Consider the following 44,747-nt stretch of genomic DNA (forward strand, 5'->3'; position numbering starts at 1 on the left):
TGATCGAAGTAGCTTTGGAATCTGCGACCAGATAAACGTTGATATGACGGGGCTAAACCACTTTTATAAAGATGTAATAAAGGTGCAAGTGACGCAAAAGTGACCAATCTCTCAGAGGATTGCATTGAATACGTCACTTGCTTTTTGCTTGTCCTTTTTGGTCAAATGGCTGTACGTGTTCAAAGTCTGCTTTATATCAGCGTGTCCAAGTTGCTCCTGAATCACCTTGAAGTTGACCCCTCTGCTAATTGCAAAAGAAGCATAAGTGTGTCTCAGTCCGTGCAAGTTTAAAGGTGGCAGATTATGCCTTTTTACGATATCGCGCCATCTCCCTGTCAAACTGTCGGGGTGAGCAGGAAAGCCGTCTTTTTTTGTAAAAAGTAAATTGACTGGCTTCCCTTCATCATCTAACATTGGATTCCAGGCAGATCCACAAGATAGTTGTAATTTTTTTTGCTGCTTGGCATATTCCTTTAATTCTTTCATAAACGTCGCCGGTACGTGTACTATTCTTGAGCGCTTTGGTTTAGTCGGGCCCAAAAAGAATTTTTTCGTTTCTTTGTCATATTGCAGCGTTTTATCAATAAGAATTGAGTTATCATTATAATTAATGTTTTCCATCCTTATTCCTGCTATTTCCGTTCTGCGAAGTCCAACTAATACCGCGAGTTTTATCATTATGCGATGTTTTGGATAGACGTCATCAAGCACTTTTAATAAATGCTTGAGCTGTTTTTCATCATAAAATTGAATTTCTCTGCTTTTCTTTTCCACTCGGGGCGGATCAACGTTTATCATAGGATTATTTTTAATAACTTCCCATTTCAACGCTTTTGAGAAAATACTTTTGAGCATCATGTATTTACCCTGCAAACTTTTGGCGCCGTCCTCTTTCTGTTTTTTAAAAAACATTTCGATATGGTACGCCCTGATTTTATCCATTTCGAATTTTCCGAGCCCTTCCATCACGCCTCTTTTCAGATAATTGTTATAAGCGTCTCTCGTTTTGACCATTAAATTCACTTTGACATATACATCCATCCAACGTTCAACGAATTGCTCAAATGTTATCTTTTCAATGTTGGCGGCGTCTTTGTTTTTATGCACTTCAATTTCAAAATCTGTCATCGCCTTTTTTAATGCCCTTTGGCTTTTTGCGGTGACGGTTTTTGTCCTTCTGATCCTCTTTCCTTTTTCGTTATATCCGAGTTCCACATAGATTTTATATTTGTCATTTCCTAAAGGGGTGGCAGAAGCCATTTTACATACTCCTTTCTTTTAATGAAAAGGCGGGTGATCAGCCCGCCGTGATTAAATTCTAACGTTAGTATTTAATCCAATTCCACAATGTACAAGACTACTTTTCCGTGAATCTGTAGGTTTGGATTTTCAATAGATGTTACATAATCGGTGAATCCGAGATCGGTTGAATCTGGGCGGAATATGATTTTGTCATCATGCCGATAAAAGCGTTTGACCGAATACTCATGATTGTCGCTGTATACCACTATGTCACCATTTTTAAGTTCAGCTGCCTCTATATATTTGACAGCGATTAAAGAACCGTGAGGAATAACTCTGTTCATGCTTTCCCCGTTTACTTTTGTGATAAATACGTTTGATCCAGCCCACTTTCCCATGATGTTGTCAGGAAGGTTGATGGATTCAGACGATGTGATGCCTTCCACACTGATCGGCAACCCGGCCGAAATGTTTGCTGGGAAGTAAGGGTAAAGTTTTGACCCGATTGAATAAGCAGGGCCCGACTCTTTGACAACACGCTTTTCTTCAGTATCCGGAAAAAAATCGTTGATCGAAACATCTAATACATTTGCAATAGAATACATAATATTTTGCTCTGGTTCGTTTGTACCATTTTCATAAGAAGAGATCGTATTATGCTTTACTCCGACTTTTTCTCCTAATTGCTTTTGAGTCAAACCTTTCATTTTTCGATACTGTCTAATTTTTTTCCCTACATAAATGCTAATTTCCTTTTTCATGAAGTTTCACCGCCTTTCTAAACTAATTTTATCATACTTCATGAAGTTTATCCATATTATTTTAGGAAATAACAAAATAATTTTCATAAAATATGAAAATATCTCTTGCATTATGAAAAAACTTCATGTATTATGAAGTTAATAACTTTCGGAGGTGAAAATAATGCAAACAAAACTAGCAGCGTTAAGGAGGTATAAAAACCTCTCTCAAAAATATATGGCGGAACTGATTGGGGTTGAAACCGAAACATACTCAAATAAAGAGCGCGGCGTTACACAATTTAAAAGCTCTGAGATGTTCATTATCGCAAAAGAATTCGGCATGAAGATTGATGAAATTTTTTTGCCTCCGGACTTCATGAATCATGAAGCGAAGGAGGAATCGAAAGTTATATAAAGGAGGAAGCTATGAATCAATTAATCCCTACACAAGAAAATAAAGATGGCAACTTACTTGTCAGCGGCCGAGATCTACATGAGTTTTTGGAAGTTGGCACACGTTACGACATTTGGTTTAACCGCATGAAAGAGTATGGATTCGTTGAAAATATCGATTTTGTTGAAGTCGATCAAAAAAGAACGACATCACACGGTCGCGAACATACCATGATTGACCATCACATCAAAATACCGATGGCAAAAGAAATCGCCATGCTGCAAAGGAACGAAAAAGGAAAGCAAGCCCGTTTGTATTTCTTGGAACTAGAAGAGAGATGGAATAGCCCTGAAATGGTCATGAAAAGGGCGATGGATTATCTCAATGCGAGAGTAGAAAAATTGCAGACTAGCAATCTGTTACTGGAACAACAGGTTAATGAGTTGAAACCAAAAGCAACTTATTATGACATGGTCCTGCAAAACAAGTCGCTCTTGTCAATTTCAAAAATCGCCAAAGATTACGGAATGAGCGCTATTAAAATGAACCGTCTACTACATGAGTTGGGTGTCCAATATAGACAGGGTGATATATGGCTGCTATATGCAAAACACCAAGATAAAGGCTATACACAAACATACACTCACGTAATAGATGCGGATAAATCAAGAGTAAGCACGAAATGGACTCAAAAAGGGAGATTGTTTATCTATGAATTGCTAAAGCAGGAAGGGATCCTCCCGTTAATTGAAAGGGATGAAAGTTCATGAGACGCGTCCGGGGAGCCAAAGCCCTATCCGAATACCTCAAGTCCATCAACTGTGATATGTCGGAGTCTACAATTTATCGGTTGCTCAGGACCAAAAGCATACCGTTCAGGCGGCCAAGTCCTGGCATATTGATTTTTGACTTGGATGTTATAGACAAATGGCTATCAAGCTCTGAAGAAAAGGAGGCTATCCAAAAATGAAAGTAAAAACCGAAATTTGGGCCGGCCACGAAATTCGCTTTGTTGAAAAAGAGCCCGGTGAATGGTGGGCGGTACTTGCTGATATCGCAAATGCTTTAAGTTTAGACGCAAAAGAGATTAGGCGGAGGTTAGAAAAGGATGTGGTTTCAAAACACCCCCTCGAAACACCTGGCGGAAAACAGGAAATGCTCATCGTAAATGAATATGGTGTTTACGAAACAGTTTTCGAAAGCCGCAAGAAAGAAGCAAAGGAATTCAAGCGTTGGGTGTTTAAAATGCTCAAAACGCTCCGTCAAGCAAGTGGACTGGAGGGATTCCAAGTTTTCCGCTTGTTGGACAAAGAGCATCAAAAGGAAGCGATGAGCAAATTGAGCCGATCCTTGGAACAGCCAAAACGTATCAGCTTTATTAAGGCAAACTCCATAGCGAATAAAGCAATATCTACCAAATACGGATACGGCAAGATGATCAAAAAGAAAGACATGACGCCGGATATGTTGATCGAAAGACAGCCAATTTTAGACGACACGGTAAACCTTATGGGGGTGGTTGAAAAATTTGGCCTCGACATTTCCGTAAGTGATCAAGTTTATAAAAAACACGTTAATTGATAAGGGCTGATTTTTTTAAACCTTATGCGGAAAATGTTGCTAATTAATTGGAATATTTTATGGACCCTTGAAGGAGGTGAAAGAGGATGCCTGAAAAGCAAAGCAAACACTGGGGTAGTGATTGGCGAGGAAATGAGGTCCTGGAAGGTGACCAAATCGTTCACGATCCGCAGCTGGATGAAGTGTTTTTGATGGGTGACTTGTTCAAGTACTTGAAAGAAAAATACGGCTTTGAATTTATGAAAGCTGAGTGAGAGGAAGGCGAAATAAATGTTAGCGAGAGAAGCTAGGGAAATCTCTAAATGTAATGCCCATCTAGTGGCGAGAAAACAATTAAACGAAGCGATTGAAAAGATGGAAAAGGAAATTAAAAAGAATGCAAAAGAAGGACATTTCCAGGCATTGATTCAGGTAGCTTTAAGCAATCAATGGATAAATCATCATTGTTCAGATGCTTTTGTGGATTATTTTCAACATAAAGGGTTTGAAGTGAAATCCAACGTCTTTCAAACTTTTGAAACAGTAATTTTGTCGTTCATATGCCGTTGGTGAACTTTAAGGAGGTGAAATAGTGCTTATTCGTTACCTTTTAGTAATTGAAAAAAGCTATGAGTACTACTACCCAGAAGAAACAGTCGAACTAGTTGAAACTGAAGATGATGTGAAAAAAGCAGTTGCTTGGATTGCTGCAGACAGTCAAATTAACAGAAGAATTAAAAAGACATTAAAAACCATTTATAAAGTGGATTTGGTTTCTGGGAAAATGAAGCGTTTGGAGCCTGCTTTGGAGAACATGAAGATCGTTTTAAAGGAGGTGAACTGAAATTGTACATCGGTCCAGTGGCTTTAATTTTCCTGGTACTACTCTGTCTTTGTCTGGGAAGTTTGTACGTCACTTTTTTAAATGAAGATTGAAGGGGGTGTGAGGGTTGGACGAAAAAGCAAAAGAAATCAGAACTTTGCTGGTTGCACAGATGAAGAGAGCAATTGAGCTTTTAGAAACCGAATCGTTGAGTGGTTATTCCCATGAGTTTGCTGAACTGACAAATAAAATGCACGAGATTAGGAGAGATAGTGTTCGTTTTGTTAAAGCGGCTAGGCCATGGAGAAAATAGGCTCCTGCTGCAACAGGAACCCTTAAAAAAATTACCATTTGTAACCATTATAGCACAAGGAGGGGTGATTTTTAAAAAGTGTATTTTTATACCAAAAACGGTACGGTTTTTCAGCCCGAAAATCAAATTTTACAAGGTTTTTACGATTTGCTCAAACATTATGCACCATATTACGAAGGATCGCCGTTTTTCAACGATTTAATAGATTTATACGAAACACTGGACTTTGATTTGAAAGGAGATAATAACGATGAATCTATATGAATTATCAACTGCTTATCAGCAAATTCAAACGATGATTGAAGATGGACAAGAGGGGCTTGAGGATACCCTTGAATCACTAAACGACGCAATCGAAGATAAGGCTGTTGGTTATGCAAAGGTAATGAAAAACCTTGAAGCGCAGGCCAACGCCATCAAGGATGAAGAAAAGCGCCTTGCTGAACGCCGGAAATCCTTAGAAAACAATATCAAAAGATTAAAAGATTCATTGGAAGCAGCAATGATTTCAAGTGATATGAAGCGGATTAAAACTGAATTATTCTCGTTCAACATTCAGAAAAACCCGCCGAGTGTGTTCGTTCGAAGTGAAAAATCCATACCTGAAGAGTATTTTATTCCGCAAGAACCAAAATTGGACAAGAAAGCCTTACTTGCTGATTTGAAGGAAGGGAAAGAGGTGCCTGGGGTGGAGATTAGGCAGAGTGAGGGGCTGCGGATCCGATGAACATTTATCAAAAGTTGTTGGAAGTGCGGAAGGTGGTCCCATACTTACAAAAAGAATCACAAGGACATCAATATCAGTATGTGGGAAGCTCACAGGTACTTGCCGCAGTTCGGCAGAAGCTGGATGAATTGGGGTTGCTGCTTGTTACACAAGTAAAGGGACATAATGTCCGAGCGGAAACAGTTGAAAACAAGGACAAGTACGGGAATCTTAAGAAAACCACAACTTATTTTACAGAATTAGAAATTGAGTACACATGGATTAATACGGAAAAACCTGATGAAAAAATTGTCATTCCTTTTTACGGACAAGGCGTTGATACAGCGGGTGAAAAAGGGGTCGGCAAGGCACTGACTTATGCAGAAAAATATTTCCTGCTTAAACAATTCAACATTGCCACAGACAGGGATGATCCAGACAGTTTTCAAGAGCGGAGTGAAACATATCGGGCACCGGAACCAATCACATCGGAGCAAGTGGGCTTGATAAAAACAAAGGCTTTAGAGTTTGCTGAAATGCGTGGCGGTACTGTTGATGATGTATATAAACATTTGAAGATAAAAAGTATCACTCAACTAACCGCAAAACAGGCAACCGATATGATTAAAAAACTTGATGATTGGATTGATAAAGCAAAAGAAAAGCAAGGTGAGTAACGATGGAGAACTTACTATTTCCTAAGGTTTATATGATAAGCAAGATTAAAGATGGGCGCTTTTCACTAACCGACAACGCTGGTTTTATTCCTGACAGAGAAAAATGGGAGTCTGCCAAGGAATTGATACAACACTTTTATGACAACCACTCTGATGAGGAAATTGAAAAATATAACCGACAAATAGAAATGAGCTTATATGAAATTCCATCCTGCAGCAACGCAAAAAGAAGAAGGAAAAAAATAAAGGGGTTTGTTTACTTTCTGAAAGCTGACAACGGTTTGATAAAAATCGGAAAGACTAGAAATTTAAATAAACGTCTTGACCATTTTACCACAAAATTGCCTTACAAACTTGAATTAATTCATGCGATAGAAACAGATGATTATACCTCTTTGGAACAGCAATTTCATAATTTGTATTCCAAAAAAAGGCGGAGAGGGGAATGGTTTGAATTAAACGAAAACGACATTTCGGAAATCAAAAGCGGTGATTATACATGAGTGTCAAATGGATAAAATTGAGCACTCAAATGTTTGAAGATGAAAAAATCCGTCTAATTGAGAGCATGCCGGAAGCCGACACCATTTTAATCATATGGGTAAAGCTTCTGGCCCAAGCCGGAAAGACCAATGCCAGCGGCTATATCTATTTAAGTGAAAAGATCCCTTATACAGATGAAATGCTGGCGACCATTTTTTGCCGACCGTTAAACATTGTCAGATTGGCACTGCAGACGTTCGAACAATTCGGGATGATTGAAATAGAAGATGGGTTTATAAACATATCAAACTGGGAGAAACACCAGAACATTGATGGCATGGAACGCATTAAAAAGCTGAACGCAGAGCGAAATCGCAGATACCGTGAACGAAAAAAACAAAAGCTGTTAGAAGAGCAAAAAGAGAGTGACGTTGCCGTGACGTCACGTGACGGTACAGATATAGATATAGATAGAGATATAGATAAAATACCTTATGTCGAGATAATAAATTATCTCAACGGCGTGTCTGGCAAAAACTACAGACCCACAACTCAAAAGACAAGATCTGTTATCAAAGCCAGGTGGAATGAAGGTTTTCGGCTGGAAGACTTTAAAAAGGTGATCGACACCAAATGCAGTGAATGGATGCACACGGATATGGAAAAATTCATTCGTCCTGAAACATTGTTTAGCAACAAGTTCGAATCGTATTTAAACCAAAAGCCCAAAAGCGAAAATAGCGGCGGGCGGTATGTGCCTGAGAACTTTGATTATGATTTTACAGCCGGGGAGGATTTCTAATTGAAGGCCGAACAAGCCTACCTAGGTACGCTGCTAAAAGAAAATCACCTGATCAAAGATTCTGCTTTAAGCGGTTTCCATTTTGCAGACGGCAGGCACCAGCGCTTGTTTTCGGAAATGAAAAAGCTGGCGGAAACGGGCCAGTCAGTCGATTTGGTTACGCTGGCAGTAAAAACAGATGTCCTTACACTTGGCGGGGCTTCCTACATCAATGAACTGACTACATACGCCAATCCAAGCAAATTTGACGAATATGAAAGCTTGATTGTGGACAGCTGGAAAGAACGCGAAAAGCAGAACATCTTGCAGCTTGCCAAAAATGAAGATTGGAACATTGACAAAGTCATCAAGTCACTGGATGACATCAACGAAGTGCGGGCCAACGATCACACATCCATCAAGGACGCACTTGCCGAAATATATGAGTTGCCGTGGGATGACCGCCCACCGAAAAAAGGCGTTCCTTCCGGAATTAAAAGAATGGACCATATGACAAACGGTTTCCAGGACAAAGAAGTGACTATCATTGCTGCCCGCCCGAGCATGGGAAAAACAGATGTCATGCTGCACATCGGAAAACAGGCGGGCTGGCAAGGGTATCTACCAATCATTTTTTCGCTGGAAATGCCAGCGGAGCGGTTGACCGAAAGATTAATAGCTTCAACGGGCGGTTACAATCGGGCCAAATTGCGGGATCCATACAGGATGTTAAGCGCACCGCAAAAAGAAATGTGGGCAAAAACGGTCGGCAGATTGTCAGATACCGATATTCAGATTTTTGACGGCGCGGGGCAATCTGTCCCAGAAATGCGGGCAAAAGTCCGGAAATTGATAAGCGGGACCAATAAAAAGCCGGTTATCATCATCGACTATCTAACATTAATCAGACCGCGGGAAAGTCATAACGGGAACGTCCATCAGCAAGTGACCGAAATATCAAAGGATTTAAAAACAATGGCAAAGGAACTTTCCTGCCCGGTTATCTGCCTGGCCCAGTTAAGCAGGGCGGTAGAGCAAAGGCAAGACAAACGGCCAATGATGTCAGACATCCGGGAATCCGGAAGCGTTGAGCAAGACGCCGACGTGATTATGTTCCTGTACCGGGATTCGTATTACAACAAGGAATCCGATGACGACACTTTGGAAATGATTATCGCCAAAAACAGGAATGGCCCGATTGGAACGGTTCTCACTCGATACAACAAACATACCGGAGAGATCCAAGATGTCTACAATTAAGGATTTGCTTGATGACGCCGTGAGATACGAAGAATCTGCCCTTGCCCATTACATATTTTTTCTACTCCAAGAGGGCAAGGTGCAGCTGGCGGATGACAAATCAGCATTGGACCTTAATCTATCCTATGCAGACAAGTTTCAAGATATGTGGAAAAACAACGTCTTGGGCTTTGACAAAATAAAAATCTACTCTCTCAAACAAAGCAAAGACACATTTATTTTCATATTTGCAGAAAGTCCAAGAGACGCTCGGTATCTGTATTGGCGGGAATACGGACAAGAGCCGATCAACTGCATGGAGCTGTCACAGGATGAAATTATTTCTTACGGTAATCGGTTCATGTCATTCAGGCAGATTAAAAAAGAAATGCAGAAATTCCCTTGTATCTTGGGATATTTCAAGAAACCTAATTTGACAGTTAGGAGGTAACGGGATGGGAGCCCAGCCTAAAACAGACAATGATTTGCTGATGCTCAAACGTTTTGAAAAAGCTCACGAGCAAGCTATAGCGGAAATACAGGCCCTTGATAGCCGCATGGACCACCTAGCCCCTTATGAAATTGGCAAGCTCCAATATTTGTACACAAAAGCAGAGCGACAGGCGTGGAATATAGCCGCATGGCACAAGAAAAAGCAGAAGTATTACGAGGGCATGGCTGAGGTAGCACAGGGGCAGGAGTACAAGCAGATGCGGGATAGTGGTAAGACAGGGACCGACGCACAATACCTGTCCCGGATATCAAAAGGCGCACAGCTGACATATGCGGCAGAGTATGAGGGCGACTACATCACTTGGAGGGGGATAGCGCAGACTTACGAAGGCGCAAGACTGGCTCTGAAGGACATTATGAAATCAATTGAAGCGCAGGGAGGAAGTTGAAAATGAGAGATTGCTATATAAAAACAGGGGAGGAAAAAGCTAAATTTATAGGGGTTTTCCAGAGGTCCAATGTTATTGACGCATCTCCTTTTGTTGGTGGTCATCCTGGCGGAGTAATAGCCTACCCGGTTGCAGTTGTCGAAAAGGAAAACGGACAGTTAGTTGAATATCCAGTAAATAATGTGAGTTTCAAGGAGGTAAGAAATGAAACAGAAATTTAAAGTAGAATCCTATTTTTGTGATGCTAGAACATTGGAAAACAAAATGAATGAACAATATGAGAAGGGTTATTATCCGAAACAAATAAAGGTTGAACATTATCAAAATTCGGTAGAAGGCTTCATCATTTACGAGTTGGAGGAATCGTCATGCTAAACAGAGTCGTCCTTGTAGGACGTTTAACCAAAGATGTAGACCTAAAATACACGCCTAATGGTGTGCCTGTAGCTAGTTTCACATTGGCAGTAAACAGAACATTCACTAACCAACAGGGCGAACGTGAAGCAGACTTTATAAATTGTGTTGTCTGGCGTAAACCGGCAGAAAACGCGGCGAATTATCTCAGCAAGGGCTCACTTGCCGGAGTAGACGGAAGGCTCCAAACACGAAGCTATGAGGGACAGGACGGCAAGAGAGTTTACGTGACAGAGGTTGTCGCTGACAGCGTGCAATTCCTGGAACCGAAAAAGCAAGGCGGGCAGAGCAAAGGTCAAAGGTACACGGCAGATCCCGGTGATCCGTTCCAGGATAATGGGCAGCCCGTTGATATCCAAGATGACCAACTTCCATTCTGAAAAAGGAGTCGATACCATGAGTTTTGGTTTTCATCCTATCAGCAAAGAAGCACAGATACGCAAAGTACCCATCAAGCAACGAAAACAGAACAACAAACCGGAGTTACACAAGGGGCGCTTGATTCCCAAGCGCTCCGTCCGGGGAAGAATAATGAAAAAAGATTACAACGAAGCGCTACGGCGGCATGGGGAATATTGCTACCTGTGCGGGACAACAGTAGGGCTAGAAGCACACCACGTTCGCTTCAGGAGCAACGGAGGCCGTGGAGGCTGGCGGAATATCCGTTTCCTCTGCAACGAACATCACAGAGGGAAATACAGTCCGCACCGGGACGAGGGAGTCAGACGGGCGCTGGAAACGGTGCATGAGGAACTCTATGGACCTTGGTATTGGGCGGATCGGTACGACATTTTTAAAGCGGGCCTGATCCCTACTCCTACGGAAGAATGCTTTGAACGCTTCATGGCCGAAGAAGAACGGAAGGCGAGGTACAGGAATATAGACGTTGATTGCAGTGCGAATGCTTATTTTTAGGAGGGGTGGAATTGAAAGTCCCATTATCCGAAATCCAGAAAGGCGATTTTATTAATATGATTGTCTTTGATGTGAATAAAGTCGCCGCCCGAGTTCCATTTCGGGTGGATCATATAAAAACTGAACACGGAAAAGTCTGGATGGATATTACGGATAGACAAGGAAGAAAAAGGCATTATGGCTTCTTGGACCCGGAATTAAAAATAGAACGAGCTGATGGATTTGTGGATACGGGCCAACTGACGGAATTTGAACACCTGCAAAACAAACTGGCAACCATCCGGGAAATATGCGATCTGGAGCGCCCTGATCACATCAAGGTGTTCAAGATTAAGGAAATATTGGAGGGTGTGAAATGAGTCAAGGTGCTTTTTATAAAGAATTGGAAGATGATTTGACGCTTGACAATGTGAATATGCGAATTTATGAAAACATCGGAAAAGAAATCGGAAAATTGGTAGATGAAAAAAACGTTGCATATGGTGATGCTTTTAACAAATCAGGTGATTTTCTCGAAATTCTTTATCCGAACGGAATACAACCTCACCAATACGACGACATGTTAGCTATAATCCGTGTGTTTGACAAACTAATGAGAATTTCAACCCAAAAAGAGGCGTTTAAAGAGAACCCTTGGGAAGATATAGCCGGGTATGGCATTTTAAGGAGTATGTCAAATGGCAAGAAGAATCGTTGATCTAACAGGAAAGAGGTTTGGTAAGTTGGTGGTGGTTGAGGTTGCAGGGAGAGATAAGCATAAAAGGGTAACCTGGAAGTGTTTATGCGATTGTGGAAACGAGGTTGTTATTCGTTCGAATAATCTAAGAACCGGGAACAGCGAATCGTGCGGATGCGAAAAGTGGGCAAAGAATAAAACTGTACGAAATTTAACAGGAGAAAAGTTTGGTAGGTTAGTAGTTCTTGAAAGAGATAATTCGATAACAGGAAAGGTTTATTGGATTTGTAAGTGCGAATGCAGCAACCAAACTACTGTATGGATGGGGCATTTGGTAACCGGCCACACAAAATCTTGTGGCTGTTTGAAAAACGAACAAAAAAACACGGTTCCCAAAAGGTCATCTGCAAAAACTCAAAGATGGTCCGTGTATATAAGGAACATCAATGGTAACAAATGCATGCTTTGTGGAGCGAGCGAAAACTTACACGCTCACCACTTGGATTCTTATCTCGAAAATGAAGAAAGGCGCTTTGATATTGATAACGGAGTGTGTTTGTGTCAAAGGTGTCATTGGAAATTTCACAGGCGGTACGGTTTTGGAAACGCAAAAGCAGAGGATTTTCATGAGTTCGCAGGACTACCGCCTTACGAAAGAGATTTAATTGAAATCATTGACGTGGACGAAGCGTTAAAGGGGAGAAAACCAAAGTGGTTTAAAGAAGCCTTAGAGATGTCTGAAGAACCAACTGATTTAGGTCGAGTTGTGAAGCTAATATTAAACGCTAAAAACCTTGGAGATTTAAAGGAAGCCTCATTTTATTTAAACAGATTTGTAGAAAGGAGCAAGCAAAAATGAACATAGTCTATGAACCCATGGACCGGATCATGGTCCTGGAACAAGTCAGCAGCATATTAGCAGACCATCCCCCGTTAATGGGAAAAAATTGCGAATGCGAACTGTGTCAGCAAGCTTCAGAGGCCGGGAGAGCGGCCCGGTATTCGCCAAAGGTGGCCCGTATCCTTGCGAAAGGTGAGGACATGACGACAAGCGAATATGAGTATCTCATTCAGAGAGGGCTAACACAAGAAGAAATTGAAATGGAAACGGGTGTTGTGTTAGCAAGATTCGGTCAGCCATCGACCCCACTCACGCTGCAAGGGTATGAAAGGTTGAAAGAGCAAGGTGCAAGGGATATAGAAATCGCCCGTATGTATGGGATGACAGAATCGGCATTTTACAAATGGAAACGCATGAACGGGATTATAAAGATTGTTGTCAAGGGCTTAGACAAAGAAACATACGCGGAATTGAAATCAGCCGGTTTCTCTGATAGGGAAATAGCCTTGAAGTTCGGGACTCATCAAGAAAATATCCATTGCTGGAAACATCAGAATTTCATCGTAGAGGAAATAAAGGCCATGAACCAAACCCCAGGTAGATATAAAAGGAGGCAGAACGCATGAAAAAGTGGACCTATGCAGAATGGTTGGCATGGCAACAAAAAGTGATTCGTGAGGAATTAAAGGAGCTGGCGGAAAAACGCAAATAAACGTAAGGGGGCGGATATCGTGAAACCGGGTGAGTGGGTCAGGCGGAAAACATTCGGCAACGTCGGCTGGATTGAATCCATACGTGAGGAAAAAGGGGTGGTTGTGCAGTATCCGAACCACACATCCACAGTTCATCCGAATTTGTTAGAAAACTACGAGGCTATTTTACCGGAAGTGCAGGAGGAAGCAAAGCGGATATTTGTGGAAATGGCATTGATGACGAGGGACAGAGAATGGTTTATGAAAGTGACAGCGAAATGATGCAAAAACTAAAAGAAGTTGGTTACTTGGAAAAAGGAATGGTGCTTGTCGATGTGGATGGTAAGGAAGGCAAAGTTACAGGGCTATACGGCGACAATGATTTTATGATGGTGGAATTTGACAACAATCAAAACAGGCGCATCTTGTGGGATTGGGAGAATTTAAGTGACAGAGTATATGTGCGGAGGTAAGCCATGAGACTCAACGAATTTCAAAATCTATCTAAAAGAACGCTTCCGGACGGGGAGTTAAAGGATAAGCTGGCAAACTATGGCATGGGAATTGCTGGGGAAGCTGCCGAGGTGACAGATGAATTAAAGAAAGCTGTCTTTCATGGTCATGATCTCAATGCGGACAAGATTAAGAAGGAGTTGGGCGATTGCCTGCACTACATTGCGGGCATTGCCACCTTCCTTGATCTGACGCTAGAGGAAATCGCTTATGAAAATATTGAGAAACTGAAAAAACGTTATCCAGATGGATTTTCCGAAAAAGCAAGCAGGAATAGGGTGATTTAATTGGAGGAAAGCAAAGAATGGTACGTGGAGCAATTATTGGCAATGCCAAACAACGGCTATGACCGGGACTCGCTGGAAAGGATGACCGTTGTGCAACTATACAAACTCTACTGTGAGCGCCTCGACAGGCAGGGGATGGTTTGATGTTGTACATCGAAATTCCCGGCGAGCCTGTGGCCCAGGGGAGGCCGAGGGCAACCACGATCAACGGCAGGGTCAGGCTTTACGATCCTGCCAAATCCAAAAATTATAAGGAGCACGTCAGGTTAGTTGCTCAATCGGCACGCCATAGGGCAGGAATTAGGCTTTTTACGGGTCCTTTAAGAGTTCGAATGGTTATACACCGGAAAATACCAACGCGCTTCAGAAAGTGGGAAAAAGAGCTTGCCAGTGTGGGCAAGATTAGACCGACAACCAAGCCGGACAGTGATAATTACTCAAAAAGCTTGCTTGATGCTATGAATGGGATCATTTATGAGGATGATTCCCAAGTCGTGGAATTATCAGTTTCAAAGTTTTATAGCGAAAATCCGAGGGTGGAAATCAGAATCGAGGAGATAGCATGACATTTGTTGATCTATCCGACAAAACACGGCAAGTCTGCAAGGACAACTATCACGATTGCGGAGGCTGCCCTATCCGGGCGGTCTGTATCAAAAATGTTTTGCCGACAAAGGAAAAGTACAATGAGTGGATTCGGGAAATAAATGCGGTGGTGGAGGGAGTGAGGTGACAAGGTGATTAAGATTCTTGAGCTTTTTGGCGGAATCGGCGCTCCGAGAAAAGCGCTTATCAACTTAGGTGTGGATCATAAGTCAATTGACTATGTGGAAATAGACGAGCGTCGAGTGAGGGTTTATAACGCCATGTACGATAACCGATACAAAGCAGAGTCTGTTGTGGGATATAACCTAAAGCCAGATATCCTTATTCACGGATCGCCATGTCAAGACTTTTCACGCGCTCGGCTGCGCTGGGGTGCTCGAGACGGTGGAGAAGGAGAACAATCATCTTTGCTCTCTGAAACGGTGAAAATTATTAAGAACATGGGTAGTTGGAAACCTAGTGTCGTAATCTGGGAAAACGTCAAAGGTGTATTAGACCGGGATATGATCGGCGCTTTTAATGAATACATCGAAAGCTTGGAGGAATTGGGTTATAAAACATCATTTGATGTACTGAACGCAATGGATTTTGGGATACCGCAGGCGCGGGAAAGGGTATTTGCTATTAGTCGGCTGGATGGAGTGGCTTTTGATTTTGGAAAGCTGAGGCGGAGAGAAACGCCGCACATTGATAACTTTTTAGAAGAAAAAGTGACTGATGAAAAATATTTTATCAACATACCTTCCATGACATCGAAAATACGCGAAATCAATCCGGAGGGAGTAGCAGGGTACAGCCGTATGCTGGATGTTATTGATACACATTGCTGGACTATCACAGAGCGCCAGGATCGCTGTCCGAATGCTGGCATAATCAGAACGGGAACTAAGCAATACAGATACTTGACCGAGCGAGAGGTTTGGCGGTTGATGGGATTCGATGATGAAGACTTTGACGCAGCTCTTAAAGAATTTCCAGGGCGGGAAGGATTCAGAAATGCTACCTTGTATGCAATGGCTGGAAACAGCATAGTTGTCAACGTGCTGGAAGCGATATTCGATGTTTTGCTCAACGGAAACTCTGAAACGGACTTTATAAGCAATAAGGACGGCCAGTTGAAATTAATTTGTTGAGGAGCGATTTCATGAGGGCTAGAAAACCAAACACAAAACGCAAATACCGCGCTGGCCACTACCTCTTATACCGCAGAGAGGAACGTGATCAAGTCTGGATCTATGAATACTTACAAAATCACGAAGTCAAGGCCCGGCTCCGGCAGGGGTGGAGGATAGCGTGAGATACACAGAAACGTTGTCAGAAGCTGCCACGCGCGTTTTGAAGGATTTAGAAAATGATTTGGAGCATTTGAAAAGTATATCGGCTAAAGAAACTCGTTTGACGCAAGGGGCATTTTTAATCGGTCGGCTCCAAAGTTTAAGTTCCCTTTTTATTCATTTATCGAACGCTGACGACGTTTTAAAACGGATCAAAATATTAAGGGATGAAGCGAGCGAAATCACATATGAGGGAGTGATTTCATGAGACAGAAAGGTGATAAATATCGGCCCATCGTTCATATCCTCAAAACTAAAAAGGGAGTGCCTACCGTCATTTATGTGAGCGGTAGGCGATACTCCTTGCAACATCCGGATCAGTTTAAGAGATGAATCACATCTCTTTCCCGATGCTGGAAATAGATTTTTCAAGGGATTCTTTGATTCGATACGGCCAGGCTAAAATAGGTATCATTTCGGTACGAACGTCTTCAATATCAAACTTTGGCTCATTGATGACCTTTTTTAGACGATCTAAGCAATCTATGAGGCTGTCGATTTTGTAATTGATGTCCTCGAGATCGCTTTTATGCAAACGGCGTTTGATTCTCATAATATCCCTCCTTGTCAATAATATAGCCAGATATCGGCAAGGAGGGAAGAATACGGAAGTTTGAAAGGCTAATAAGTTAGTACGGTTTTGATAAAAAAGGCGACATAGAAAGGAGTGTTAAAAGTGGCTGATACAAGCGGAATGAAAATAAAATTTGTAGTCCTGAAAAAAGAAGATGTTTATCGCTTACCTGCTGAACAACAGGCTAATTTAGGTGAAGTGTGGCAAATGATAGCAGAGAATCGCAAAAAAGAAGGAAAACGCGGTTATCCAAAATACCTAGTAATCAATACCGACGAGTCGTATGCAGATGAAGTCATCGAAATTTTAAAACGAAATGGTCATTGGGGTTAATACACAGTTCGGAGAAATTAACAGTTAAGGGGGCTTGAAATTGAGACGTGGAAAAAAGTGGTCAGAAGAAGAGCTTGAGTATCTTGAAGATAAATGGGGAGCCGTGAGCATTAAGGGGATAGCCAAAAAACTTAATCGATCAGTTAACGCTGTAAAGTTAAAAGCCCAGAGAATGGGGCTTGGTGATGCCCGTTCCCATTTTGACGGAATTACAGTTAGTCAGCTCTCCCTGGTACTGAACACTCATTACGGAATATTGAAAAACTGGATTAAACTTTATGATTTCCCTGCAAGGAAAAAGGTTTTTGCTGCAGAAAACAAAGTCCTGGTCGTCACCTACCAAGATTTTTGGAAATGGGCGAAAGAAAACAGACACATGCTTGATTTCAGTAGATTTGAAAGGCTATCACTTGGACCGGAACCAAAGTGGGTGGAGGAAAAGAGAAAGGCTGACCAAATCAAAAAGTTGCATGTGCCGAAACCGCATAATACGCCTTGGAGCAAAGATGATGACGAAAAGTTGAAATGGATGCTTAATCAATTCAAATACACTTATCCGGAGATTGCAGAAGAATTAAAACGGAGCCAGGCAGCCGTGAAAAGAAGGATACTGGATCTCGGTTTGAAACAAAGACCCATAAGGCTGCCGAATCACATTAAATACTCTCCTGAAGAAGAGCGACTGCTAATTGATCTGTTGGGAAAGGGATATTGCTTTGAAGAAATCGCCGACCGATTAAACAGGAGCGCCCTGGGAGTTCGAGGAAAAGCGGAAAGGCTTGGGTACAAATTCAAAAATGGCGTTCCTTATCTCGAAAAAGAAATTGGTTAGGCGGTGATCCCATGCAAGAAATCGAATACGGACTGAGGGGGAGAGTGGGAGTGAGTGTTGAGGATTGTCGTGTATGCGCAATCGAAAAAATAAAAAGGGAATTAAAACGAGCCAAAAGTGACCAGTGGACATTTGATATAGATGACATTGACTTGCTTGTTTCAACTGTTGAGGAACAGCAAAAAGAATTATCCCAACTCGGCGAGGAGTTAGGACAGTGGGAAGGCCTTGAACTTGATTTTAAAGAGGAAATAGAACGATTGCAGAAGGAAATAGAATGGTTGAAGCTACAATCTCTTAGTGTTAAAGAAATCGCCCGCCATTCCGATAGACGGCATAGAGGATCATATCGCCAGAGATGAAAAGGGGGCTTTGATATGTGGATTGACAAAATGATCATTGAATATGAGGAAGGCCGAAAGGATCTTTATAAAATAAAGGATAGGCTGGGAGAATCTCAGATTGATAAGATGGACCGGACCCAGGTGAACGGAATGATCAACGATATGTCCTTTGCTATCGACTGGATGCGGACAGGCAGGCGGCCGGGGAATCTGCGGGGGATAGATCGGCGGTCGGCATATCAGCGTAGAATTTTGGTTGATATGGACCTAATGCCGAGCCTTGATATCCAGCCGGAGCCAAGGGAATTGGGTGAGGATGAAAAACAGGCGTTGGTCAACATGCTCATTGATTTATCACACAGGGAAAGGCAGTGTTATTTGCTCCATATGGCACAGGGATGGAGCATGCAGGAGATAGCAGATGAATTGGGAATATCTAAGCCATCTGTTCAAGTTTTCATCAAAAGAGCCAAGAATAAAATAAAAAGAAAACTTTCTTGTCATACGAATGTCATATGATGCCACTTATAGGTGAAGAGTGTTTTTGGTATCTGTCAGCGCTGTCCCTTGGAAAAGGATGGCGCATCAAGGGGACTGCGAATGCGCGGGCTCCTTTTATTGTCTGAAACCGTGCCAGACGCGGCGGTAGGACACCGGTGCTGCTTACTTACAGTAGGTGGCCTGCAAAGGTTTGCGCTGTACCCATAAACAGCGCTATTTTAATTGTCAATAAATGTCGAATGATATTAATAGGAAAATAGTCCTTTTTGGCGAAATAGGTAGTCAAAAAGGAGGAGATGTGGTTGAAAAAGTATTCTGTTTATGCGCTATTAAAAAACGGACAGGATATTCAATTTGAGACTGACACGAATATTAAAGTGGCAATGCCGGTCATGATTGATGGTGCCAGGTTCCTGGTGACGAAAGAAGAAATCGTGTTGAACCTGGATGAAGTAGAAAAACTGGAAATGGTACAGATTAAATAACCAATCAAGCACTTATCCTATCGGGTAGGTGCTTTTTTATATAAGGAGAGTGGAGAACATGGCGGACAATAAGTCGCGCGAAGGTAAACTAATTGGTGGAAAAAGGTATTGTGGTAAGACAACAGAATTAATTAGGAGAGCGTTCAGAGATCAGTTTTAATAGTTGTCCTCAGTGTGGAGGAAATGAATTGGAGCATATGAAAATGACGACGTTGGAAGGTGCCGTGTACGCATGTAAAACTACTTGTTTGAATTGTGGGTGGTGCAAATCGGAAAACAGATGATTGAGATAGGTTGGGTGCTAACAAAGTATATAAGTATTCCAATCATTGTGGTGGTAATCATAGGCACATTATTCATTAAGAGGTGAGTGGAGTGGATTTAGAAACTAAAGTAAGGAAGCTAAAACTCAAACCATTAACTGATGAAATCAGATATGATGTAGCGATAAAAAAAGAGAACGTCTATCTTTATGATAAGTATGATTATTACTTCACTGATAAGGATGGAGGACAGTATTTTTTCTCAAAAGAATACTTGGAGTCTACGCCATACAGGCAGTTAGTGAAAGGGCATAGGCGATCAAGAGGGAAGGACTTGCAGTCTAGGATAGACCGAGTCACGTTTAAATTTTATTTAACAAGACGAAGGTTACTGCACAGACTACTAGGGTGATACTTTGGCAGAGTACAAAGCAGAAAGCCACAGGCGATATGATAAACACAAACGTGACCAAGGAGCCAAGAAGTTCTACAACAGCAAAGCCTGGCAAGTGTGCAGGTCCATTGCATTAGCGAGAGACAACTATCTTTGTCAAGAGTGCCTTAAGCAAGGGAAGATTACTCCATATAATGTTGTGCATCACATTAAATCAAGGAAAGAATATCCCGAACTTGCATTGGATGTGGACAACCTCATCTGCGTGTGTCACAAGTGCCATAACGAATCACATCCAGAAAAAGGGAAAGGGAAAGAAAACAAAAAGCAGACAAAACGAAAAATAAAAGTGGTGGAATCGAAACCGAATCGAGAAATCATTTAGCCCCCCCTGCCCCGAAATGTCGAAGGGCGACGAACAAAAGACCGGGCGCGCTCCATCGCTTGCAACGTGGGATCAAAAATATAAAAAGTACGCTGAGGAAGGAGGCGGGCCGAATGGCAAAACCTAAAAATAATTTTTATAATAAAGAAGCCAAAAGCGCTTTTGACCATATTTACAAAGAGTTGGAAGAAGAAACGAAATACATTGATGAAGATTTGATTGTCTCTTACTGCAATTTAAGGAGTCAAGAAATCGAATTAAATGAATTGGTCAAGGAAGAAGGTTATAGGGTAACAAATGTGAATAGTCGTGGGGGAGAAACGCACCAAATCAATCCGACGTATCGAGCGTACTTATCATGTGTGGCAGAAAAAAATAAGATTTACAGTAAAATCAACAAACTTCTGCCGGAGATTGATGGTGAGTTAGATGGCTTCGAGGACTTCTAAAAATGGTGTCATTAAGGTATTAAATAAACCATCAAAAAAACTACTGGCTACTTGGTACGCGGAACAAGTCATATCCGGCAAGATCGTTGCTGGGGAAAAGGTGATTTTAGCAGCAAAAAGACATATTAGAGACTTGAAAAGGCAAGGAACAAAGTCGTTTCCCTATATTTTTGATGAAGAAACGGGACATAGGCCGATACGTTTTATCGAAAAATATTGCAAACCGTCAAAGGGAAATTTCAAACAGTTGATACTTCAACCGTGGCAACACTTTGTTTTAGGTTCGTTATTCGGGTGGATTCATAAAGAAACAAAGTTAAGGCGCTTCAAGGAGGGCCTTATTTTTGTTGCCAGAAAACAAGGGAAAACCACAATGATTTCTGGTGCTGCCAACTATGGTGTCAGCAAAGATGACGAGAAAGGCGCAGACATCATTTTGCTGGCAAATTCTATGAAGCAGGCAAGGTTGTTATTTGATGAATCAAAAAAGATGATTCAATCATCTCCTGCATTAAAAAAGAGATTCAGAACGTTGCGGGACGCCATCCACTATGATAAAACCTTTTCCAAAATCGAACCACAGGCAAGCGATTCGGAACGATTGGACGGACTTAATACGCACATCGGGATATTCGATGAAATCCATGAGTACAAGGATTACAAATTAATCAATGTCATTAAAAATTCACGTGGGAGCCGGGACCAACCTTTATTAATTTATATAACAACAGCCGGCTATCAGTTAGATGGCCCGTTGGTCGATTATTATGAGCAAGGTGTGGATGTCCTGAATGGTGTGATTGACGACGAAAGAACGTTTTATTACTTGGCAAGCCTTGACAGCGCGGATGAATTTGATCGCCCTGAAATGTGGGTGAAGGCAAGCCCGAATATGGGCGTTTCAGTTAAATTGCAGGATATGGTTGAGGATTGGGAAAAAGCAAAGCGAATTCCCGCCGAAAGAAATGACTTCATCACTAAACGTTTCAACATCTTTGTTCAAGCCGACGAACAGTCCTTTTTAGATTATGAAGTTATTAAGAGGAACGATAAAACCATTGACATTTCCACCCTTGAAGGGGCGAATTGTGTAGCTGGATTTGACTTGTCGCAGACAGAGGATTTCACGTCTGCATGTTTAGAATTCCCGTTGGACACGGGCAAGGTTTTTGTTTTATCTCATTCGTGGATTCCTAATAAAAAAGTAATCAGTGACAATGAGAAAATTCCTTATCGGGAGTGGGAGAAAGAAGGATTATTGACCATCTGCCCGGGTGATTATGTGGATTATCGCCTTGTTTATGATTGGTTTGTGGAACAATCGAAGCGATTTAATATTGAATTGATTACCTATGACCCTGCCAACGCCTATCGTCTTGTGGAAGATTTAAAGTCGTTTGGATTCAACACCTTGCTTGTAAGACAGGGCCATATGACATTGAGTCCGGCTTTGAAAGACGCAAAAGAATTATTCCTCGACGGAAAAGTTATTTTTAATAACAACAGGTTGTTCCGATGGTACATCAATAATGTACAACTTGTGGAAGATCGTAACGGAAATTGGCTGCCGACGAAACAAAATCGCTATCGAAAAATAGATGGCTTTGCGGCGTTTTTAAACAGCCATACGGAAGTAATGAAAAAAATGGTTGGGCCTCAGGGTAGCGGAAAAATCACATTTATGTCCGTTAAAGATTTGTTAGGGAACTGACCATAATTGAAAGGTGGTGAGAGTTTGAAATGGTTCAATAAATTTAAAGCAGCAGCAAAAGGTGCGGCGGCTGGGTGGAAAGGAAAGATGTACGATTTTTCCTCTTGGTTTGGCCGGACTTTTTTTGGTGTGGATAACAGCAAATTAGCAACAAACGAGACCATTTTTTCGGTAATTTCCCGTTTGGCAAATACCGTTTCCTCACTTCCCATAAAGTTGCATCAGAATTACGATTTGAAAACTAACCAGGCTTATGATGTTTTGGTCAATGTCCCGAATCAAAATATGAGCGGGTTTGACTTCATCAATAAAATGGAAGTATCGAGGAACGAGCATGGAAATGCTTATGCGCTTATTATGAGAGACATTCGGCTGCAAGTTGAAGCGCTCATCCCTATCGACCCGACATATATCACTCCCTTTTTAAACACGGATGATGAATCGTTGTGGTATCAAGTGCTTGGGACGAACGGAACGTACTACATCCACAATATGAATATGCTGCACGTAAAGCATATTACCGGCGCTTCACGATGGCAGGGAATCAGCCCGTTGGAAGTCTTGAAAAACACACTACTATATGACAAAGCCGTTCAAGAATTCAGTTTAACAGAAATGAAGAAACCGGATAGCTTTGTTCTTAAATATGGGACTAATGTTGATGATGAAAAAAGAGATGAAGTCACGAAATATTTCCGGGAATTTTATAAGAATAACGGCGGAATCTTATTTCAAGAACCAGGTGTGGAAATTGACCCAATCGAAAAGAAATATTTTGCGTCTGATACGTTAAAGTCGGAAAAAATCACACGTTCACGGGTGGCGAATGTGTTTAATGTTCCTGTTTCCTTTTTGAATGACGATGAGGGGCAGAGCTATTCATCGAATGAGCAAATGATGATTCAGTTTGTCCAGATGACTTTAACGCCGATTGTCCGACAATACGAGCATGAATTTAACCGAAAATTGCTCACCGAACAGGAGAGAAGGCAAGGTTATTATTTTAAGTTTAATTTGAACGGCCTGTTACGTGGAGACATGGCTGCTAGAACGAATTTCTACCAGGCAGGAGTAAGGGGTGGATGGTTGAAACCGGACGAAATCAGAATGTATGAAGATCTGCCACCTGAAGGCGGGAACGCAGCTGAATTGTTCGTAAGTGGAGACCTGTACCCGATTTCAATGGATCCGAGGGAACGACGTAAAGGAGGTGATAGGATTGGACAAGAGCCGACAAAAGAATAAGTTTTTTAACATGAAAGCGTCAGCCGATGGAAAATCAGCTGACATTTTTATTTACGGAGAAATTACAAAATACGCCTGGACCGAAGAAGGGGAACATTCAGCGACAACTTTCAAGCAGGAGTTAGATGAATTGGGGGATGTTGACATCATTAATCTATATGTCAATTCGCCCGGTGGAAGCGTGTTTGAGGGGATTACCATCCATAACATGTTAAAAAGGCATAAAGCAAAGGTTACGGCTCATGTGGACGCTTTGGCGGCCTCCATTGCTAGCGTCATTATAATGGCTGCTGATGAAATCAGAATGCCATCGAATAGTATGCTCATGATTCATAATCCGTGGACTTTTGCCATTGGTAATGCGGCAGAGTTGAGAAAACAGGCTGATGATCTGGACCGTATCGGTAAATCGAGCATGCAATCTTACCTTGATAAAGCAGGAGATAAGTTGACAGAGGAAAAGCTCCAAGAAATGCTAGATGCTGAAACCTGGCTGTCTGCTGATGAAGCATATGAATATGGCTTATGCGATGTTGTGGAAGAAGCCAACAATATGGCCGCATCTATCAGTGGTGAGTATTTGGAACGGTATAAAAACGTACCAAAACAACTTAAAGAGAGTAAAAATGTGGAAATTTCAGCCGAAGAAATGGCCCTGCGCCAAAAAATCGCTGATGCGGCAAAAGCAAATTCTGCTTATTTAAATACCATTTTAGGAGGAATATGAAAATATGAAAACTTTATTTGAACTTAAACAAAACCTGGTCACTATTGGCCAACAATTGCAGAAAGTAGAAGGCGAACTTGCTCAAAAAGCAGTGGATCCAGCTGCAACTATGGACGAGATTCAGGCCCTTCAAAAATCAAAAGAGGACCTGAAAGCCCGTTTTGATGTCATTAAAGAGCAGCATGACAAGTTAGAAGCCGAGCAAAAAGCGCAAATCGAGCAGCAAAAACAGAATCAAGGTCTTGCAGGGGTTGCGGATCCGAAAGAAAAAGTCGTCCAGGCAAAAGCTGAGTTGATTAAAAACGTTATGGCGAACAAGCCTGTCTCCCAAGAAATTTATCAAGCGTTGGGAGACGATAACACAGGCGGAGGAAAATTCCTACCAAAAACTGTAGCGAATGACATTATTTCCGAACCACTTGTCAAAAACCAATTGAGGGAAATTTCCACTTTTACTGCTATTACAAACCTGGAAGTCCCAAAGGTTAATTTTACTCTTGATGATGACGATTTTATCCAGGACAAGGAAACGGCAAAAGAGTTGAAAGTTACTGGTGACGTTGTTACTTTCGGACGTAATAAATTTAAAGTTTTTGCAGGGGTTTCTGAAACTGTTTTACAGGGAACTCACACTAACCTGGTTTCTCATGTGGAAAATGCTCTACAGTCCGGGGTAGCGGCAAAAGAAAGGAAAGTAGCTTTCGCTGAAACTCCTAAAACCGGTGAAGAACACATGTCCTTCTACGCGGTAGGTATTAAGGAAATCGAAGGTGACGATTACTATCAAGCTATCAGGAAGGCAATTGCGGACTTGCACGAGGATTACCGTGAAAATGCAACCATCGTTATGCGTTATCAAGACTATTCTGACATTATTGAGAAGCTGGCGAACGGAAATGCTACGCTCTATAGCGCTCAACCGGAACAGGTCCTTGGAAAACGCGTTGTATTCAGTGATGCGGCGGTACACCCAATTGTAGGAGATTTCTCTTACTCCCATTTCAACTACGACATTGGCACAACGCTTTACGAGCGTGATAAAGATGTCAAAACAGGTATCGAGCAGTTTGTCGTGACAGCTTGGTTTGACCATCAAATCAAATTGAAGTCTGCTTTCCGGATTGCAAAAATTAAAAAGGATGATAAACCCTAACAAGCCCGTAAATCTCAAGGCGGGTTCCAAGACTGATACAGAAATTACATTGTCCTGGGACCAGCCTTGAGCTCAGGGCTTTTTCACGTAAAGGAGGATAAGTATGGCAACAACTTATAATGTGTACCGGGACGGCAATAAAATCAAAACCGGCCTGACTGAAAAAACATTTACCGATACAGGTTTGACGCCGAATACAGAATACACGTATCAGGTAAGTGCTGAAAATAGTGTTGGTGAGAGTGAGTTATCTGATCCGATCAAAGTTAAAACAAATTACAGTGATCCAACTGCTGTTGATATTTCGCCGAAAACAAACAATCTTGAAGTCGGTGCTACTCGAAATTTATCAGCAGTTGTTACACCGTCTACAGCCAAACAGACGGTTACTTGGGCAAGTTCAGATACAAAAATCGCCACCGTCGATGCTAACGGAAAAGTTACAGCCGTTGCTGCTGGAACTGCTACGATTACTGCTACATCAACCGAAAAGACGAGCATAAAAGGAACAGCAACTGTGAGCGTGACTGAGCCGGAACCGCCCGAAGGTGAAGGGTAATGTTGAATGATGTTAAGGAGTTTTTGAGGGTTGATGGCACTTATGAGGATGGTGTCATCCTCTCATTGATTGAAGCGGCAAAAGCTGAATTAACATTGTCAGGTGTGATAGAAAGAAAAAGCGGAGATCCTGATTACCCATTGTACGAACTTGCCATAAAAGTCCTTGTCACGCAAAACTATGAAGATAGAGGGCTCGAAAAACGTGACAATAGAGTGCTAGAAACATTGATTTTAAAACTGAAAAACTTCTCAGTCGCGGTGAGTCCAAATGAGTAATGCATCTGATTTGAATACGCGTATTCAGTTTTTTGAATATGCCCCTAGTGAAGGGCCTGAACCTGGCGAAGTTGAAAAACGGCAACTGTGGGAATGTTGGGCCGAAGTCTATGAGCCTTCCATGAAAGACATTGAGTCTTTAAGCACAACCAATGTTCTCTATTCCGTAACAGCTCGATTCAGGGATCCACGGGGCGAGTACAAGCCTTCAAACAAACATTATTTAGCAGTTCTTGATGATGCCTACCAGGACGATGAAGGGAATTATGTTCGCTTCAATATCAAGAAAATGCATCCTGACGTTAAGAATAAGCGTTTTATTAAAGTTGTAGCGGAGGCGACAGAATGGGCGTCAAAGTAACTGGCCAAGAAAAGTTAATTGCCGAACTTGAAAAACGCTTTGGCAAAGCCAAGATGCAGCAAATTAGTGATAGGGCGTTGAAAGCAGGGGCGGAAGTGTTTGTCAAAGAATTAAAGGCACAGCTGGCAACGTTTAAAGATACCGGGGCAACCATTCGTGAGGTCACCATATCCGAGCCATTCACGCAATCAGGCGTCCGCACAGTTAAAGTCCACTGGCGTGGCCCAGACAACCGTTATCGCATCATCCACCTAAACGAATGGGGAACGATCCAAAATCCACGTCCGAGAGGTAAAGGAAAAATAGCACTCGCTATGCGAAATGCAGAAAATGCTTACCGGGAAGCGATCAAAAAAGCAATAAGGGAGGGAATCTGATGGATATTCTTGATGAAGTTTATAAGGTGTTGAAATCAGATCCCTTCATTGCTGCAGAGGTCGGTAATCGGATTAAATATTACGAATATCCAGCCACAGGGGATATAACCGGTCCTATTATTGTATTGGAGGAAGTTGGGGCAGAAATGCCGGGTGACTATGCGGATGGTCAATGGCTCACAGAGGATTACATGGTTCATATTGAAGTGTGGGTGCAAGGAGCTGGCGGCAGGAAGAAGCGGGATGCTATTGCCCGGCAGATACGAAATATCATGTGGGAGAAATTGGGGTTTTCTCAAGTTGCCAGCATGGACCCGGAATGGGATAAAGATACCAATACCTACCGAGACGCCCGTAGGTATCGAGGAAAAGCATACAGGGAAGATTTTGACGCCTTATAGGGTGTCTTTTTTAATTTTAAAAGGAGTGATTTACATTGGCAACAAACGGAAAAAATTATAAAGCAGCCATCAACGTAAATGATTTTCATTATGCTGTGTTGGATGACACCGACAAAGTTAAAGGAGAAATTGAAAGGGTTAAATTTTTGCAAGAAATCACTGTGGAGGCACAGCAGGAAATTGTAAAAGCTTTTGGAGACGGGGAGGTGGCAGAGATGGCCACGTCCAATGGCCCTATGACGGTAAGCGGACAATTCCACAAAATTCCGGAAGAAGATAAAAGCGCTTTGTTTGGATTAACTAAAGTCGGAAACCTAGATGCTTATGGCCCGGATTCAAACCCTCCATACGTTGCGGTTGTCTTTACAATCGAAAATCAAGACGGCGGAAAAAGCTGGTACGGTCTTGTGAAAGGGAAATTTACAATGCCATCTGTGTCTGGGTCAACAAAGGAAGAATCCATTGAATTCGGAAATGAAACGGTAGAAGGGGAATTTATGTCCCGCGTGATTGAAGGGCAGAAGGTCATGCGGTTAAGAGGGACAGATGCCCCAGGCGAAACAACTGTACGGGATGAAATTTTCCAGGCGGTTTTTGGTAAGCCATATCCTGGTGCAGAGGTAACACCCTAACAAGCCCGTAAATCTTAAATCAGATTCCAGGACGGATACAACAATTAAGCTGTCCTGGGACTGATTTAAGCTCAGGGCTTTTTTTTGCGTTAATTATAATCGAAAGGATGTAATAGAATGGCAAATTTAAAACGAAATATGATTGAACTCATTAAGAATCCAGAGGAGGTAATCAAAGGCGGGGAGCCCGAATTTGATAAATACTGGACGTCACCATTTATCCCTCTTGATGTAACTTTAGAAGCTGTTGATTTTGCAGAAAAGCTGGAGAATGGAGAAATAACGGGAAGCGAATCCATATTGGAGATGGCTGATTTTGTTGCCCAAAAAATATTTAACGGACAATTTACCAAGGATGATATTAGGCAAAGGCTCCATGCGCCGGACGCAATTGATGAATTGCAATCTCAAATTTTCTTTGTTGCCCGTGGAGAACAATCTGATGCAACAAAAAAATTCCTGGAGAAGAAGCGTTAATGGATGAGGACTTTTCTTTCTCCAAGCAAAAGGAATACTTACAGAAACTCATCCTTGATCTAACAAAAGAAGGAAAAGACATAAATGAAATTATGAAAACGCCTTTTCACTTTTTAATCGAGCTGTTACGTGAAAGAAACAAACCTAAAAAGGTGACGTCTGTTATGGACCTTCCTTAAATAAGCCCGCATCATTTTGCGGACTTATTTAAGTATTCGATAAGGGCTGTTTCTATTAAGTTATTTAAACTCCTGTTTTCTTGTTTTGCCCGTTCCTGTGCCTGTTCTTTTAAATCTTTTCTTAGAGTTAGCATAGTCCTTGTCTTATCACTCGAAATTGTCATTATGACCACCTCCAGACACATTATAAGGTGTAATCATAATATTGTAAAGGTGATAACACCATGATATAATATGGGTAGAGGTGAGGGTCTGTGTTAAAAGATTTAATAGAAAACGAAAGTAACAGGTTTGCAAAAGAATTCTATCAATCTTTACTCAGTGACGGATATAGTTTATCGGGGGATTCAAGGTACAAAACATCTAAAGATCGCGTAATGGTTACGTGCCCCAAAGGTCACACTTATGGTGTTACACCATATAAATTTAAATTAGGGCGAAGATGTGTGGAATGTCATCTTGAAAATAAAAGACTTCATTTTGCCAATGAATTCTATGAGAATTTAAAGGAAAACGGTTATGTGATGATAGAGGGGAACAAATATGTGGACTCAACGACTCACGTAAAGGTTAGATGCCCTAACGATCACCTATACGATGTGTCCCCTCGCGTTTTTAATAATGGCTATAGATGCAAAGAATGTTTAAAACTTAGTAAAGTGAAAAAGTTTCACGAGGCTCTACAGAAGGCCCGGTACACTTTAGTAAATGGCAGCAAGTATGAATTTGCTAAAAAACAAGTGGAAGTAATGTGTCCGAACGGACATGTGTATAAAACCACACCTGACAATTTTATGGGAAGCAAAAACAGAGAAGGTAAAAGGTGTACCAGGTGTCACGGTTTCCATAGAATGGCTCATGACGAATTTAAAGAACTTGTTAATAAAGAGTTTGAAGGTGAAATAACTGTTATAGGCGAGTATGTAAATAGCAACACAAAAGTGTTAGTTCGACATAATAGTGATAATTGTGATAGATATGAGTGGACAGTTCTTCCGTCAAACTTAGTGCATAAAAGACAAATGTGCCCTAAATGCGCCGGTAACGCCAGAGAAGGCATTGAAGGATTTAAGAGGAAAGTACGAGAATTGGAAGGCGATAATTACACTGTGATTGGTGAATATGTCAATGCTGACACTCCAATAAAAATACGTCACAATAATAATAGTTGTAATTATTTCGAGTGGGAAGTTGTTCCTTTTAATTTCACCACCCATGGTACTCGTTGTCCTGCGTGTAACCAATCGCGCGGCGAAAGGGAAATTAGCAAATACCTCATAAAAAACGGTATTGATTATATTCCACAATTTAAGTTTGATGATTGCAAGTACAAAAGACCTTTACCTTTTGATTTTTGCATATTTGAAAATGAAACATTAATTTGTTTGATTGAATTTCACGGCAAACAGCACTATGAACCGACAAGGCATTTTGGTGGCGAACATCAATTTAAAGTACGTCAGCAGCGCGATGAAATAAAAAGGATTTATTGCAAAGAAAATGATATTCCGTTAATCGAAATTCCCTATTGGGATTTTGAAAATATAGAAACGATTTTGAATAAAAAACTGAATGAAATCATGAATAAATTTCAAGCAATCTCTTAAAGACTACCTAATTTTTAGGCAGTCTTTTTTTATTACATAAGAAAGGAGGTAAACCATGCAGAGAATTGAGGGTCTTTCGATCGGCTTATCCCTTGACACACTTAAAGTTGACAGCGGGCTGAAAGATTTAAAAAGAAAGTTAAGCCTTGTCAATTCAGAAATGAAAGCCAATCTTTCCGTTTTTGACCGTTCGGAAAATTCCCTTGATAAATATCAAGTCAAAATCGACGGCCTGAACAAAAAGCTCGACGTTCAACGAAAAGTTACTGAAAATGCAAGAAAACATTATGAAAAAATGGTCAAGGAGCACGGAGAAGGCTCGGCAGAGGCAGAAAAAGCGGCTCGTGCATACAACAATGAAGTAGCAAAGCTGAACAATTTGGAACGCCAAATTAAAGACGTTACTTCCCAAATGAAGGAGTTTCAGCGGCAACAAAAAATACAAAATTCCACACTGTTCAAAGCTGGCGACTCACTTATTAAATTTGGATCCGGCCTGAAATCAATGTCCGACAAAATGAAAGACGTTGGAAAGAGCCTGACAACAAAAATCACTGCGCCTGCCGTGGGAGCAGCGTCTGCACTGGCGGGCGTTGCGCTTGTCAAAGGGTTTGATCGCCTTGTGGGCATAGATACAGCCAGAGCAAAGTTACAAGGTCTTGGCCATGATGCAAAAGGCGTAGAAAAAATCATGGAATCGGCCCTTGAATCCGTTCGGGGCACATCATTCGGAATGGATGAAGCTGCAACAACCGCGGCAAACGCCGTAGCCGCAGGTGTTAAAGAGGGGAAAGAGTTAACAAGGTATCTTTCGTTAACTGGTGATGCGGCGGCGATCGCTGGCTCAAGCATGAGCGAGATGGGATCCATTCTGAACAAAGTCAAAACGTCCAACAAGGCATACAACGGTGAACTGCAACAGCTATCCGACAGGGGCCTGCCTGTTTATCAATGGCTGGCTAAAGAAGCTGGAGTGGCCGCAGACGCGGTTTTTGATATGGCAAGTGATGGTCAAATATCGTCCGAAATGCTGATGAACGCCATCGAAAAGAACATCGGTGGCGCGGCAAAAAAGATGGGTGAAACATCATTTACCGCCGGGATCGCCAATATGTGGGCAGCGGTTGGCCGTCTTGGGGCATCATTTTTGGATGCAGGAGGAAAAGGCGGCGGTTTTTTCTCGCAATTGAAGCCGTTAATTGCGGACTTTACGGGTCGAATTGACAGCATGGGTGGTATTGCAGAAAAAGCTGGTGTGAAATTCGGGGAAATGTTTGCTGGCTTTGTGGATAAAGTAAAATCAGTAAAGTCATGGTTTGACAGCTTATCTCCATCTATGCAAGACATCATCAAAAAAGGTGCATTACTTGGCACGGTGGTAGCTGTTGGGGTTGGTCCGGCTTTAACGGTGCTGGGATCCCTTGGCGGCATGATAGCCAATATATCAATCGGCCTTGGCACATTCATGAAATTTTTGGCGCCAGTAACTAAAGGATTTAGTTTATTTGGCGGTGCAGCAGGAACGGCAGGAACATCCGTCGGATTCCTGGGAAAAGCATTCGCCGTATTGACCGGACCGATCGGCATAACCGTAGGAATTATAGCAGCCCTAACTGCCGGATTCGTTCTTTTATATAAAAAGTCTGATTCATTCCGTGAAAGTGTCGGGAAACTTACTGCTAGTTTAAAAGAGCTTGGCGGCAAGGTACTCGGACATCTCAAAGATAGTATAGGCGCGGTCACTTCATTTTTTAAAGACCAACTGTCAATGATTAAGGGGTTCTGGAAATCGGATGGCGGGTCCATCATTAGCGCTGCCGAAAATATAGGCAATGTCATTACCACAGTTTTTCGCGGAATCTTTAAAGTGATTGACTTTATTATGCCGGCGGTTCTTGCCATCATCAAAAGTGTGTGGGGAAACATTAAAGGCGTAATACAAGGTGCTTTAAAAGTGATTATGGGCTTAGTGCAAGTATTTTCCGGCCTCTTTACCGGCGACTTTAAAAAAATGTGGGAAGGTATCAAAAACATCTTTTCCGGCGCCTTGCAGTTCATCTGGAATTATGTGCAGCTGATGTTCTGGGGAAAAATGCTAAAAGGCATTATTAATCTCGGGAAACTATTAGCAAATGCCTTTAAAAATTCATGGACCGGAATAAAAAATATCGTCTCCAATCTCGTAAAAAGTATCGTTGATTTTGTCAAAGACCGGTTCACGAAATCGAAAGATACCGTTAATAGTATTTTTCTGAAGCTGAAAGATTTGACGAAAGTTGCATGGAATCTGACGAAAGATATTATTATTAATGCCGTAAAATCAGCGGTCAATACTGTGCGTTTGCGTTTTTCGGCGGCGCGAGACAATATCCGGACAATCTTTGAAAAAATCAAGGAGATTACGAAATCAGCCTGGGATTCTATCAAAAATCGAATCGTCAATCCGGTGAAATCGGCGGTTGATACAGCACGTAGTCGGTTTTCTAATTTCCGTCAAGCGGTATCTGATATATTTCGAAAAACGAAAGATAAAGTCGGGGAATATGTCTCAAGCATGGTCAAAACCGTGAAGGATATGCCAGGAAAAATGGCAAAAGGCATCAAGGATATGGGTTATAAATTGTATAACTCTGCGAAGGGAGTAGCAAATCGACTTGTAAAAGGTCTTGGATTGGGCGTCAATGGTGTAATCACTGGCGTGAATTGGGTCCTAAAAAGAGTCGGTGTGGATAAGAAACTGGATCCATGGCCTGTGCCAAAATACGCAAAAGGTACAGACGGGCATCCCGGAGGTCTTGCTCGTGTGGGTGATGGCGGCATGAAAGAGCTGGTCCGCACACCTGACGGCAATATGTTTTTATCACCAAACAAAGACACGCTCGTCAACTTGCCGAAAGGCACATCCGTCCTATCCGGACCTGAAACAAAGGCTCTACTCTCTATGTTCCCTGCTTATAAAAACGGTATTGGCGATGTATTAAAAGACATGTATAAAAGCACCAAGAATAAAGCTGGCGGGATTGTCAAATCAGGGATAGATAAAGTTAAGTCTGCCGGACAAAAATTAAAAGAAATCGGTCTCGATGTGTGGGATTATATTTCCAAACCGGGAACGCTCATGAAAAAAGTATGGGATAAGTTTATTCCTGACATGGGTCTATCCGGCATCCAAGGTAGTATCGCAAAAGGCGCAATCAAGATGATTAAGAGTCATGCGCTCGAATGGGTAAAAGGCCAAATGCCGGTAATGGATGTAGGTGAAAGCTTTTCATTCGGCGCCCCCTTCCACCGGACAAGCGGATTCGGTATGCGCTGGGGCAGACTCCATAAAGGCGTGGACTGGGCGGCACCTGCCGGTACCCCTATTCCTGCTGTTGCAGGCGGAAAGGTTATCTTTTCCGGATTCGGACGGAGGGGAAGCGGGTACGGCGGTTACGGGAACGTCATCCACATTCAAGGCGCTAACGGTCTATCTTATCTGTACGCTCATAACAGCAAAAATAAAGTCAAAGTCGGCCAGGCCGTCAGCAAAGGCCAGATCATCGGATTGGTCGGAAGTACAGGTGATAGTACAGGGCCACACGTTCATTTCGAGGTACGCCGAAACGGACAGGCCATCAATCCCGACACATTAGGCGGTGGCAACGTCAGCGGAAGTGTCAAAAAGTGGATAGCACAAGGAATGGCCCGTGCTGGTGTTTCCGGTTCTGATTGGCTTAATGGCTTATCTTGGATCATCCAAAGAGAGTCCAGCGGTAATCCGAGAGCTGTTGGTGCCATGACCTCCACAGGGACAGCCAAAGGGTTGATGCAGCTGATGGACTTTAACTATACCGGCAATCCGTTTGATCCAGTCAATAACATTTTCCACGGAATTCGCTATATAAAAAATCGTTACGGTTCGATTGGCAAGGCGGTCAGCTTCTGGAAAAGAAATAACTGGTATGCCACAGGTGGCAGAATTAAAAATCCTGGCATCTATGGGTTGGCTGAAGGCGGATGGCCTGAGTACGTTATCCCAACGGATCCGAAACGCCGTACAGATGCCATGAAGTTGCTTGCTTTGGCAGGCAGAGAAATTTCCGGGAATAAGCGTCCACATCAATTGCCGAATGTGGGAGGAAATGACGATTCCGTCTTGATGAAATTGCTTGCTGCCACCATGGAACAAAACGAAATTTTAAAACAGATTCTCGCTAAAAATCCTGACCTGTACATGGACAGCGAAAAAGTAGGAAAAGCCGTTGAACCTACAGTCACAAAGCAACAACAACTGAAAGCATACCGGGGAAGGAGGGCACCTGGATTTGCTTAAATCAATGTCTTTTAACGGGCAGAGGAACAGCAGCATCTATTTGTTGAGAGGGCGGTCCAAGTCGCCCTTTCATCCTTTGAATCGGGAAATAGTAAGTACAAACGGCCGGCATCGTTTGAAAAAGACCGAACGCGGCTTGCTTGAAATCAGCCAGCCGATTGGCTTTGTTGCAAAAGAAGATCAGACACAGATGGATATTATTAAAAGTTTGACGAGCTGGCTGATTACTAATAATTGGGGTGTTTTATCGTTTGATGATGAACCTGGAAGGCGGTACGTGGCTTTGTTGCAAAATGACATGAATGATTTTGAAAAGATTTCTTGGTTAAGAGAGGGAACGTTGCAATTTGTCGTCAAGGAAACCCTAGGCGCTGACAAAACGATAAATATTGGCACAGAATTTGCTAATTACACCATCACAGGTCAAACAGAAACACCCTGGACCAGCCGTACTCGGTTCACTGTCCCGCAGTCGAGTTTCACAATCGAAACAACCAAAGGCGGCAAGATCATATTAAACTATGACTTTATCGCTGGTGACATTTTAGAAATTGATTATGAGACACGGGATGTTCGGCTGAACGGTAAGGACCTGGCCGTATCTATTGCGCTGGAAACCGTGTGGTTTGAGTTGGAACCGGGGCAGGTGCAGATCAAGGCGAGTCATCCGACGGAAATGAAATATACGGAAAGATATCATTAGGAGGCGGTAAGGATGGAAAAGAAAACTTTGGAACAGCGCGTTAGTGAATTAGAAAAGAAGATGGACGCACTCCTGAACGGTGATTTGTCCACCTCTTTTGAGAAAGAATTCGTTTCGACATTCAACCAAATCGGCAAAGAAATTGACGAAAGGTACGAGGAAAATCTGCGTAAACTTGAAATGAATTAGCTTTCCTCATACTTTTGCAATGCCTTGGCGATCATCTCGGCATTCAGTTTAATCATTTGTTCGAATAACTGTTTCGTTCCGGGACCTTCAATCTTTTCGATTGATTGTAAGTATTCTTCTTGAAGGTCTCTTTGTATTTTCATTATCTTTTCATTCATAACTTCCACCTCCTCCCCGTAGTCATCATTCGACAGGAGGGGCTTTTATCCTGCAAGAAAGGAGGAAACCTATTTGGCAGAACTTTATATTTTCAGCCAAGATGACGTTTTACTCACAACACTATCCGAATCCGCAGGGCTTGTCAGTGCGCCGTTTAAAGACCAACTAAACAGCGTACCCGACGAGCCTTTTTCCTTTACCGTGGAAGCCGATGCGGAACGGGCTAAATATGTCAAAGAGGAAAACCAAGTCGTTTTTCGTGACAAGGAAGGCGACTTGCGGCTGTACGTCATTAAAGAAATTGACGACGTTGATAACAACGATGGTCCCCAGACAACAGCAATATGTGAACCGGCTTTCATGGAATTAAAGGAGCATATTGTTGTGGACCGTCGTTTTGTCAATAAGGAAGCACAGGAAGCGCTCAATGCTGCCTTGGAAGGCACACGTTGGACAGGTACAGTCGAAGTTTCACTTGGCAAAGCAACGACTAATTTTTATTACATTTCTTCCGTTGACGCCATCTGGAATATTCTTGAAGTATGGGGAGGCGACTTTAAAGACGTTGTCACGTTCGACGGCAACAAGATTACAAAGCGTGAAATCCGAATCAAACAGCGTCTGGGAGCCGACAGGGGCGCCAGGTTTGAGATTGATCACAACATCGAAGAAATACAGCGCACGATCCTGTCTTATCCAGTCACAGCGTTATATGGCCGCGGTGCATCCCTTGAAATTGAAGATGATGAAGGCAACCATACGGGTGGTTACACTCGCCTAATTGACTTTGCGGATGTTGAATGGAAAAAGTCCAAAGGCGACCCTGTAGACAAGCCGAAAGGACAGAAATGGGTCGGGGATCCGGATGCTCTTTTGAAATATGGCCGCAAACACAATGGTCAGTTGCTACATCGTTTCGGCGTATGGGAAAACGGCGACTATGACGACCCGGCTAAGCTGTTACAAGCGACTTGGGATGCCTTACAGGAAGCGAAAAAGCCCGAAGTACACTACAAATTGTCAGTCGATCTACTTGATAAAGACGTAAGCCTTGGCGACACAGCCCGAGCGATCGACCGGCAATTTGCCCGTCCTATTGAAATTCAAACAAGGGTCATTGCCATTGAATATGATCTTTTAGACATCGAGGGCACGGCCATCGTTGAAATGGGCCAGTTTCTGTCTGCCCACTATGATGATGTTTACCGGGAACTTGACGATTTAAAAAAGGAAATCAATAAACCACGTCCAACAAAGCCTATTGATAACGGCAGTTTCCCGGACAAGGTGCCCGGAACTCCCGTAAACGTGGAAGCCGTTGGCAGTTTTAAAACGATACAGTTGTATTGGGATTATGATAGCGCCGTATATATCAGCCACTATGAAGTTTATGGCTCACAGGTAAAAGACTTCGTACCAGATTCACAGCATTTGCTTTGGCGAGGTAGAACTTCTGCCTTTGTCCATGAGGTTGATACTGACCAGGTTTGGTATTACCGTGTCCGGGCGGTCAATACGAGGGGTACAGCAGGCGGATACAGCCAGCAAGTTTCAGCGTCCACTGTGCGGATAATATCCGATGACATCCTTTTTGGGCCCGACATAGCAGCTGAATTGCGGGAATTAAGTAAGACGGCGCAATTGCTTGCTGACGGTACGATTGACCTGTCGATGATAGGCGAGGATGTTACCGCCGAAATTGACACGGCAAAAGACAGAGCGCAGGATGCCGTAACGAGAGCCAACCAAGCTATGGCTGATGCACAGGCGGCCATTGCGAATGCTCAATCAGCTTTTGACGAAGCTGTTAATGCCCATACTATCGCAGATGCCGCAAAACAAGCTAGTGAAGCTGCAGGAAGAGTAGCGGGCGAAGCGCACGATCAAGCAAGTACGGCTTTGACAGATGCTCAAAAAGCCATGACGGATGCACAGAGCGCGTTGACTGGTATTTCGGATTTACAGACAAGCGTTAATATGGAATTTCAGACTATTAACGGTCAATTGTCATCAAAGGTAAGTCTGACAGAATTTAACGGGCTTAAAGGTACCGTCACCAACCATACGACTTTAATCCAGCAAACACAGATTGACATTAAATCTAAGGCTGATAAAACGTATGTCGATACGATTAAGGGCACAGTTGATAGTCACAGTACGCTTATCCAGCAAAATGCCGAGGAAATACGGTCGAAGGCCAGTCAATCAAGCGTAAACACACTGTCAGGAAAAGTAGAAACCCATGAGTCCCTGATTTCCCAAAACGCCCGTGAAATTGCTTCGAAGATTAGTACCGTTGATGCAAATGCGAAGTTTGCTACACAGTCACAGTTGACCCAGACTGCTGGTAGCTTGACAAGTCAGATTACGGCTGTACAGACCAATCTTGATAATTTGGAGATTGGTGGAAGGAATTTATTATTAAACAGCGCATTTTTTTCTGGAAATTATTCTAATTGGAGTAATATAGGAAGTCCGTCCACAAGGACTGTAGTTGATATAAGTGATCTTACTGGATTTCCAAAAGCATTTAAAGTTACTACATCAGGAAATAACCAAGGTATTCAACAAACAGTTAAAGTTGATCCCAATGAAGAATTCACGCTTTCTTGGTGGGCAAGAAAAGCTGATGATAATTTGAATTATATACAAATAATTTATACGAATATCACAACGGGAACTACCAGTTATATTGTTGCTGGCGGGACGCACACCAATGAGTGGAAGAAATACTCATTTAAGTTTAAATATAATACATCATCGGTAATCATTAGACTTGGCTGTGGAAATACCACAAAGTATGGAACATCTTATTTCACTGGAGTCAAACTTGAAAAAGGCAACAAAGCAACTGATTGGTCACCAGCCCCCGAGGACCTAGTTTCAACTGTCCAATTCTCGCAATTACAACAAACCGTTGACTCTATCAACGGACAGATCACGAAAAAAGTAGACAAGACCATTTACGATGCCTTTGTCCAGCAGACGGCACAGTCTTTGTCATCAAAAGTTAGCCAAGGCGAGTATGACAGCAACAATAATCTGATCAACAATCGTTTTTCGTCCATTACGCAAACTGTGCAGGGGATACAAGCCCAAGTCCAGGATAACAAAGGCAATATATCAACGGTGACCCAGTTGGCCAACGCTTTGCAAACTCGGATGACTAACGCGGAGGGTAGTATCAGTACGCTCACGCAGACTGCAAGTAGTTTGCAAAGTACTATAACGAGTGTGATAAATGATTTAGAAGGTTTGGGGAATAGTGGTGCAAATTTACTCCCAGACGGTAGTTTTGAAAATGGCGGATTCGGTTGGGGAAAAAGTAGTAGATTTTCAGTTATTTCTAGCGACAGTCATACAGGAAGTAAATGTTTAAATATAGCCAGTGGTAGTGGTGCTGCTCAAATAAAAATGATTAACACTATTCCGGTTACTCCTGGAAATAAATATGAAATTTCCTATTGGTATAAAACCAGTTCTGATGCCAACGGAAAATCTGATAACCAAAAATTAAGGTTTGGAAGAGCAGATGGGAGCCATATTATTTCGTATGGTTGGAATGGTGCTCAAACAACGTGGAAAAAATATACTGCAATTTGGACAGCGCCAAGTGATGTAAAAGAGGTGCAAGTATCCATTATTGCGAATCATACAACAGGTTGGGTTAGATGGGATGACGTTTCAATTGTTGATGTTACTGAGAGGGAGGCAACCCAATCCCAAATCAGCCAGCTATCGGACGCCATCAATTTACGTGTCGAGAAGAAAAAAATTATCAACGAGATCAACATCAGTACAGAGGGCATCCTGATAGCCGGACAGAAAATCCACATCACGGGGCAGACAAAAATAGACAACGGAACTATAAAAACGGCCATGATTGCGGATGCTGCCATCAACAGTGCAAAAATAGCCAATGCTGCAGTAGGCACAGCCGCCATAGCAAACGCAGCTATCACTAGGGCAAAGCTTGGTACGGCGGTAGTGGGTACTGCTCAGATTGAGGATGCGGCTATTACAGACGCGAAAATTCACAGTCTGAGCGCTGATAAAATTAATGCTGGAGCTATTCGTGGTATCGACATCTACGGTTCAAAATTCCGTTCATCTGCAGGAACAGACTACATGGAAATTGTCGGTGGAGAAATTAATTTAATGCTTAATAACGGGAGACGAATGTTCCTTAGCCCAACTGGTTTATATGGATACAACGCTGGCGGAGATATCAGATTCCAGGCAGACCACGCACGAGTCACCTCATCAGCTTTTGGCACATCAAACGGTAACGTCTATCTAGCGGCGGCGGACGACACAGGCAGTGGGGTAACGGGAGAGGCGAGGGTAGTCAGATACAGCTCTCTTGGCGGTAGTGGTTCAGCAGAAGATTACCGTTATTTACCATTAAGGACTAATGCTTTAAAAGGACCACCCGGCTTAAACCTATACGTAGGGACAGACAATGAGTTCAGGATAATGTCCGAGGGGCTGACGTCTGGTGGAGTTTATAGAAACGTTCGAGCCAACGGCATTTATGCTAACTTCATCGAAGCCCACGGAGATGCTAGTAATCCAAACATATATGTCAGGTCTTTTAATGGCGGAGAACTCAGAGTGACGGCTAAAGACAGCGTGGATAACTTTCAAAATATTCGTGCTAAATATTTTTATGGGAGTAGAGTCGTTCTTTCTGCTGACTTTACAGGTGTTAAAAATTTTCATATCCAAACAGCAGGAGATGGGGAAGTTCAAATAACTGCACGAGCAGATACATCAGCTTTCCGACCAATCCGAGCAAGCTCATTTCCTACCGGAACCTCCTTGCGAGAAAATAAAACTGATATAGAAACATTCGATGATGACGTATTATCCGTTATTAGGGATGCCAGTGCTTATTTATACAGAATTAAAGGAGATGAATATAGAGGACAGAAACAGCTAGGTCTGATGGTAGACGAGACCCCGAGGGTACTTCATGGAGAGACAGGTGACAGTATCGAAATGTACGCTTTGGGTACCTATCTATGGAGAGGTGTACAGCAACTTGATACAAAAGTTACTGATGTTGCCGATGATGTGCAGCAACTTGTAACAAATGTTACTGACATTGCCGATGATGTGGAGTGGCTCAAAATCGAAAACCAATATCTAAAACAAAAAATTAAACAATTGGAGGATAAAGTAGCATGAAAATAGAAATCGAAAACAGCAATTTAGTCCGCGTCATTAATTTTTTAGACAGTCTATCTTTGAAAGGAATGAAGTCCATCCATCGTACCAATCTCAGTCGTAAGCTAATGGAAAAGCTGAAAACAGTTGGTGACAACGAAAAGCAGCTACGAGAGGAGTTGAAAGATGAACCGGAAAAACTTAAAGAAGAATTGGAGAAGTTTTTTAAAGAGAGAGTCGTCATCGATGGTGGCGACTCTCAAACTATGTTGCAATCCGTAAAGTCTGTGATTAAAAGTTTAGTAGCAGAGGATAGCGAATATGAATTTAAGGACAATGACGCTTATGCTTTAGCTTGCTTGTACGATCAATTTGAATTAGACAAGGAGGAAACAGCATGAAAATTGAAGTGACCAATATCAATGTAAGACGTGAGGGCGGCGAGGTAGTAGGTTTACAGGTTTATTTTAACGGACGGTTGGGTGATCAGTCTATTAATCTAAACGGGTATATCCCGTTGGCAGAGGGAGAGTTTGAAAGCCATCTGGATATGCCGGCTATTGAAACTGCCGTCCGTCAGAAAGTTGTAGATAGAATTTTGAGCGGAGAGAGTCCTACTGAGTAGGGCTTTCTTTTTTTATAGGGAGAAAGGGGGCAGATCAATTGGAGGCTGATGGCATGGATGTTTGGAAAAATCGAGTGCAGGACGATATTAGCGAGCTGAAAAACAATCAGGCGCAAATCAGGAACGAGCAAATCAACATGAAAAGCGATATTGCTGATTTAAGGATGAATGACCGGTTGCAAGATCAAGAAATCAAAACATTGAAGGATGCTCTTTTTGAGATTAAAGATGATACCAACTGGATTCGCCGGAAGATAACGGGGGCGATCATTACAGCTGCCGTTACTGCGGTTGTGGCCGGGATTATTGGTGTGGCAATTACGAAAATATACGGAGGGTGATTTTATGGATAGGTCAAGTGTAGCAAGATTTGTTGTATTGGTGGTAGCGGTGATTAATGCCGTATTAAACTTGGTTGGCTATCAGACTATTCCTGACGATTTTGTCAATGATTTAGTGGCTGTCGTGTCCGGCGCTTGGTTCATTTGGGCAGCTTGGAAAAACAATTATTTGTCCAAAAAGGGGCAGAAACAAAAGGAGCAATTGAAACGAGCGGGGCTTGATTAAGCCTTGCTTTTTATTTTTATAAAGGAGAGGATATAAGTGAGTAGAGTATCACTTCAAACGTTAATCGATAGATCAACCAAAAATATGGGCCTCGTTCATCCCGTCGTAAAAGAAACAATTCTGGAGGTAATCAAGCGGGCCTACAAAGAGGGAATCAATGTGCAGATTTCCAGCGGTTACCGGTCCAATGCGGAACAGCAGCGCCTGTATAATCAAGGGCGCACCACTCCCGGTAAAATCGTTACCAATGCGAGGCCTGGTCAATCCATGCATAATTACGGCCTGGCCGTTGATTATTTCTTAACCAATAAGGACGGTACAAAAGCTCTGTGGACCGTCAATGCAGACTGGCGACGTGTTGCGGCTATTGCCAAATCTCTCGGCTTTGAGTGGGGCGGAGACTGGCGGGGATTTGTTGATTATCCGCATTTGCAGATGACCGGTGGCCTTACTTTATCACAGCTGCAGGCAGGCAGACGGCCTAATTTGGTAAGTAGGGTAGGCAAGTTATCTAATAAGCCCACAGCTGATAAAAAGCCTACTGCACCTGCCAAGAAACCAGCACAGAGCAAACCCGCATCCACAGGCGGATCTATTGTGGATTACCTAAAGAGTATCGGCGTAGATTCCAGCAAGGAAAATCGCAAAAAACTTGCCAAGGAATACGGAGTTAGTGGTTATGACTTTTCTGCCGAAAAAAACTTGGAGCTATTAAACAAGATGAAAGCAGGAAAGAAAGCTGTAAAACCTGCCGCAAAGCCGAAACCGCAAGCAAAAGGTACCGTACATCTGCCCGCATCAGCAAAGACTTGGCGGACATATAAACTTAACGTAAAGCCAGTCAAAGCAAATAGCGATTGGAGCTTGACGCCTTCCCGGTATGGCGGTTTGACATATGATGTCTTGGACAGACCATATCCAAATGTGGTAACGATCATGACCGGACGGGGCAAACGAAATATTTATGTTGGGCCAGAGACTGGCGCGGTGATTAAATAAAAAACGGCCCGGCGCTGACCGGGCTATTCTTCCAAAACTCTTATGCTGCTGCCCCCACACTTAGGGCATTCCAGGATAGCTGACTCTTCATCCTCAATCATTTTTTCGCCACACGACAGGCACTGTACCAAGGCCATCAGATCACCTCATATCCTACTGTTTCAAATTCGCCTTCCACTTCTTCCGTGATCGGCGTGATTTCATATCTTTCCTCGCTTGCTTCCATTTTATCTTCTCCCACACACTCCCAGCAATCCGTATGTTTCTCGCCGTTCCAGCCGTTCAGAGCGTATACCTTGCCGTCAATTTCAACCAGTTCGATATCCTTGTCAGCCCACCAAGTTCCGACCGTTTTAAAGTTTGTCATTTTTCTTCTTCCTCTCTGTTTTGGATTTTCTTGATTCTTTAATACGGCCCATGTTTTTCCGATTTTTTTTGCCTGCACATTGCCATCCCTGCAAAGCTTCTTGACATGATCGGGGGAGAGGCCCCACATGTCCGCAGCTTCCTGGACACTGATTATATTGTTTAGTTCATTGCCTTGCTTGTAATAGCCGATCAGGTACTCTCTACCCAAAGGCTTATCATTAAACTCTGACGCGCTCATTTCCGATAAGATTTCATCAAACAGGCCCATTAATTGTGATTCTGTTTCGCCAAATTTATGGCTGTATTCCATCAGTTCGGTGTGGATTTTCGTAAAAACTTTCATTGGCTCTTGACTGTATTTTTTCCAGTTGATTTCAGATATGGTTGGTTTCCCTTCTTCAAAAACTCTTTCCCCGATAACCCTTGCAACTGCCAACAATTGGCCGAACTTCATTTCTCTATTCATTTTGTTTCCTCCTTTTTTATAGTGAGGAGGGGACGCCCCCTCCTTTATAATTAAAAGTTTTCGTCAATTGCTAACCATGCTGCCCTATAGATGTTTTGTGGATTATTTTTGTCAGCGTTGTTCTCTTCCAAGATTTCAACTGCCCTGTTAATTAGACTTTCTTTGTGTCTGACAACCCAATCAGGTAGGTACCCTTCCGGGAAGCGAGTGAGCCTTTCGATTTCTTTTCTGATTGCCGTTCTTAATTTTTCGTTCATTTTCGTTTTCCTCCTTTATAACCGCCATCGGTTATTTGTTATATTAAATATAACACGGATAGTTATAACCGTCAACGGTTATTATAAACTTTTTTCACTTATTCGTTCGACAAAATACGACAATTTTTACCACTTGCATATCAAACATTTGTTCGCATATAATAAACACAAACATTCGTTCGGGGTGATGATATGAATAGTTTATTAAAACGTGCAGCAGGATCAAGGCAAAGGTTAGAAATGATCTACATAAATAAAAGTGGCCAGCTGTCTCAACGTATCATAAAAGTGATTGCTGTGACTGATTCTGCAATTAAAGCCTACTGCTATCATAAGAGACAATTCCGCACCTTTTTGTTAAGCAACATATTATCAGTAGCCCCGGCAAGGCAAAGGAGGGGAGCATAAATGAGACCAAATAAGTTAACGCCGAATGAAAATCTCCGTTGGCAATCTAGTCGAATGATGCTGCCGGAACATGTGGAAAGATTACAAGAGCTTGATGTCGAAAGGGAAAAAAA

The 44,747-nt window shown here is 42.4% G+C and carries 66 protein-coding genes and 1 pseudogene; 60 read left to right on the forward strand and 7 right to left on the reverse strand.

The genetic code is table 11. From position 1 onward, the window contains the following. Positions 1-111: 111 nt before the first annotated feature. Together D4N35_RS13640 and D4N35_RS13645 are read right to left on the reverse strand one after the other, a co-directional pair. Entirely contained in the window at positions 112-1,260 is a 1,149-nt protein-coding gene (locus D4N35_RS13640; RefSeq protein WP_120074592.1) for a tyrosine-type recombinase/integrase, read from the reverse strand. A gap of 71 nt (positions 1,261-1,331) precedes the next feature. Then, the gene (locus D4N35_RS13645; RefSeq protein WP_120074594.1) at positions 1,332-2,003 is read right to left on the reverse strand and encodes an XRE family transcriptional regulator; all 672 of its coding nucleotides are present in this window, start codon (positions 2,001-2,003) and stop codon (positions 1,332-1,334) included. Between the two features lie 163 nt (positions 2,004-2,166). On the opposite strand from D4N35_RS13645, the gene D4N35_RS13650 reads away from it, so the two are divergent. The 30 genes from D4N35_RS13650 (at position 2,167) to D4N35_RS13790 (ending at position 16,349) form a co-directional block, all read left to right on the forward strand. Continuing rightward, the gene (locus D4N35_RS13650) at positions 2,167-2,400 is read left to right on the forward strand and encodes a helix-turn-helix transcriptional regulator (RefSeq protein WP_120074596.1); all 234 of its coding nucleotides are present in this window, start codon (positions 2,167-2,169) and stop codon (positions 2,398-2,400) included. A gap of 11 nt (positions 2,401-2,411) precedes the next feature. Next, positions 2,412-3,149, forward strand: coding sequence for a phage antirepressor KilAC domain-containing protein (locus D4N35_RS13655; RefSeq protein WP_120074598.1), 738 nt, complete (start codon positions 2,412-2,414; stop codon positions 3,147-3,149). 196 nt (positions 3,150-3,345) lie between these two features. Further along, positions 3,346-3,960, forward strand: coding sequence for a BRO-N domain-containing protein (locus D4N35_RS13665; protein WP_120074602.1), 615 nt, complete (start codon positions 3,346-3,348; stop codon positions 3,958-3,960). Between the two features lie 86 nt (positions 3,961-4,046). After that, positions 4,047-4,214 (forward strand): YqaI family protein, encoded by a 168-nt coding sequence (locus tag D4N35_RS13670; RefSeq protein WP_120074604.1) that lies wholly within the window; start codon positions 4,047-4,049, stop codon positions 4,212-4,214. Positions 4,215-4,230: 16 nt separating this feature from the next. Beyond that, positions 4,231-4,512: a hypothetical protein gene (locus D4N35_RS13675; RefSeq protein ID WP_120074606.1), complete on the forward strand. Its 282-nt coding sequence runs from the start codon at positions 4,231-4,233 to the stop codon at positions 4,510-4,512. Positions 4,513-4,531: 19 nt separating this feature from the next. After that, positions 4,532-4,783, forward strand: coding sequence for a hypothetical protein (locus D4N35_RS13680; protein ID WP_120074608.1), 252 nt, complete (start codon positions 4,532-4,534; stop codon positions 4,781-4,783). Between the two features lie 106 nt (positions 4,784-4,889). Next, positions 4,890-5,075 (forward strand): hypothetical protein, encoded by a 186-nt coding sequence (locus D4N35_RS13685; protein WP_120074610.1) that lies wholly within the window; start codon positions 4,890-4,892, stop codon positions 5,073-5,075. Between the two features lie 78 nt (positions 5,076-5,153). Continuing rightward, positions 5,154-5,339 carry a hypothetical protein gene (locus tag D4N35_RS13690; RefSeq protein ID WP_120074612.1) on the forward strand — a complete coding sequence of 62 codons (186 nt, stop codon included), beginning with the start codon at positions 5,154-5,156 and terminating at the stop codon, positions 5,337-5,339. Then, entirely contained in the window at positions 5,326-5,802 is a 477-nt protein-coding gene (locus tag D4N35_RS13695; protein ID WP_120074614.1) for a siphovirus Gp157 family protein, read from the forward strand. Before D4N35_RS13690 ends, D4N35_RS13695 begins: the two co-directional genes overlap by 14 nt. Continuing rightward, positions 5,799-6,458 carry an ERF family protein gene (locus D4N35_RS13700; RefSeq protein ID WP_120074616.1) on the forward strand — a complete coding sequence of 220 codons (660 nt, stop codon included), beginning with the start codon at positions 5,799-5,801 and terminating at the stop codon, positions 6,456-6,458. The genes D4N35_RS13695 and D4N35_RS13700 overlap by 4 nt, the downstream gene beginning before the upstream one ends. 2 nt (positions 6,459-6,460) lie before the next feature. Beyond that, positions 6,461-6,961 carry a GIY-YIG nuclease family protein gene (locus tag D4N35_RS13705; RefSeq protein WP_120074618.1) on the forward strand — a complete coding sequence of 167 codons (501 nt, stop codon included), beginning with the start codon at positions 6,461-6,463 and terminating at the stop codon, positions 6,959-6,961. After that, entirely contained in the window at positions 6,958-7,743 is a 786-nt protein-coding gene (locus D4N35_RS13710; protein ID WP_120074620.1) for a phage replisome organizer N-terminal domain-containing protein, read from the forward strand. Before D4N35_RS13705 ends, D4N35_RS13710 begins: the two co-directional genes overlap by 4 nt. Next, a complete protein-coding gene (locus D4N35_RS13715) occupies positions 7,744-8,982 on the forward strand; it encodes a replicative DNA helicase (RefSeq protein ID WP_120074622.1) in 1,239 nt (412 codons plus the stop codon). Further along, positions 8,969-9,412, forward strand: coding sequence for a hypothetical protein (locus tag D4N35_RS13720; protein ID WP_120074624.1), 444 nt, complete (start codon positions 8,969-8,971; stop codon positions 9,410-9,412). Before D4N35_RS13715 ends, D4N35_RS13720 begins: the two co-directional genes overlap by 14 nt. Before the next feature lie 4 nt (positions 9,413-9,416). Continuing rightward, on the forward strand, positions 9,417-9,863 hold the full coding sequence (locus D4N35_RS13725; RefSeq protein ID WP_235870394.1) for a hypothetical protein: 447 nt from the start codon (positions 9,417-9,419) through the stop codon (positions 9,861-9,863). Between the two features lie 2 nt (positions 9,864-9,865). Continuing rightward, positions 9,866-10,084 (forward strand): hypothetical protein, encoded by a 219-nt coding sequence (locus D4N35_RS13730; RefSeq protein ID WP_120074626.1) that lies wholly within the window; start codon positions 9,866-9,868, stop codon positions 10,082-10,084. After that, positions 10,068-10,238: a hypothetical protein gene (locus D4N35_RS18155; RefSeq protein WP_164876380.1), complete on the forward strand. Its 171-nt coding sequence runs from the start codon at positions 10,068-10,070 to the stop codon at positions 10,236-10,238. The genes D4N35_RS13730 and D4N35_RS18155 overlap by 17 nt, the downstream gene beginning before the upstream one ends. Beyond that, complete coding sequence (ssb, locus tag D4N35_RS13735) at positions 10,232-10,657, forward strand: single-stranded DNA-binding protein (protein WP_120074629.1); 426 nt, start codon at positions 10,232-10,234, stop codon at positions 10,655-10,657. Before D4N35_RS18155 ends, ssb begins: the two co-directional genes overlap by 7 nt. 16 nt (positions 10,658-10,673) lie before the next feature. After that, a complete protein-coding gene (locus D4N35_RS13740) occupies positions 10,674-11,192 on the forward strand; it encodes an HNH endonuclease (protein WP_120074631.1) in 519 nt (172 codons plus the stop codon). Positions 11,193-11,203: 11 nt separating this feature from the next. Continuing rightward, entirely contained in the window at positions 11,204-11,551 is a 348-nt protein-coding gene (locus D4N35_RS13745; protein WP_120074633.1) for a hypothetical protein, read from the forward strand. Then, complete coding sequence (locus D4N35_RS13750; RefSeq protein ID WP_120074636.1) at positions 11,548-11,889, forward strand: hypothetical protein; 342 nt, start codon at positions 11,548-11,550, stop codon at positions 11,887-11,889. Before D4N35_RS13745 ends, D4N35_RS13750 begins: the two co-directional genes overlap by 4 nt. Beyond that, on the forward strand, positions 11,870-12,727 hold the full coding sequence (locus D4N35_RS13755; protein WP_120074638.1) for an HNH endonuclease: 858 nt from the start codon (positions 11,870-11,872) through the stop codon (positions 12,725-12,727). The genes D4N35_RS13750 and D4N35_RS13755 overlap by 20 nt, the downstream gene beginning before the upstream one ends. Next, entirely contained in the window at positions 12,724-13,335 is a 612-nt protein-coding gene (locus D4N35_RS13760; RefSeq protein ID WP_120074640.1) for a hypothetical protein, read from the forward strand. The genes D4N35_RS13755 and D4N35_RS13760 overlap by 4 nt, the downstream gene beginning before the upstream one ends. A gap of 105 nt (positions 13,336-13,440) precedes the next feature. After that, positions 13,441-13,683 (forward strand): hypothetical protein, encoded by a 243-nt coding sequence (locus tag D4N35_RS13765; protein ID WP_120074642.1) that lies wholly within the window; start codon positions 13,441-13,443, stop codon positions 13,681-13,683. Then, positions 13,680-13,874, forward strand: a complete 195-nt coding sequence (locus D4N35_RS13770) for a hypothetical protein (protein WP_235870395.1) — start codon at positions 13,680-13,682, stop codon at positions 13,872-13,874. The genes D4N35_RS13765 and D4N35_RS13770 overlap by 4 nt, the downstream gene beginning before the upstream one ends. A 3-nt stretch (positions 13,875-13,877) precedes the next feature. Beyond that, on the forward strand, positions 13,878-14,201 hold the full coding sequence (locus D4N35_RS13775; protein ID WP_120074644.1) for a nucleoside triphosphate pyrophosphohydrolase family protein: 324 nt from the start codon (positions 13,878-13,880) through the stop codon (positions 14,199-14,201). Between the two features lie 143 nt (positions 14,202-14,344). Beyond that, the gene (locus tag D4N35_RS13780; RefSeq protein ID WP_120074646.1) at positions 14,345-14,767 is read left to right on the forward strand and encodes a RusA family crossover junction endodeoxyribonuclease; all 423 of its coding nucleotides are present in this window, start codon (positions 14,345-14,347) and stop codon (positions 14,765-14,767) included. Then, positions 14,764-14,934 carry a hypothetical protein gene (locus D4N35_RS18160; RefSeq protein WP_164876381.1) on the forward strand — a complete coding sequence of 57 codons (171 nt, stop codon included), beginning with the start codon at positions 14,764-14,766 and terminating at the stop codon, positions 14,932-14,934. Before D4N35_RS13780 ends, D4N35_RS18160 begins: the two co-directional genes overlap by 4 nt. A 4-nt stretch (positions 14,935-14,938) precedes the next feature. Continuing rightward, positions 14,939-15,940 carry a DNA cytosine methyltransferase gene (locus tag D4N35_RS13785; RefSeq protein WP_120074648.1) on the forward strand — a complete coding sequence of 334 codons (1,002 nt, stop codon included), beginning with the start codon at positions 14,939-14,941 and terminating at the stop codon, positions 15,938-15,940. A gap of 160 nt (positions 15,941-16,100) precedes the next feature. Next, positions 16,101-16,349: a hypothetical protein gene (locus tag D4N35_RS13790; RefSeq protein WP_120074651.1), complete on the forward strand. Its 249-nt coding sequence runs from the start codon at positions 16,101-16,103 to the stop codon at positions 16,347-16,349. A gap of 126 nt (positions 16,350-16,475) precedes the next feature. Here D4N35_RS13790 and D4N35_RS13795 read toward each other — a convergent pair whose 3' ends face one another. Beyond that, positions 16,476-16,694: a hypothetical protein gene (locus D4N35_RS13795; RefSeq protein ID WP_120074653.1), complete on the reverse strand. Its 219-nt coding sequence runs from the start codon at positions 16,692-16,694 to the stop codon at positions 16,476-16,478. 123 nt (positions 16,695-16,817) lie between these two features. Between D4N35_RS13795 and D4N35_RS13800 the strand changes: the two genes are divergently transcribed. The 19 genes from D4N35_RS13800 (at position 16,818) to gpGT (ending at position 28,801) form a co-directional block, all read left to right on the forward strand. After that, positions 16,818-17,048, forward strand: a complete 231-nt coding sequence (locus tag D4N35_RS13800) for a hypothetical protein (protein WP_120074655.1) — start codon at positions 16,818-16,820, stop codon at positions 17,046-17,048. 40 nt (positions 17,049-17,088) lie between these two features. After that, a complete protein-coding gene (locus D4N35_RS13805) occupies positions 17,089-17,880 on the forward strand; it encodes a hypothetical protein (RefSeq protein ID WP_120074657.1) in 792 nt (263 codons plus the stop codon). A 50-nt stretch (positions 17,881-17,930) separates the two neighbouring features. Beyond that, positions 17,931-18,242 (forward strand): hypothetical protein, encoded by a 312-nt coding sequence (locus D4N35_RS13810; protein WP_128205414.1) that lies wholly within the window; start codon positions 17,931-17,933, stop codon positions 18,240-18,242. Positions 18,243-18,257: 15 nt separating this feature from the next. Beyond that, entirely contained in the window at positions 18,258-18,743 is a 486-nt protein-coding gene (locus tag D4N35_RS13815) for a sigma-70 family RNA polymerase sigma factor (RefSeq protein ID WP_120074662.1), read from the forward strand. Positions 18,744-19,027: 284 nt separating this feature from the next. After that, positions 19,028-19,210 (forward strand): hypothetical protein, encoded by a 183-nt coding sequence (locus D4N35_RS13820; protein WP_120074664.1) that lies wholly within the window; start codon positions 19,028-19,030, stop codon positions 19,208-19,210. A 679-nt stretch (positions 19,211-19,889) separates the two neighbouring features. Beyond that, complete coding sequence (locus D4N35_RS13825) at positions 19,890-20,252, forward strand: HNH endonuclease (protein WP_120074669.1); 363 nt, start codon at positions 19,890-19,892, stop codon at positions 20,250-20,252. Positions 20,253-20,365: 113 nt separating this feature from the next. Further along, positions 20,366-20,701 carry a P27 family phage terminase small subunit gene (locus D4N35_RS13830; protein ID WP_120074671.1) on the forward strand — a complete coding sequence of 112 codons (336 nt, stop codon included), beginning with the start codon at positions 20,366-20,368 and terminating at the stop codon, positions 20,699-20,701. After that, the gene (locus D4N35_RS13835) at positions 20,682-22,412 is read left to right on the forward strand and encodes a terminase large subunit (RefSeq protein ID WP_120074673.1); all 1,731 of its coding nucleotides are present in this window, start codon (positions 20,682-20,684) and stop codon (positions 22,410-22,412) included. The genes D4N35_RS13830 and D4N35_RS13835 overlap by 20 nt, the downstream gene beginning before the upstream one ends. Before the next feature lie 24 nt (positions 22,413-22,436). Further along, entirely contained in the window at positions 22,437-23,657 is a 1,221-nt protein-coding gene (locus D4N35_RS13840; protein WP_120074675.1) for a phage portal protein, read from the forward strand. Further along, on the forward strand, positions 23,632-24,384 hold the full coding sequence (locus D4N35_RS13845) for a head maturation protease, ClpP-related (RefSeq protein ID WP_164876385.1): 753 nt from the start codon (positions 23,632-23,634) through the stop codon (positions 24,382-24,384). The genes D4N35_RS13840 and D4N35_RS13845 overlap by 26 nt, the downstream gene beginning before the upstream one ends. Before the next feature lie 4 nt (positions 24,385-24,388). Further along, on the forward strand, positions 24,389-25,537 hold the full coding sequence (locus tag D4N35_RS13850) for a phage major capsid protein (RefSeq protein ID WP_120074677.1): 1,149 nt from the start codon (positions 24,389-24,391) through the stop codon (positions 25,535-25,537). Between the two features lie 103 nt (positions 25,538-25,640). Further along, on the forward strand, positions 25,641-26,096 hold the full coding sequence (locus tag D4N35_RS13855) for an Ig-like domain-containing protein (RefSeq protein WP_120074680.1): 456 nt from the start codon (positions 25,641-25,643) through the stop codon (positions 26,094-26,096). Continuing rightward, positions 26,096-26,374, forward strand: coding sequence for a head-tail connector protein (locus tag D4N35_RS13860; RefSeq protein ID WP_120074682.1), 279 nt, complete (start codon positions 26,096-26,098; stop codon positions 26,372-26,374). The genes D4N35_RS13855 and D4N35_RS13860 overlap by 1 nt, the downstream gene beginning before the upstream one ends. Further along, positions 26,367-26,735: a phage head-tail adapter protein gene (locus tag D4N35_RS13865; RefSeq protein ID WP_120074684.1), complete on the forward strand. Its 369-nt coding sequence runs from the start codon at positions 26,367-26,369 to the stop codon at positions 26,733-26,735. The genes D4N35_RS13860 and D4N35_RS13865 overlap by 8 nt, the downstream gene beginning before the upstream one ends. Continuing rightward, positions 26,720-27,112, forward strand: coding sequence for an HK97-gp10 family putative phage morphogenesis protein (locus D4N35_RS13870; protein WP_120074686.1), 393 nt, complete (start codon positions 26,720-26,722; stop codon positions 27,110-27,112). Before D4N35_RS13865 ends, D4N35_RS13870 begins: the two co-directional genes overlap by 16 nt. Further along, the gene (locus tag D4N35_RS13875; RefSeq protein ID WP_120074688.1) at positions 27,112-27,513 is read left to right on the forward strand and encodes a gp17 family tail completion protein; all 402 of its coding nucleotides are present in this window, start codon (positions 27,112-27,114) and stop codon (positions 27,511-27,513) included. Before D4N35_RS13870 ends, D4N35_RS13875 begins: the two co-directional genes overlap by 1 nt. Before the next feature lie 35 nt (positions 27,514-27,548). Then, positions 27,549-28,145, forward strand: coding sequence for a major tail protein (locus tag D4N35_RS13880; protein ID WP_120074690.1), 597 nt, complete (start codon positions 27,549-27,551; stop codon positions 28,143-28,145). A 117-nt stretch (positions 28,146-28,262) separates the two neighbouring features. After that, positions 28,263-28,622, forward strand: a complete 360-nt coding sequence (gpG, locus tag D4N35_RS13885) for a phage tail assembly chaperone G (RefSeq protein WP_116555633.1) — start codon at positions 28,263-28,265, stop codon at positions 28,620-28,622. Continuing rightward, on the forward strand, positions 28,622-28,801 hold the full coding sequence (gene gpGT, locus D4N35_RS18695) for a phage tail assembly chaperone GT (protein ID WP_120074692.1): 180 nt from the start codon (positions 28,622-28,624) through the stop codon (positions 28,799-28,801). Before gpG ends, gpGT begins: the two co-directional genes overlap by 1 nt. A gap of 11 nt (positions 28,802-28,812) precedes the next feature. Here gpGT and D4N35_RS13895 read toward each other — a convergent pair whose 3' ends face one another. Then, positions 28,813-28,965 (reverse strand): DNA-binding protein, encoded by a 153-nt coding sequence (locus D4N35_RS13895; RefSeq protein WP_120074694.1) that lies wholly within the window; start codon positions 28,963-28,965, stop codon positions 28,813-28,815. 90 nt (positions 28,966-29,055) lie between these two features. Between D4N35_RS13895 and D4N35_RS13900 the strand changes: the two genes are divergently transcribed. The 4 genes from D4N35_RS13900 to D4N35_RS18165 are packed head-to-tail and all read left to right on the forward strand — an operon-like array spanning position 29,056 to position 35,615. Then, on the forward strand, positions 29,056-30,408 hold the full coding sequence (locus tag D4N35_RS13900) for a PDDEXK family nuclease (RefSeq protein ID WP_120074696.1): 1,353 nt from the start codon (positions 29,056-29,058) through the stop codon (positions 30,406-30,408). 55 nt (positions 30,409-30,463) lie between these two features. Beyond that, complete coding sequence (locus D4N35_RS13905) at positions 30,464-34,723, forward strand: aggregation-promoting factor C-terminal-like domain-containing protein (protein WP_120074698.1); 4,260 nt, start codon at positions 30,464-30,466, stop codon at positions 34,721-34,723. Next, positions 34,716-35,426, forward strand: coding sequence for a distal tail protein Dit (locus D4N35_RS13910; RefSeq protein WP_120074700.1), 711 nt, complete (start codon positions 34,716-34,718; stop codon positions 35,424-35,426). Before D4N35_RS13905 ends, D4N35_RS13910 begins: the two co-directional genes overlap by 8 nt. A gap of 12 nt (positions 35,427-35,438) precedes the next feature. After that, positions 35,439-35,615 carry a hypothetical protein gene (locus D4N35_RS18165; protein WP_164876382.1) on the forward strand — a complete coding sequence of 59 codons (177 nt, stop codon included), beginning with the start codon at positions 35,439-35,441 and terminating at the stop codon, positions 35,613-35,615. On the opposite strand, the gene D4N35_RS18170 is transcribed toward D4N35_RS18165, so the two are convergent. Beyond that, on the reverse strand, positions 35,612-35,773 hold the full coding sequence (locus tag D4N35_RS18170) for a hypothetical protein (protein WP_164876383.1): 162 nt from the start codon (positions 35,771-35,773) through the stop codon (positions 35,612-35,614). The two genes, D4N35_RS18165 and D4N35_RS18170, sit on opposite strands and share 4 nt — an antisense overlap. 73 nt (positions 35,774-35,846) lie before the next feature. Between D4N35_RS18170 and D4N35_RS13915 the strand changes: the two genes are divergently transcribed. From D4N35_RS13915 to D4N35_RS18175, 6 genes are read left to right on the forward strand one after another with little or no spacing between them, the layout of a single operon-like run. Next, the gene (locus D4N35_RS13915) at positions 35,847-40,964 is read left to right on the forward strand and encodes a phage tail spike protein (RefSeq protein ID WP_120074703.1); all 5,118 of its coding nucleotides are present in this window, start codon (positions 35,847-35,849) and stop codon (positions 40,962-40,964) included. After that, positions 40,961-41,344, forward strand: a complete 384-nt coding sequence (locus D4N35_RS13920) for a hypothetical protein (protein WP_120074705.1) — start codon at positions 40,961-40,963, stop codon at positions 41,342-41,344. Before D4N35_RS13915 ends, D4N35_RS13920 begins: the two co-directional genes overlap by 4 nt. After that, positions 41,341-41,568, forward strand: a complete 228-nt coding sequence (locus tag D4N35_RS13925) for a hypothetical protein (protein WP_120074708.1) — start codon at positions 41,341-41,343, stop codon at positions 41,566-41,568. The genes D4N35_RS13920 and D4N35_RS13925 overlap by 4 nt, the downstream gene beginning before the upstream one ends. 38 nt (positions 41,569-41,606) lie before the next feature. After that, on the forward strand, positions 41,607-41,909 hold the full coding sequence (locus D4N35_RS13930; RefSeq protein ID WP_120074710.1) for a hemolysin XhlA family protein: 303 nt from the start codon (positions 41,607-41,609) through the stop codon (positions 41,907-41,909). 4 nt (positions 41,910-41,913) lie between these two features. Next, a complete protein-coding gene (locus D4N35_RS13935) occupies positions 41,914-42,135 on the forward strand; it encodes a phage holin (protein ID WP_120074712.1) in 222 nt (73 codons plus the stop codon). Positions 42,136-42,171: 36 nt separating this feature from the next. Beyond that, positions 42,172-43,134, forward strand: a complete 963-nt coding sequence (locus D4N35_RS18175; RefSeq protein WP_164876384.1) for a M15 family metallopeptidase — start codon at positions 42,172-42,174, stop codon at positions 43,132-43,134. Positions 43,135-43,270: 136 nt separating this feature from the next. Here the strand turns inward: D4N35_RS18175 and D4N35_RS18435 are convergent, their stop codons facing one another. Together D4N35_RS18435 and D4N35_RS13955 are read right to left on the reverse strand one after the other, a co-directional pair. Beyond that, entirely contained in the window at positions 43,271-43,969 is a 699-nt protein-coding gene (locus tag D4N35_RS18435; RefSeq protein WP_235870396.1) for a type I-C CRISPR-associated protein Cas8c/Csd1, read from the reverse strand. Between the two features lie 50 nt (positions 43,970-44,019). Continuing rightward, positions 44,020-44,226, reverse strand: a complete 207-nt coding sequence (locus tag D4N35_RS13955) for a hypothetical protein (RefSeq protein WP_120074714.1) — start codon at positions 44,224-44,226, stop codon at positions 44,020-44,022. Between the two features lie 408 nt (positions 44,227-44,634). Here D4N35_RS13955 and D4N35_RS18700 point away from each other — a divergent pair. After that, positions 44,635-44,747, forward strand: a pseudogene (locus tag D4N35_RS18700) (YolD-like family protein); the annotation flags it as partial.

Source organism: Siminovitchia fortis, assembly GCF_003605365.2.
Lineage (GTDB): Bacteria > Bacillota > Bacilli > Bacillales > Bacillaceae_C > Siminovitchia > Siminovitchia fortis.

Excerpts from the sequence above, each read along its gene's own strand:
- D4N35_RS13640 (WP_120074592.1), bottom strand. The coding sequence starts at position 1,260 with ATGGCTTCTGCCACCCCTTTAGGAAATGACAAATATAAAATCTATGTG.
- D4N35_RS13645 (WP_120074594.1), bottom strand. The coding sequence starts at position 2,003 with ATGAAAAAGGAAATTAGCATTTATGTAGGGAAAAAAATTAGACAGTAT.
- D4N35_RS13650 (WP_120074596.1), top strand. The coding sequence starts at position 2,167 with ATGCAAACAAAACTAGCAGCGTTAAGGAGGTATAAAAACCTCTCTCAA.
- D4N35_RS13655 (WP_120074598.1), top strand. The coding sequence starts at position 2,412 with ATGAATCAATTAATCCCTACACAAGAAAATAAAGATGGCAACTTACTT.
- D4N35_RS13665 (WP_120074602.1), top strand. The coding sequence starts at position 3,346 with ATGAAAGTAAAAACCGAAATTTGGGCCGGCCACGAAATTCGCTTTGTT.
- D4N35_RS13670 (WP_120074604.1), top strand. The coding sequence starts at position 4,047 with ATGCCTGAAAAGCAAAGCAAACACTGGGGTAGTGATTGGCGAGGAAAT.
- D4N35_RS13675 (WP_120074606.1), top strand. The coding sequence starts at position 4,231 with ATGTTAGCGAGAGAAGCTAGGGAAATCTCTAAATGTAATGCCCATCTA.
- D4N35_RS13695 (WP_120074614.1), top strand. The coding sequence starts at position 5,326 with ATGAATCTATATGAATTATCAACTGCTTATCAGCAAATTCAAACGATG.
- D4N35_RS13700 (WP_120074616.1), top strand. The coding sequence starts at position 5,799 with ATGAACATTTATCAAAAGTTGTTGGAAGTGCGGAAGGTGGTCCCATAC.
- D4N35_RS13705 (WP_120074618.1), top strand. The coding sequence starts at position 6,461 with ATGGAGAACTTACTATTTCCTAAGGTTTATATGATAAGCAAGATTAAA.
- D4N35_RS13710 (WP_120074620.1), top strand. The coding sequence starts at position 6,958 with ATGAGTGTCAAATGGATAAAATTGAGCACTCAAATGTTTGAAGATGAA.
- D4N35_RS13720 (WP_120074624.1), top strand. The coding sequence starts at position 8,969 with ATGTCTACAATTAAGGATTTGCTTGATGACGCCGTGAGATACGAAGAA.
- D4N35_RS13725 (WP_235870394.1), top strand. The coding sequence starts at position 9,417 with ATGGGAGCCCAGCCTAAAACAGACAATGATTTGCTGATGCTCAAACGT.
- D4N35_RS13730 (WP_120074626.1), top strand. The coding sequence starts at position 9,866 with ATGAGAGATTGCTATATAAAAACAGGGGAGGAAAAAGCTAAATTTATA.
- D4N35_RS18155 (WP_164876380.1), top strand. The coding sequence starts at position 10,068 with ATGAAACAGAAATTTAAAGTAGAATCCTATTTTTGTGATGCTAGAACA.
- ssb (WP_120074629.1), top strand. The coding sequence starts at position 10,232 with ATGCTAAACAGAGTCGTCCTTGTAGGACGTTTAACCAAAGATGTAGAC.
- D4N35_RS13740 (WP_120074631.1), top strand. The coding sequence starts at position 10,674 with ATGAGTTTTGGTTTTCATCCTATCAGCAAAGAAGCACAGATACGCAAA.
- D4N35_RS13750 (WP_120074636.1), top strand. The coding sequence starts at position 11,548 with ATGAGTCAAGGTGCTTTTTATAAAGAATTGGAAGATGATTTGACGCTT.
- D4N35_RS13755 (WP_120074638.1), top strand. The coding sequence starts at position 11,870 with ATGGCAAGAAGAATCGTTGATCTAACAGGAAAGAGGTTTGGTAAGTTG.
- D4N35_RS13760 (WP_120074640.1), top strand. The coding sequence starts at position 12,724 with ATGAACATAGTCTATGAACCCATGGACCGGATCATGGTCCTGGAACAA.
- D4N35_RS13770 (WP_235870395.1), top strand. The coding sequence starts at position 13,680 with ATGATGCAAAAACTAAAAGAAGTTGGTTACTTGGAAAAAGGAATGGTG.
- D4N35_RS13775 (WP_120074644.1), top strand. The coding sequence starts at position 13,878 with ATGAGACTCAACGAATTTCAAAATCTATCTAAAAGAACGCTTCCGGAC.
- D4N35_RS13780 (WP_120074646.1), top strand. The coding sequence starts at position 14,345 with ATGTTGTACATCGAAATTCCCGGCGAGCCTGTGGCCCAGGGGAGGCCG.
- D4N35_RS18160 (WP_164876381.1), top strand. The coding sequence starts at position 14,764 with ATGACATTTGTTGATCTATCCGACAAAACACGGCAAGTCTGCAAGGAC.
- D4N35_RS13795 (WP_120074653.1), bottom strand. The coding sequence starts at position 16,694 with ATGAGAATCAAACGCCGTTTGCATAAAAGCGATCTCGAGGACATCAAT.
- D4N35_RS13815 (WP_120074662.1), top strand. The coding sequence starts at position 18,258 with ATGTGGATTGACAAAATGATCATTGAATATGAGGAAGGCCGAAAGGAT.
- D4N35_RS13830 (WP_120074671.1), top strand. The coding sequence starts at position 20,366 with ATGGCAAAACCTAAAAATAATTTTTATAATAAAGAAGCCAAAAGCGCT.
- D4N35_RS13835 (WP_120074673.1), top strand. The coding sequence starts at position 20,682 with ATGGCTTCGAGGACTTCTAAAAATGGTGTCATTAAGGTATTAAATAAA.
- D4N35_RS13850 (WP_120074677.1), top strand. The coding sequence starts at position 24,389 with ATGAAAACTTTATTTGAACTTAAACAAAACCTGGTCACTATTGGCCAA.
- D4N35_RS13855 (WP_120074680.1), top strand. The coding sequence starts at position 25,641 with ATGGCAACAACTTATAATGTGTACCGGGACGGCAATAAAATCAAAACC.
- D4N35_RS13860 (WP_120074682.1), top strand. The coding sequence starts at position 26,096 with ATGTTGAATGATGTTAAGGAGTTTTTGAGGGTTGATGGCACTTATGAG.
- D4N35_RS13865 (WP_120074684.1), top strand. The coding sequence starts at position 26,367 with ATGAGTAATGCATCTGATTTGAATACGCGTATTCAGTTTTTTGAATAT.
- D4N35_RS13870 (WP_120074686.1), top strand. The coding sequence starts at position 26,720 with ATGGGCGTCAAAGTAACTGGCCAAGAAAAGTTAATTGCCGAACTTGAA.
- D4N35_RS13875 (WP_120074688.1), top strand. The coding sequence starts at position 27,112 with ATGGATATTCTTGATGAAGTTTATAAGGTGTTGAAATCAGATCCCTTC.
- gpG (WP_116555633.1), top strand. The coding sequence starts at position 28,263 with ATGGCAAATTTAAAACGAAATATGATTGAACTCATTAAGAATCCAGAG.
- gpGT (WP_120074692.1), top strand. The coding sequence starts at position 28,622 with ATGGATGAGGACTTTTCTTTCTCCAAGCAAAAGGAATACTTACAGAAA.
- D4N35_RS13895 (WP_120074694.1), bottom strand. The coding sequence starts at position 28,965 with ATGACAATTTCGAGTGATAAGACAAGGACTATGCTAACTCTAAGAAAA.
- D4N35_RS13905 (WP_120074698.1), top strand. The coding sequence starts at position 30,464 with ATGCAGAGAATTGAGGGTCTTTCGATCGGCTTATCCCTTGACACACTT.
- D4N35_RS18165 (WP_164876382.1), top strand. The coding sequence starts at position 35,439 with ATGGAAAAGAAAACTTTGGAACAGCGCGTTAGTGAATTAGAAAAGAAG.
- D4N35_RS18170 (WP_164876383.1), bottom strand. The coding sequence starts at position 35,773 with ATGAATGAAAAGATAATGAAAATACAAAGAGACCTTCAAGAAGAATAC.
- D4N35_RS13920 (WP_120074705.1), top strand. The coding sequence starts at position 40,961 with ATGAAAATAGAAATCGAAAACAGCAATTTAGTCCGCGTCATTAATTTT.
- D4N35_RS13925 (WP_120074708.1), top strand. The coding sequence starts at position 41,341 with ATGAAAATTGAAGTGACCAATATCAATGTAAGACGTGAGGGCGGCGAG.
- D4N35_RS13935 (WP_120074712.1), top strand. The coding sequence starts at position 41,914 with ATGGATAGGTCAAGTGTAGCAAGATTTGTTGTATTGGTGGTAGCGGTG.
- D4N35_RS18435 (WP_235870396.1), bottom strand. The coding sequence starts at position 43,969 with ATGAATAGAGAAATGAAGTTCGGCCAATTGTTGGCAGTTGCAAGGGTT.
- D4N35_RS13955 (WP_120074714.1), bottom strand. The coding sequence starts at position 44,226 with ATGAACGAAAAATTAAGAACGGCAATCAGAAAAGAAATCGAAAGGCTC.